The sequence below is a fragment of the Streptomyces sp. L-9-10 genome, from assembly GCF_004151105.1.
GTDB lineage: Bacteria > Actinomycetota > Actinomycetes > Streptomycetales > Streptomycetaceae > Streptomyces.
This window is the reverse complement of the sequence record NZ_PHRF01000162.1, coordinates 323159-380021: the sequence shown is the minus strand read 5'-3', so window position 1 is coordinate 380021 and position 56863 is coordinate 323159. Positions and strand designations below refer to the sequence as shown.

The window sequence follows — 56863 nt, the reverse complement described above, 5'->3', positions numbered from 1 at the left end:
ACGAGACGGACCGCGGCATCGATCTGGCCCCGCGCCAGGCGGTGGAGTACGCATGCCAGAACGGCCATCGATTTGAGATGCCGTTCTCGGTAGAGGCGGAAATTCCGCCGGAGTGGGAGTGCAAGGCGTGTGGCGCCCAGGCACTCCTGGTGGACGGGGATGGCCCCGAAGAGAAGAAGGGCAAGCCTGCGCGTACGCACTGGGACATGCTCATGGAGCGGCGCACCCGCGAGGAGCTGGAGGAGGTGCTGGCCGAGAGGCTGGCCGTCCTGCGCTCCGGCGCCATGAACATCGCCGTGCATCCGCGGGACAGCCGGAAGTCCGCCTGACCGCGTAACCACCGCATACGAACAGCGAACAGCACCAAAGCCGCGGGCCGCGTCACACTCCCTGTGTGACGCGGCCCGCGGCTTTGGTGTGCCCTACCGCTTTGGTGTGCCCTGCCGGGAGCTCACGGGGTGAGCGGCGGGCGCGGGCCCTCGTCCCCGGGGTGGTGGGGGCTCCGCCCCTCGTCGTCGTGCTTGATGACCTCGCCCTGGACCACCTTGCCGTCCGGCTGGCGCATCCGGGCCTGCTGGAAGGCGTCGCCGAGGCTGCCCGGCACGGCGGCGGCACGCATCCGGCGCTCCAACGACCGCTCCGTGTAGCGGCTGAGCGCCATCCGTACCGGCGGGATGAGCAGGAGCAGCCCGAAGAGGTCGGTGATCAGCCCCGGCAGCATGATCAGCAGGCCGCCGAGCATCAGGAAACCATTGCCTGTGCTGCCGGTGCCGCTCTCGGTCTCGGTCGGCTCGCCCGGCTGTCGCTGCTGCTGCCGTTGCAGGGTCTCGGTGAGATTGCGGAAGGCGCGGCGGCCGGCGCTCTTGATGACCACCGCGCCGAGTACGACCGCGCCCACGAGCAGCAGCAGGACGGTCAGACCGCCCGCCACATCGGCCACCACGGTCAGCAGCCAGATCTCCAGCACGAGCCAGGCGGCGACGCCCAGCGGGATGAAAGTTCGGGCGCGTGAGCGCTTGGGAACGGTCCGGGGCGATTGCGCGGTCGTCATACTCCCAGTGTGCCTGGGGACGCGTCCGGATGGCGTATGGGGACGACCGGAATGATCAAGCGGATCCGGCGGATCCGGTTCCGGTGGATCCGGTCCCGGTCGGTCCGGCCGCGGTCGGGCCAGTACCAGTCGGGCGGGCGCCGGTGGACCCGGCGGGCTTCCGGCCGAGCAGCCGGTTCGTCCGGGACTCGACGCCCCAGGCCGTGACCCGCCACAGCGCCTCGACGAGGATGTCCTTGCTCATCTTGGAGTCGCCGAGTTCGCGTTCGACGAAGGTGATGGGCACCTCGACCACATGGCAGCCCGCCTCGATCGCGCGACGGGCCAGATCGACCTGGAAGCAGTACCCCTGGGACGAGACGGCGTCGAGGCCGAGCCGCTCCAGGGTCTCCCTGCGGAACGCCCGGTAGCCGCCGGTGACATCGCGGATCGGGACGCCGAGCAGGACACGTGAGTAGGTGCTGCCGCCGCGGGAGATCAGCTCACGGGTCCTGGGCCAGTTGACGACCCGTCCGCCCGGCACCCAGCGCGAGCCGAGCACCAGATCGGCGCCCTTCAGCGCGGTCAGCAGCCGGGGCAGTTCCTCGGGCTGGTGGGAGCCGTCGGCGTCCATCTCGACGAGGACGCCGTAGTCGTGCTCGATGCCCCAGCGGAAGCCCGCGAGATAGGCGGCACCGAGCCCTTCCTTGCCCCTGCGGTGCAGGACCTTCACATGGCTGTCCTCGGCGGCCAGTTCATCGGCGATCTTGCCGGTGCCGTCGGGGCTGTTGTCGTCGGCGATGAGGATGTCGGCCTCCGGCACCGCGGCGCGCACGCGGGTGACGATGGTCCTGATGTTCTCGGCCTCGTTGAAGGTCGGGATGATCACCAAGGCTGTACCGAGCGGGCCGTACCGCCTCTGGCCACCGTCGTTCACTGCTGCCCCTTAATCGCCGTACGCAGGTGCCCCAGCTTAGCGAGCACGCCATGGCCGACGACCACCGTGGTGACCCTGTGTCGGTGGGGATGGGCGGTGATGTCCGGAGATGGCGGACGGAACCGGAGATCTTGTTACGGAACACAGACCGGCGGAGGGAAACCGGAGGGAACCGGGGGAAGCGGAAGGAATCACCTGCTGCGGATCGGGACCCGGCGTCCTTCGGGCCGACCTGGGACCCGCTGGCTGCGGGTCGACCGAAAGCCGTTGTCTACTGAACGCCGGGCCCCATCCGGGGTCGCACCTGCCGACCGGCTGAAACCTTCCCTCGCCCCCGAGACGCGACTGCTGGACCTGGCTCCCAGTGGTGGTGCGCCGGTGCGGCACACCGCCCCATGACCCAGTGGCGTTCGACGACTGCGTGGAGGCTGCCGGACGGACGTCCTGTGGTGGACCCGGCCGAACCTACCCGCCGGTGGCTGCTTACTGTCAATAGTCGTTTGACCTGCGGTGTTGACCCAAATCACCAGGTCAGTGGGGAAGATCCGCAGGTCGCGGCAGAGGCCGGCGGGCATCGGGCGGCGGCACGAAATGTCCGTACGTCACTCGTTCGGTCGCAGGAAGACCGTTTGTCCGGAGACGACGGTCCGCAGACATTCGGGCAGCGGTCGGCCGGGCGTCAGATCGGGCAGACCCGGCGTCCCCGAGCGCGGATCGGTGGACCAGCGGGCCACCCGGTCGTCGGGGGCCTGGACCACCAGCTCCTCCGTCCGCCACACGGCGTAGTCGGCGGGGGCGCCGGGCACGAGCGTACCCGCGTCGTCCCGCCCCATGGCCCGCCGGCCGCCACGGGTGTGGGCGGTGAAGGCCGCCCGTACCGAGATCCGGTGTTCGGGGGTGTTGTGGAAGGCGGCGGCTCTGACGGTGCCCCAGGGGTCCAGCGGGGTGACGGGGCTGTCGGAGCCGAACGCCAGCGGCACGCCGGCGCGCAGCAGCGCGGCGTACGGGTTGAGCGTACGGGCGCGGTCGGCGCCGAGCCGCCGGGCGTACATACCGTCGGTGCCGCCCCAGAACGCGTCGAAGACCGGCTGAACGGAGGCGGTGAGGCCCAGCTCGGCGAAGGCCGCGACGGTCGCGGGGGTGAGCATCTCGGCGTGCTCGACACGGTGCCTGGCCGCCCTGATACGGGCGAGGCCCACGCGCTCGGCGGCGGCGCGCACACCCTCGACGACGGCGCTGATCGCGGCGTCGCCGATGGCGTGGAAACCGGCCTGGAGCCCGGCCTCGGTACAGATGGCGACATGCGCCGCGATCGCGGCGGCGTCGAGCTGGGCGGTACCGGTGTGGGCGGCGTCGGCGTAGGGCTCGCGCAGGGAGGCGGTGTGGGAGCCGAGGGAGCCGTCGACGAAGAGATCACCCGCGGCTCCGGCGGCACCCAGCTCCCGGACACGCCGGGCGCCCTTCTCGTCGGTGATCCTTTCGGCCCAGTAGCCGTGGATCCGTGGCCCCGGCTCGTCCTCGGCCAGCCGCAGCAGTGCGGTGAAGTCCTCCTCGTCGGAGATCTCCGGGCCGCCGCACTCATGGAGCGAGCCGATGCCGAGCGAGGCGGCGCGGGCGCGGGCCGCCCGCTGTGCCTCGGTGCGCTGGCGCGCGCTGACCGACCCGTGGGCGGCGGCGCGCACGGCGTGGTGGGCGGCGGCCGTCAGCGGCGCGTCCGGGTGATAGCCGGTCAGCGAGGTGACGCCGGGGACCAGATCGAGCAGGGCGGTGGTCACGACCGCGGAGTGCACGTCGATCCGCGTCAGATAGAGCGGCCGGCCGCCGGCCGCGTCGTCGAGTTCGGCACGCGACGGGGGGCGCTGCTCGGGCCACCGGGCGGAGTCCCAGCCGTGGCCGAGCAAAATCCGGTCGCCGGGGTGGGCGGTGCGGTGGTCCCGTACGAGGTCCAGCGCCTCCGGCAGGGTCCGGGCGCCGGACAGGTCGAGACCGGTGAGGGCGAGGCCGGTGGCGGTGGTGTGTACGTGGGCGTCGGTGAACGCGGGGGTGACGAGCGCGCCTTCGAGGTCGATGACCTCGTCGACGCCGGAGGCGAAGGAATCCGCGGCGCCTTCGGAGCCCACCCAGGCGACGTGGCCGCGTTCTACGACCATGGCGGTGGCGAAGGGGTCGGCGGGGCTGTGGACTTCGCCGCGGCGGAGGAGGGTGGTGCGGTGGGCCGGGGCGGTGCGGTTGGTCATGGGGACAGTGTCGCGCGGTGCGGTGCGCCGTCCGGCGGGGGGTTCGTCGTGGTGCGGGTGCGGTGCGCCTCCGGCGGGGGGTGCGGGGTGCAGTGGGGGTGCGGGTGCGCCGTTGTGGTGCCGGGGGCCGGGGCCTCCGGAGGCACATGTCCGGACGGCACGATTTACGGCGCGACTCCGCCCCGACGATGGTTCGGGCGTCCGCGCGCCACACATCACGCTTCAGTGTCCGGACACGCACCTCCTACGCCCCCGACCCCCTCCCCCCGGTGGTCGCCCCCCACTGCCCGCCCCTGGTGGAGGTCGGGGTGGGGTGCCGATTCGTTCCGGGTGCGGTCTTTCCGGAGGCGAACCGAGCCCTCAAAAAATTAAAGACTGGGTGGGCGGGACTCGTAGGGGGTGGAGAGCACCACCGTCGTGCGGGTGGAGACTCCGGCCAGGCTGCGGATGCGGGTGAGCAGGTGTTCCAGGGCCAGAGGGGTCGCCACCCGGACCTTGAGGATGTAGTTCTCGTCGCCCGCCACGCTGTGGCACGCCTCGATCTCGGGGATTTCGGCGAGCCGGTCGGCGATGTCGTCGGGGGCGCTGGGGTCGAACGGTTTGGCCGAGATGAACGCGGTGAGGGGGAGCCCGACCTGCTCCGGGTCGACCACCGCGGCGTAGCCGCGGATGACGCCTCGCTGCTCCAGCCGGCGTACGCGCTGATGCACCGCCGAGGTGGACAGGCCGGTGGCCTTGCCCAGGTCGGTGTAGCTCATCCGGCCGTCCTTGACAAGCAATTCCACGATCTGACGATCCAGCTCCTCCATGCGGATCAACCTATTGCCCCGGGCCGCTTCCAGCACAGTCGGGAGTGAGCCGAAGAGCCCCGCGAGGGGGCGTGTGACGAAGACCACAGGCCTCTGGGCGGGTCGGTCGAGACCTTACGGTTACCCGGCTCGCGCGACGGGAATTGCTTGCTGTGGTCGAGACCACAAGAGCCTGGTCGGCCCACCCGAGGGGGAATGTCTCCATGCAGAGCCTGAAGCGCGCCGGACGTACCGAACCGGAGCCCGTTGAGCTCGTCGACGCCGACGAACTCGACTTCTACGACACCTTCGAGATGTACCGGGTCGTCTGCCCGGACTGTGCGCAGCCAATCGCGTTGCTGGCGGACGAGGATGTCCTGCCGGAGCACGCGCTGTGCCCTTCCCCGTGGAATCCGTTCGTACTCTCGGTCTGTGCCGGTACGGGCCGTTCGGCGTCGGAGGCTCCGGCCGCCGACGCGTCGTCCGAGGCTCAGGAGCAGGACACCGCGCTGCTGCTGACGCTGCCGCAGGGGCTCGACTGGCGGACGCAACCGTTCTCGCATGTCGGCGGTCCCGGCTCACGCCCGTTCAAGGTGCCGGCCCTCCAGCGGCACGCGGCGTAGCTCTCCCGGCGCGCACGCTGACCGCCCGTCAGCGTGCGCGCGGTGGTCAGCGGGATTCGGGGCCCGCCAGGTGGCGGGCGATCACCATGCGCTGGATCTGGTTGGTGCCCTCGACGATCTGGAGCACCTTCGCCTCACGCATATAACGCTCCGCCGGGAAGTCCGCGGTGTAGCCGTAGCCGCCGAGCACCTGTACGGCGTCGATGGTGACCTGCATCGCGGCGTCCGTGCAGAACAGCTTGGCCATGGCGGCCTGTTGGGAGAACGGGCGGCCCGCGTCGCGCAGCCGGGCGGCGGCGAGGTAGAGCGCGCGGCCGGCCTCGATCCTGGTGGCCATGTCGGCGAGCAGGAAGCGCAGTCCCTGGAAGTCCGCGATGGGCTTGCCGAACTGCCGCCGTCCCGTGGCGTATCCGACGGCTTCGTCCAGGGCCGCCTGGGCGAGTCCGATGGCGCAGGCGGCGATGCCGAGGCGGCCCGAGTCGAGGGCGGAGAGCGCGATGGCGAAGCCCTGGCCCTCGTCGCCGATGCGGCGGTCGTCGGCCACCCGTACGCCGTCGAAGTGGAGTTGGGCGGTGGGCGAGCCCTTCATGCCCATCTTCTTCTCAGGGGCTGCCGCGTTCAGTCCGGGGGCGTCGCCGGGGACGAGGAAGGCCGTGATGCCCCGGGCGCCCTCCTGCCCGGTGCGGGCGAGCACGGTGTAGAAGTCCGCGATGCCGCCGTGGGTGATCCAGGCCTTGGTGCCGGTGATGACCCAGTCGTCGCCGTCCCGTACGGCCTTGGTGCGGAGCGAGGCCGCGTCCGAGCCGGAGGCGGGCTCGGAGAGGCAGTAGGCGCCGAGGAGGCCGCCGCCCAGCATGGCGGGGAGGTGCTCGGCCTGCTGGTCCTTCGTTCCGTAGCCGGCGAGGGCGTGGCAGGCGAGGGAGTGGACGCTGACGCCGAGGCCGACGGTGAGCCGGGCGGCGGCGAGTTCTTCGAGTACCTGGAGGTAGACCTCGTACGGCTGGTCCCCGCCGCCATGGGCGGAGTCATAGGGGAGGCCGAGCAGTCCGGACGCGGAGAGGAGGGTGAAGACTTCGCGGGGGAAGTGCCCGGCGTCCTCCTCCTCGGCCGCCTTGGGAGCGATCTCCCGCTGGACGATGTCGCGTACGAGGGCGACGAGATCCTGGGACTCCTCGGTGGGCAGCTGGCGTTCCACCGGTTGCGGGGCACGGTCGGGCATACGGCGCTCTCCTCCCTGTCGGGCGCTGCGGCGGCGCGCACGCGGGGTGTGGCGGCGCCGCCGGCTGGAGTCCGGGGGTGCCCCCGGACGGCAGTGGTGCCCAGCCGATGCTGCACCTCCGGATCACGGAAGCGGCTGATCAGTGACTGTGGCGCGTTGGAGTATGCCCGATCGGGCGCCCTTCCGTCACGGGCGGGAAGTGGCCACTGGCCGGTCCGAACTTGGTCCGAACCATTGACCCCAGTGGTCTAGTCCTTCTAACGTCCACCCCAACGCATTTCGCGTTCATGCCAAGTCGACGCCATGACTTCGCTGCCCCCCACTCGCTCTTCCTCCCCCACGAGGAGATCCCGTGCTCAGACTCCACCGTCCCCGCGCCCGGTTCCGTGCGCTGATCGCCGCCGCGTGTACCGCCGTCCTCGGCGTGACCCTGCTGTCCGGAGCGGGCAGCGCGTCCGCCGGTGAGGCCGCCCCCGCCACGGCTGCCGCGGCAGGCAACAAGGTGGTCGGCTACTTCACCAACTGGGGTGTCTACGACCGGAATTACCACGTCAAGAACATTGAGACCTCCGGCTCTGCCGCCAAACTCACGCATATCAACTACGCGTTCGGCAATGTGACCGGCGGCAAGTGCGTGATCGGCGACTCCTACGCCGACTACGAGAAGGCGTACACCGCCGACCAGTCCGTCGACGGCGTCGCCGACACCTGGGACCAGCCGCTGCGCGGCAACTTCAACCAGCTGCGCAAGCTCAAGGCGCAGCACCCCGGTCTCAAGGTGATCTGGTCCTTCGGCGGCTGGTCCTGGTCCGGTGGCTTCACCGAAGCGGCGAAGAACCCGGCCGCGTTCGCGCAGTCCTGCCGCGCGCTGGTCGAGGACCCGCGCTGGGCCGATGTCTTCGACGGGATCGACGTCGACTGGGAGTACCCCAACGCCTGCGGTCTGACCTGTGACTCCAGTGGTCGTGACGCGTTCAGGAACCTGGCCTCCGCGCTGCGCACCGAGTTCGGTTCCGACCTGGTGACGGCGGCCATCACCGCCGACGGCTCGGACGGCGGGAAGATCGACGCCGCCGACTACGCGGGGGCGGCGCAGTACCTCGACTGGTACAACCCGATGACGTACGACTTCTTCGGCGCGTTCGCGGCGCAGGGCCCCACGGCCCCGCACTCACCGCTCACGTCCTACCCGGGCATCCCGACCGAGGGCTTCAACTCCGACGCGGCCATCAGCAAGCTCAAGGGGCTCGGTGTCCCGTCCGAGAAGCTGCTGCTGGGCATCGGCTTCTACGGGCGCGGCTGGACCGGCGTCACACAGAAGGAGCCGGGCGGCACCGCGGCGGGCGCGGCGCCGGGGAAGTACGAGGCGGGCATCGAGGACTACAAGATCCTGAAGACCTCCTGCCCGGCCAACGGCACGGTCGGAGGCACCGCGTACGCCTTCTGCGGCAACCAGTGGTGGAGCTACGACACCCCCGCGACCATCGCCGGGAAGATGGCGTACAAGAACCAGCAGGGGCTGGGCGGCACCTTCTTCTGGGAGCTGAGCGGCGACACCACCGACGGTGAGCTGATCAAGTCGATCGACTAGAGCCTGCGCGACGCGATCGCGCGACCGGCCCGTCGGGGGCGGGGAGAGCCTCAGAGGCCCCCGCCCCCGGCGACTTCATGCCCGCGGGGACTCCTGGCTCGCGTCGAGGCCGGTGACGGGGCGCCAGTCGAGGTCCTGCGGCGGCGCGGGGCACTCCGGGGAGAACTCCTCGATCGTGTCCAGCGTGTGGCGCAGCATCCGTACGAGCAGATCGCGCGGGATCTCCCTGGGCAGGTCCTGCTGGTACTCCAGCCATTCGAGCGTGAGCCACTCGACGCTGCTGAGCCAGCCGAGCAGGGCGAGCCGGGCGATCGGCGGGATGTCGGAGCGGCCGTACGCGCCCTGGGCGACCGTGGAGACCAGGCCCGTCCGTACGGCGTCGCGGATCGCCTGGACCTGGGTGTCGAAGCCGACGCCGCCCGTGATGATGGTGCGGTACGCCGCCTCGTTGTACTGGGCGAAGCTCAGATAGGCCTCGACGGTGCGCTGTACGCGCTGGGTGCGCGGGAGTTCGGCGCCGCCCGAGGCGAGCGAGACGAGTTCGGCGACCGAGTCCTCGACGATGGCGAGGTAGTAGCCGCGCTTGTTCTTGAAGTAGTAGTAGATCAGCCCCTTGGCGACCCCGGCGTGCTGGGCTATGTCGTCCATCGACAGCGCGTCGTACGAGGTGTCGGCGAACAACTTCCGGCCGGTCGCGATGAGTTCGGAGCGCCGGGCCTGGGAGCGTTCGGAGCTGCCGCGCTGTTCACTGCGATTCACATTCGCGTCCTGGTCTCCGGCTGCCACGGGGTGTGCGCACGATCGCCCGCAGTATCGCAGAGAGTCCCCGGGCCGCCACGAGCGGCCGGAGGGGATCGTTCCTCCGGCCGCAGGGGAGGGCGACGCGTCAGAGCAGGCCCACCGACCGCAGGGCCCGGCGCTGAGCCGCGTCCGGCGCGGCGGGCCAGTAGACGTAGCAGACGCCGCCCGTGCCGGAGGTCACCTTGCCCGAGGCGTTGTACCGCTTGGTCCTGAGCCAGATGTTCTCCCATTCCACGCGCCGGTAGACACGGCGTACGGCGGGGTTGTCCGGCGAGGCGGGGTCATTGGCGATCACATCGCCCTCGGCGGTGAAACCGATCACGGTCATCAGATGGCCCGCGGTGCCGTAACCCGCCCCCGTCAGCTCCTCCTTGAGGAAGGACTGCGAGGTGATCACGGGGATACCGGCGCGGATGAGGGTCTCCACGTCGGTGAGCGAGCCCAGCCGGGTCACGGCCGCGCTCATGTCCCGGTAGGTGGTGGCGTACGCGGCGTTGAAGGGCCAGTTGCCGCACCCCTCGTACTGGTAGTCGTAGGTGAACCGGGCCGCGTGGCAGACCTGGGGGTCGGCGAAGTCCGGGTTCACCCAGGCGAGGTCCTCGGCGGTGGGCCGGCGCCCCCAGTACTCGATGATCATCTGCGAGGAGGTGGGGCTGCACCAGGCCTCGCCGCCGTTGTCGTACTCGGGGTACTGCCCGGTGTGGATGTTCTGCGAGTAGCGCGGCACGGTCAGCTCGCGGGCGAGACCGGGCTCGGACGCGGGGACGGTGAACCGGTCCGGGACGTCGGAGGCCATCGCGCCCGCCCGGTGCACGACCGGCGTGAGCGTGGTGCCGGGCCTGCGGTAAAGGGTGAGCCGCAGCCGGTACGAGGCGAGACGCAGCCCGCTCGCCGGGTCGTCCACCGAGAAGGTGTCGGTCCAGATGCTGCTGCGCCCGTCGGTCTGGCCGTCGAGGGACGTGCGCCGGATGTCGCCCTCGCCGTCGCCCGAGGTCCAGCGGCCCAGCACGTACCAGGGCGTCTCGGTGCCGTCGGCGTACTGGCCGCGCAGTTCGATCTGGAGCCAGGTGCCGGCCGGCGTCCTGGCGTTCCAGGAGGCGATCACCTCGGTGGCGGGGACCTTCGAGCGGTGCAGGGGTGAGGTCCAGGTCCCGTACTCCCAGGTGGTGGTCGTACCGGTGTGCGGATCGGCGTAGTCGGTGCGCCCGGCGGGGACACCAATCACCAGCGAGGGCCGGGTGCCGGACACCGCGCGAGTGCCCTTCGCGGTACCGGCGCGCCAGTCGGCGTACGAGGTCCAGAAGGCGTTGTCCACAAGAGGTTTCGCCCCGGTGGGAGCCGTCGAGGTCGAGGGGGGTGAGGCGGGGGCCGGGTCCCGGGTAGGGGCGGAAGCGGCGGCGGCCGGGACCGCGCCCGCCGCCCCGGTGCCCGCGACAGCCGCGAGCGCGGCGGCCAGCACGGTTCTGCGTGAGGTGGGGCTGGTCATGAGAACCTCCGGTCGAAGGCGGAGAGAGCGGTGAGAACGTTCGGAACGCTGGGAACGGTGAGAACGCCGGGGATACGGGAGAGCGCGGAGAGATGACGGCGGTTCGACAGTCGTCCACTATCGCGGTTCGCGGTGGGCCTCTGCCAGCGATTCGGACCGCGTCGGCCCACCAATATTGGTCTTCACCGGTGACGTGACCTGCGGCGGCGACCGCGCCGGGCCGCCTGGGACGCGGCCTCGTAGGGTGGGACGGATGAACGACCTGACCGAACCGGCCACCGCCCTGCGCGCGCTGCCGCCCTCCTGTGGTCCCGTCCGGCTGATCGCGGTCGACGGGCACGCGGGCTCCGGCAAGACCACCTTCGCGACGCGGCTGTCGGCGGAGCTGGACGGAGCGCCCGTACTGCGGCTCGACGACCTGGCGGCCCATGAGCAGTTCTTCGCGTGGGTGGAACGGCTGAGGTCGCAGGTCATCGAGCCGCTCTCGCGCGGCGTGAGCGCGCGCTACGCGCCGTACGACTGGACGCTGCGGCGGTTCACCGCGCCGCGTCCGCTGCCGCCCGCCCCCGTGGTGATCATCGAGGGCGTGGGGGCCGGGCGGCGGGCGCTCCGGCCGTGTCTCGCCCGGCTCTTCTGGATGGACCGGGGCGCGGAGGAGTCCTGGGAGCGGGGCCGGCGGCGCGACGGGCCCGCGCTGTCCGCCTTCTGGGACGCGTGGACGACGGCGGAGACACGCCATTTCTCGGCCGACCCCTCGCGGCCCTTCGCCGATGCCCTGGTAACCGAGCGACAGACGGGGTACCTGATACGCACGGGGCCGGTGACGACCGCGAGGGCGGACCAAACCGTCACACAGTGTGATCAGCTTCCGCCTCCATACTGAGCAGTCGGAAATCGACCCCGGGAGAGTGCCCAACTCGGCTTGACCGAGGGGCCGGACAGGTCTTACGTTCTTAATGTGCGGCTTTTCGGAGCCGCCGCAGACGCGAAGCCCCCGGTTGTTCCCCCGTGATCGGGGGCTTCGTTCTGCCCTTCGCACCTGTTCGACGCCCCTTCACCCGTGCCGTACCCCTCCCGCGCTCACCCTGGGTCACCGCTCCGCCCACGCTGCGGTGCCCTTAGTCGCACACCCTCTGCGCAGGTACGATGCCTCTCGGTGCGGTCAATTCCCGTCCGCGACAAGGTGGTTCGGCACGCTGCCGGCGGGCGCCCGCCCGGCGGGACATTCCGGGGGCACGGTTTGTGGGGGACCTGATGGATATCGGCGCGCAGGGCACACAGGCCCCGGCCGACCTCGCCTGGGTGCGCGGTGTGGACGCCTACACGATGGGGGCCTATCCCCAGGCGGAGGAAGAGTTCAGGACCGCCGTACGGCTCGACCCCGGGATGGCCGACGGCTGGCTCGGGCTGCACGCGCTGCGCGTCGACACCACCACCGCCCTGCTGCGGATGTACCGCCACCGCGACCGCTTCGGCGAGCAGCGCTCCCGCCACCGCCGCACCCTCAACTCCTGGTACTGGCTCGGCTGGTGGGTGCAGCCGGTGCTGGAGAGCGGGCGTGATCTGCTGCTCGCCCATGCCTCGCACTGGCTGGACGGCCGCCATGTGCCGGAGCTGGACCGGGCCCTCGCGGGTCTGCCGCCGGTGGACGCCGATCCGCAGGTGCGCTTCCTGCACGCCTGCCGCGCCTATCTGGTCAAGGACTGGGACCAGTTGGTGCGCCACACCGAACCGCTGGTCCATGACCCGCTGCTGGGGATCGAGGCCGGGCTCTTCGGCGGGATGGCGCGGGTGCGGCTGGAGATGTACGGGCAGGCGGAGCCGCTGCTGTCCACCGCGCTGATGCGCTGCCGCAGCGAACAGCCGCAGCGCAAGGAACTGCGGTACTGGCTGGCCCGCGCCCATGAGGGCACCGGACGCAGCGCCGCCGCGCTGCCGCTCTACCGGGCCGTGCACCGGCTCGATCCGGCGTTCATGGACACCGCGGCCCGGCTCGCCGCGATCACCGATTCCGACGGGTACGAAGGGCCGGACGATCCGGTGGGGATCGCCTCGGTCGCGCGCGCGGGGCTCGGCCAGGACGCGGCGGACACGGCGGAGTCCGGGGGCGAACCGGAGGGCTCGGTCGGCTCCGACGTACGGATCGGCAACGAGGTCCAGCCCCAGCTGGGCGGGGTCACCCCGCCCCCGGCACGCGAAGGCGTACGGGAGAAGGCCCCGCCGCCCGCGGCCCCCGCTCCGCCGCGCTTCCCGGACGGCCCGACCGATCCGGCGCTGCTCGCCGAGGCGCTCGCCGAGCTGGAGCGGATGGTCGGTCTGGAGCCGGTGAAACGGCAGGTCAAGGCGGCGACGGCGCAGCTGCACATGGCGCGGCTGCGGGCCGGACAGGGGCTGCCCGTCCAGCCGCCGAAACGTCACTTTGTCTTCTCCGGCCCCTCCGGCACCGGCAAGACGACCGTGGCCCGGATCCTCGGGCGGATCTTCTACGCCCTGGGGCTGCTCGGCGGGGACCATCTGGTCGAGGCCCAGCGGGCCGACATGGTGGGCGAGTTCCTGGGCCAGACCGCCGTCAAGGCGAATGAGCTGATCGACTCGGCGATCGGCGGGGTGCTCTTCGTCGACGAGGCGTACAGCCTCTCCAACTCGGGCTACAGCAAGGGCGACGCGTACGGTGACGAGGCCCTTCAGGTGCTGCTGAAGCGCGCCGAGGACAACCGCGACCATCTCGTGGTCATCCTGGCCGGCTATCCGGAGGGCATGGACCGGCTGCTCGCCGCCAATCCGGGCCTCTCCTCACGCTTCACCAGCCGCGTCGACTTCCCCAGCTACCGGCCGCTGGAACTGACCGCCATCGGCGGCGTGCTGGCCGCGGAGAACGGCGACGTCTGGGACGAGGAGGCGGCGGACGAGCTGCGCTCGATCAGCGGCCATGTCGTGGACCAGGGATGGATCGACGAGCTGGGCAACGGCCGCTTCGTGCGGACGCTGTACGAGAAGAGCTGCGCGTACCGCGATCTGCGGCTCTCCGGGTACAGCGGGACGCCGACCCGCGACGATCTGGCGACGCTGCGGCTGCCCGATCTGATGCAGGCGTACGGCGAGGTGCTCTCGGGGCGCGGCCCGGCGAACCGCGGCCCCCAGGACATGCCGCCCGCCTGAGGTCCGTACATCGAGCCGCGCGCATCGAGCTCGGCCTCTCCTTCGACGGCGGCGCGCCGTCGGCTCATCCGCCTCGGGCGCGCCGCCTGCCGTGGACTGCCCCGTCAGCGCGCCAGGACCTGATCGGACTGGTCCGTGCGCTGCTCACCCACCAGGGCCGGCTTCGGCGCCGCCGTCGCCCGGTGGGACGGGTCGCGTACCTCACCGACCAGCATTTCCAGGACGTCCTCCAGGGCCACCAGACCGAGCACCCGGCCGGACGCGTCCGCGACCTGCGCCAGATGCGAGGCCGCGCGGCGCATCACGGTGAGCGCGTCGTCCAGCGGGAGTTCCGCCCGCAGCGTCGCCATCGGCCGCCAGATGTGCTGCGGCACGGCGCGTTCGCCGGCTTCCAGATCGAGGACGTCCTTGACATGCAGATACCCCATGAAGGCCCCTCCGCCCTCCGCGCAGACCGGGTAGCGGGAGTAGCCGGTGCGTACCGTCAGCTCCTCGATCTCGCGCGGGGTGACCGCGGGGGTCACCGTCACCAGGGAGGCACGGGTCAGGAGTACGTCCGTGACCGGGCGGCTGCCCAGCTCCAGGGCGTCCTCCAGCCGTTCCTGCGCCTCCGGTTCGAGCAGTCCCGCCTGGCCCGAGTCCTCGACGAGCCGGTTGAGCTGCTCGCTGGTGAAGACCGCCTCCACCTCGTCCTTGGGCTCGACGTGGAAGGCCCGCAGCACCAGCCGGGCGCAGGCGCCGAGGCCGGCCGTCACCGGGCGGCACAGCCGGGCGAAACCGACCAGGCCGGGGCTGAACCAGAGCGCGGTCTTCTCGGGCGCGGCCATGGCGAGGTTCTTCGGGACCATCTCGCCGATGACCAGATGCAGGAAGACGACCAGCGCGAGGGCTATGACATAGCCCAGCGGATGGATCAGTCCCTCGGGCACATGGGCTGCGTGGAAGACGGGCTCCAGCAGATGCGCCACCGTGGGCTCGGCGACCGCGCCGAGCGTCAGGGAGCAGACGGTGATGCCGAACTGCGCGGCCGCCATCATCTGCGGCAGGTTCTCCAGACCGTGCAGCACCTGTCTGGCCCGCGCGGAGCCTCGTGCGGCGTGCGGTTCGATCTGGCTGCGGCGTACGGAGACGAGGGCGAACTCGGCTCCGACGAAGAAGCCGTTGGCCAGGACGAGCAGCAGGGCGAAGACGAGTTGCAGGGCGCTCATCGGGGCCCCTCCGCCATCGCCGGGACGCAGGCCCGCTGGTCGGCCGGGGTGCCCGCCGGAAGCTCGGCGGTACGTACCAGCCGGACCCGCTCGGCCCGGTAGCGGTCCACCTGGCGTACGGAGAGCCGCCAGCCCGGCAGTTCCGCCCGGTCGCCGGGGGCCGGGATACGGCCCAGCAGATCGGCGACGAGGCCGGCGAGGGTCTCGTACGGTCCCTCGGGTACGTCGAGTCCGATCCGCCGCAGGGTGAGGACCCGGGCGCTGCCGTCGGCGTCCCAGGCGGGGCGGCCGTCCTCGGCCGCGACGGCGGCCAGTTCCGGCCGTCCGTCGCCCTCGGCGTCGTGCTCGTCGCGCACCTCGCCGACCAGCTCCTCGATGATGTCCTCCAGGGTGACGACACCGGCCGTACCGCCGTACTCGTCGACCACGATGGCTATCGGCTGCTCGCTGCGCAGCCGTTCGAGGAGCTGCTGCACGGGCAGGGTCTCGGGGACCAGCAGGGCCGGTACGGCGATCCGGCCGGCCGGGGTGCGCAGCCGCCGCTCCACCGGGACCGCGAGCGCGTCCTTGAGATGCACCATGCCCACGATCTCGTCGATGCGCTCCCGGTAGACGGGGAAGCGGGACAGACCGGTGGCCCGGGTGAGGTTGAGGACGTCCGCGGCGGTCGCGTCGGCCTGGAGGGCGCTCACCTTCACCCGGGGGGTCATCACATGCTGCGCGGTGAGCCGGCCGAGTGAGAGGGTCCGTACGAACAGATCGGCGGTGTCCTGTTCGAGGGTGCCCGCGCGGGCGGAGTGGCGGGCCAGGGAGACCAGTTCGCCGGGGGTGCGGGCCGAGGCGAGTTCGTCGGTCGGTTCCACGCCCAGCAGCCGGACCAGCCGGTTGGCGACGGTGTTGAGCAGGGAGATCACCGGCCGGAACACGGTGGCGAAGAGATGCTGGGGTCCCGCCACGAACCGCGCGACCTGGAGCGGCCGGGAGACCGCCCAGTTCTTCGGGACGAGTTCGCCGATCACCATCTGGACGGCGGAGGCCAGCAGCATGCCGATCACCACCGCGACCCCGGAGACGGCCCCTTCGGGCAGTCCGGTCGCGGAGAGCGGGGCGTCCAGCAGCTGGGCGAGCGCGGGTTCGGCGAGCATGCCGACGACCAGCGAGGTGATGGTGATGCCCAGCTGGGTGCCGGAGAGCTGGAAGGACAGTTCCCGCAGGGACCTGACGACCGTACGGGCGCGGCGGTCACCCGCGGCGGCTGCGCGTTCGGCGTCGGGACGGTCCACGGTGACGAGGCCGAACTCGGCGGCCACGAAGAATCCGTTGGCGAGGATCAGAAGGAATGCCGCGGCGAGCAGCAGAAGGGGGATGGTCATGCCGCCGCCTCTTCGAAGGGGGCGGCGCAGGTACTACCGGACGATCCGTCCATTGCTGGAGGGAGTCACTCCTCGGGTCGCAGGTGCCCCGCGGGCCGGATGCGGCCGTCGGATGCGGAGCGGGGCGCACTCGGCGCCTCCGGCACCAGAGTAATCAAGACAGCGGCGAAGAGGGCAGTGCTGTACGGCCGTGGATGGGGCGCCGTACGGTCAGCCGTGGCCGGCGGCGGTGGAGTGGGAGTCGGCGAGCGCACGCAGGGCGCGGGCGTCACGGATGGCGTGTGCCCTGGCGATTCCGGGCTGGATGGCCAGAACAGGCAGGCTGCTGCCGTCGCTGAGGTCGAGGAAGACCCAGGGGTCGCCGGGGCGCAGATTGACGCGCAGGATCTCGGCCCACTCCAGTCGGCGGCTGCGCGTGATATTGACGACAGTCACTCCCGTGTCGTCGGCCACGGCCTTGGGGCGGCTGAGCAGCATCAGGACCCCGAGGAACAGCAGGGCCGTGAAGATGAAGCTCATCCGCTCCCCCGCGCTCAGCTGGTCGAGTACCAGGCCGATGGCCGTGATGACGGCGAACATGACCACGCCGACGGTCAGCAGCACGGCCCGGGTACGGGTCGGCCGGAAGGTGACCGGAAGGGCGGGCGGACCTGACTGGCCGGACGGACCTGACACACCGGACGGTTCCGGTTCGGGCCGGCCGGACGGACCTGGCTGGGGCGCGGGGGCGGGCATACGTTCCCTGGCTTCCGGGAGTGGGTGCGGTGGCCGGGTGACCGGCGCGGGTCAGAGGCGGCAGGCGTGGATGGCCGTGGTGAGGATGGCGCGGGCGCCCAGCTCGTACAGATCGTCCATGATCCGCTGTGCCTCCTTGGCCGGAACCATCGCGCGGACGGCGACCCAGCCCTCGTTGTGCAGCGGGGAGACGGTCGGCGACTCCAGGCCCGGGGTGAGGTCGACGGCGCGCTCCAGGTGTTCGGCGCGGCAGTCGTAGTCCATCATCACGTACGTACGGGCCACGAGGACGCCCTGGAGCCTGCGCAGGAACTGCTGCACCTTGGGCTCCTCGCCGTCGGCGCCGCTGCGGCGGATGACGACCGCCTCCGACGTCATGATCGGCTCGCCGATCACTTCCAGGCCCGCGTTGCGCAGCGAGGTGCCGGTCTCCACCACATCGGCGATGACCTGGGCGACACCCAGCTCGATGGCGGTCTCGACCGCGCCGTCCAGGTGGACGACCGAGGCGTCGACGCCGTTGTCCGCGAGGTGCTTGGCGACGATGCCCTCGTACGAGGTGGCGACGGTCATGCCGCCGAAGTCCGCGACGCCGCCCGCGGTGCCGGGCTTGGTGGCGTAGCGGAAGGTGGAGCGCGCGAAGCCGAGCGGAAGGATCTCCTCCGCGTTGGCGCCGGAGTCCAGCAGCAGATCCCGGCCGGTGATGCCGATGTCCAGCCGTCCTGAACTCACATAGATCGCGATGTCGCGCGGGCGGAGGTAGAAGAACTCCACCTCGTTGTCCGGGTCGACCAGGACGAGTTCCTTGGACTCCTTGCGCTGCTGGTAGCCGGCCTCATGGAGCATCGCCGACGCAGGTCCTGAGAGTGAACCCTTGTTGGGAACGGCGATGCGCAGCATGAGGTCGGATTCCTTTGTGCGAAGGGGCTGTTGTACAGAACAGGTGATACGGGACGAAACGTGACGCGTGTGCTCGGAGATGGGCGTATCAGAGATGGGCGTACACGTCGTCGAGGGAGATTCCGCGCGCGACCATCATCACCTGGACGTGGTAGAGGAGCTGGGAGATCTCCTCGGCGGCGGCTTCCTTGCCCTCGTACTCGGCGGCCATCCATACTTCGGCCGCCTCTTCGACGACCTTCTTGCCGATGGCATGGACGCCCTTGCCCACCAGCTCGGCGGTACGGGAGGTGGCGGGGTCGCCCTCGGCGGCCTTCTGCTGGAGCTCGGTGAAGAGCTCCTCGAACGTCTTCTTGGACATGGTGAGGGTCACTTTACGCGGCCGGACGTGGCCCCCTGGCGCCAGGGTTCGGCGATGCTCCGCAGGGTGGTCGCGGTGGCGACGGCGGCGGTGACCGCCTCGTGCCCCTTGTCCTCGTGCGAGCCCTCGAGCCCGGCCCGGTCGAGGGCCTGCTCCTCGGTGTCGCAGGTCAGCACGCCGAAGCCGACCGGGACACCCGTGTCGACGGAGACCTGCGTGAGGCCCTGCGTCACGCCCTGGCACACATACTCGAAGTGCGGGGTACCGCCCCTGATGACGACGCCGAGGGCGACGACCGCGTCGTAGCCGCGGCCCGCCAGCACTTTCGCGACGACCGGAAGCTCGAAGCTGCCCGGTACGCGGAGCAGGGTCGGCTCGTCGATGCCGAGGTCCCGCAGGGCCCGCAGGGCGCCGTCGACGAGGCCGTCCATGACCTGTTCGTGCCACTGCGCCGCGATCACGGCGACCCGGAGGTCTCCGCAGTTCTTCACACTCAGTTCGGGTGCGCCCTTGCCGCTCACGTCTCTCCTCGAAGCTGTTCGCTGCTGGTCTTCTGAATGTTCTGGTTACTGGTTGTCGCAGGTGGACGCGGTGGACGCGTCCAGCCACGGCAGGTCGTGTCCCATCCGGTCGCGCTTGGTGCGCAGATAGCGGAGGTTGTGCTCCCCCGCCTGGACGGGCATCGGCTCGCGTCCGGTGACCCGCAGCCCGTGCCGGACGAGCGCCGTCGTCTTGTCGGGGTTGTTGGTCATCAGCCGCAGCCCGCGGACCCCGAGGTCGTCGAGGATCCGCGCCCCCGCCGCGTAGTCGCGGGCGTCGGCGGGCAGGCCGAGTTCGAGGTTGGCGTCCAGCGTGTCGTGGCCGCGCTCCTGGAGCTCGTACGCGCGCAGCTTGGACAGCAGTCCGATGCCCCGGCCCTCGTGGCCGCGCAGATAGACGACGACTCCGCGGCCCTCCTTGGTGATCCGCTCCATGGACGCCTGGAGCTGGGGGCCGCAGTCGCAGCGCAGCGAGCCGAAGATGTCGCCGGTGAGGCATTCGGAGTGGACCCGTACGAGCAGGTCCTCGCCGTCACCGATGTCGCCGTGGACGAGCGCGACATGCTCGACGCCATCGACCGTGGAGCGGTAGCCGTACGCGGTGAACTCGCCGTAGGCGGTGGGCAGGCGCACCTCCGCCTCGCGGCGGACCGTGGGCTCCGAGGTACGGCGGTGCGCGATCAGGTCCTCGATGGAGATGATCGTGAGGCCGTGCTTGCGGGCGAACGGGATCAGCTCGGGCAGCCGCAGCATCACCCCGTCCTCGCCGGCGATCTCCACGATCGCCCCGGCGGGACGCAGCCCCGCGAGGCGCGCCAGATCGACGGCCGCCTCGGTGTGACCGTTGCGTACGAGCACACCGCCGGTCTTGGCGCGCAGCGGGAAGACATGGCCGGGCCTGACGAAGTCGCCGGGCTCCGCGTCTCCCGCGGCGAGCAGCCGGAGGGTGGTGGCCCGGTCGGCGGCGGAGATACCGGTGGTGACGCCATGGGCGGCCGACGCGTCGACGGAGACGGTGAAGGCCGTACGCATCGATTCGGTGTTGTGGCCGACCATCTGCGGGAGTTCGAGCCGGTCCAGCTCCGCGCCCTCCATGGGGGCGCAGATCAGTCCGCGGCACTCGCTCATCATGAAGGCGATGATCTCGGGGGTGGCCATCTCGGCCGCGATGACGAGATCGCCCTCGTTCTCGCGGTCCTCGTCGTCGACCACCACGACCGGGCGGCCGGCGGCGATCTCCCGTATGGCCTGCTCCACGGGGTCGAGCGAGAGGTCCTCGACATTGTCGGTGGAGTACCAGGTGGGCTGGGTCGGCAGTGCGGTCATGCTGCTGCTCCTTCCAGAGCCGGGGCGGTCGCGCGGGAACGGAGCCACCAGTCGCGCATCCCCCAGAGGACGAGGGCGAGGTAGATGACGTACACGAGGCCGGAGAAGGCGAGTCCGCTGCTGAAGGCGAGCGGTACGCCGACGATGTCCACGAGCAGCCAGGCGAACCAGAACTCAACCAATCCACGGGCCTGGGCGACCATCGCGGCGAGCGTGCCGACGAAGATGTACGCGTCGGGCCAGGGGTTCCAGGACAGATCGGGGACGGCGGCGAAGAGGCCGCCGACGGCCAGGGTGCCCAGCGCCGTACCGCCGAGCAGCACCCCGCGCTCGCGCCAGGTGGCGAACCGTACGGCGATCGAGCCGTCCTGCGCCTGCCGCCTGCCGCGCTGCCACTGCCGCCAGCCCCACAACGCCACACCGATGACCAGCAGTTGCTTGCCGACACCGCCGCTGAGGTGGGCGGAGGCATAGGCGCCGACGAGGATGACGCCGGAGAGGAACTGGGCGGGCCAGGTCCAGATCGAGCGCCGCCAGCCGAGCGCGAGTGCGGCCAGACCGATGGTGTTGCCGATCATGTCGGACCACAGGATGTGCTGGCCGAAGGCCGTGAAGGCCTCGCCGTTCAGCCAGGTCAGAGCGATCACCGGGCCGACTCCTCGGTCTGTGCCGTGCCGGTCTCCCCGGTCGGTGCCGTGCCGGTCTCCCCGGTCGGTGCCGTGCCGGTCCCCTCGGTTCGCCCCGTGCCGCTGCCGAGCAGCCGCTCGACGTATTTCGCGAGGACGTCGACTTCGAGGTTGACCGGGTCGCCGGGTCCCTTGATACCGAGCGTGGTCAGGGCGAGCGTGGTGGGGATGAGGCTGATGGTGAAGTAGTCGGGCCCGGCGTCGACGACCGTGAGGCTGACGCCGTCGACGGTGATCGAGCCCTTCTCGACGACATAGCGCGACAGGCCGGCGGGGAGCGCGATCCTGACCAGTTCCCAGTGTTCGGACGGGGTGCGCTCGACGACGGTGCCGGTGCCGTCCACATGGCCCTGGACGATATGCCCGCCGAGCCGGCCGCCGACGGCCACGGGCCGCTCCAGGTTGACCCGGGAGCCGGTCGCCAGCGCGCCGAGGCTGGAGCGGTTCAGCGTTTCGGCCATCACATCGGCGGTGAACTCACCGTCCTCGAAGTCCACGACCGTGAGACAGACACCGTTGACGGCGATCGAGTCGCCGTGCTTGGCGTTCTCGGTGACGACGGGTCCGCGGAGGCGGAAGCGTGAGGAGTCACCGAGGTTCTCGATGGCGGTGACCTCACCCAGTTCTTCGACGATTCCGGTGAACACTCAACGCTCCTTCGTGGTGGGGACATTCATGGCGGGCGCGGGTGCGAGCGCCTGTCCGGGGCCGGGTCCAGGTCCGGGTCCGGGGACGTGTCCGGGCTCGGGGACCGCGGTGATCCGCAGGTCGGGTCCGATCCGTACGGTCTCCGTCATCCGGAGTCGCAACGCCTCGCCGATGGTGCTGATTCCGGCGTCGCCGAGTGCCGTACGGCCCGCGCCGAGCAGCACGGGGGCGAGATAGCCGACGACCTTGTCGACGGCTCCCGCGGCGACGAAGGAGCCGGCCAGGGCCGGGCCGCCTTCGAGGAGTACGGAGCGGACGCCGCGCTCGTGCAGGGCGGCCAGCAGGGCGGGGATGTCCAGACCGCGTCCGGCCCGCGGCAGCCGTACGACCTCGGGCAGTTGCCCCGCGTCGGCGTCCTCGGCGATCGCGATCAGGGTGGGCGCCGCGCCGTCGAGTACCCGGGCGCCGGGCTTCACGGCGGTCGCTTCGGTGTCGACGACGACCCGCAGCGGCTGGACGGCGCCCTCGATGCCGCGTACGGCGAGATGCGGATCGTCGGCGCGCGCGGTGCCCGAGCCGACCACGACCGCGTCGGCCTCGGCGCGCAGCCGGTGGACATCCGCGCGCGCCTCGGCGGAGGTGATCCAGCGGCTGGTGGAGTCGGCGGCGGCGATCCGGCCGTCGAGCGTGGCCGCGTACTTCCACAGGACGTGGGGACGGCCGTGGCGTACGGAGGTGAGCCAGGCCGCGTTGCCCGCCTCGGCCTCCTCGCCGAGGAGCCCGCGGGTGACGGTGAGTCCGGCCGCGCGCAGGGTGTCGGCGCCGCCCGCCGCCTGCGGGTTCGGGTCGGCGACGGCGTAGCTGACCCGGGCGACACCGGCGTCGATGAGCGCCTGGGCGCAGGGTCCGGTACGGCCGGTGTGGGCGCAGGGTTCGAGGGTGACGTACGCCATGCCGCCGCGGGCCCGTTCACCGGCCGCGCGCAGCGCGTGGATCTCGGCGTGCGGGCCGCCCGCGCGCCGGTGGAATCCCTCGCCGGCGAGGCGTCCCGAGGCGTCGAGGATCACGCATCCGACGACGGGATTGGGGCTGGTGGAACCGAGTCCACGTGCGGCGAGCGCGATGGCGCGACGCATGGCGTCGGCGTCGCCCACGACGTCGGTTTCCGTGGCCACCGGGTCCTCCTGCCTCTTCGGGCACGGACTCCGGGGCCTGTCGATGACGACAGAGAAGCGGGAACGCACAGGGGGACGCCGAGGCCGAAGATCCGGCTCGTCCGAGGACGAACCGCCGACGGCGGCGTACCTGTGAGGGCCCGCCGCGCACTGCCTCCCATCCGGACTTTCACCGTCGGTCCAGGAATCTCACCTGGTCAACCGGCCGCTGGATGCGGACGGGTCGCGGACTATAACCGCCGGTTCGGAATTGCACCGACCCCGGAGTGCGCTGCTTCTGGTACCCGACCAGTGTGCCACGGCTGATCGTGGGCCAGTCGGGGGAGGGTTGTGGGCTGACTCACAGGTCCGGTCCGTGAGACGCGCGGGCCGCGGCCGTGGCAGGCCGCGCCGGCCGTCGCGGCGGATCGAACCACGGCCGTTCACGTACTGGGGGGGCGAATCTCAGCCGTTCACGGGCTGGGGGGCGAACAGTTCGTCCTGCGCCGCGTCCCGCGCCGTCAGCAGGGCGCCGCGCAGCACGCCCGCGCCGCCGAGCGCCCCGGCTCTGACCTCCGTACGCAGCGGTGTCATCGCGGCCAGCCGGTCCTCCACCCGGGCCGCCAGCGCCTCGCCGCCCGCGTGGCCCGCCTCGCCGGCCAGCACGATCCGGCCGGGGTCGAGTACGGCGCTGACCGCCGCCGCACCGAGGGCGAGCCGTTCGGCGAGGTCGTCGAGAAACGCCGCCGCGGACCGCGCCTCCTCCCCCGGGGCGTCTCCGGCGGCTCCCACCGCTGTGCGTACGAGCGCGGCGGAGGGCGGTTCCTGTGGCGCGGGGACGGCCGTGATGCCGTACCGCGCGGCCAGCTCGGCGACACCCGCCGAGCCCGCCAGGGTGTGGAAACCGCCGTCACAGGCGATCGCCGAGGGCAGCCGCGAGGTGCCGGGCACGGGCAGGAAGCCGATCTCGCCCGCTCCCCCGGAGGCGCCCCTGCGGAGCTTGCCGTCGAGCACGACGGCCGCGCCCACCCCGTGGCCGAGCCAGAGCAGGACGAAGGTGTCCTGGCCACGGGCCGCGCCGAGGCGCTGCTCCGCGAGCGCGGCGAGATTGGTCTCGTTCTCGACCAGAACGGTGGCGGGCAGCCGTTCCTGGAGGACGGCGACGAGCCTGCGGTGCCAGGCGGGCAGTCCGCTGGAGTCACGGAGTTCGCCGGTGACCGGGTCGACCAGGCCCGGGGCGCCGATGCCCACGCTGTGCAGGGGTACGGGGCCCGCCTTCCCGGCCGTACGCTCCAGCAGGGCCACGGCGCGCTCGACGGCGGCTTCCGTGGCGGTGTCGCTGCCGATGGGCAGGACCGCCTCGGCGAGGGTCTCGCCGAGCAGATCGGCGACCACGACGGAGACGCTGTGGGTGCGTACGTCGAGGGCCGCGAGATGGGCACGGTCCGCGACGATCCCGTACAGCCGCGCGTTCGGGCCGCGGCGCCGGTCGCCCGTCTCACCGACCACCCTGACCAGTCCGGACTCCTGGAGCCGCTCCACCAGATCGGCGACGGTGGGCCGGGAGAGCCCGGTCAGCGTCTTCAGCTGTGCCGCCGTCAACGGGCCTTCCTGCTGGAGCAGTCGCAGGGCGAGCCGGTCGTTGATGGCTCTGGCGGTGCTCGGGGAGGCGGCCATGCCGGAATCCTTCCAGATCGCCGGGGCGGCCCACGCGCGCCCAGCTCATTAAGGCCTATTTATCAGGCAGGGTTCCTGATAATTTACTCCGGCACCGACGACGGTGCGCCACCGGGTGCGTCGGGTACGGGCACCTCACAGGGGGAGGAACAGGCACTCATGTCGGCTGAAGTGGTCCACGACAAACAGGGGTTGCGGCGGGCCAGGTTCGCGGTCGCCGCCGTCTTCTGCGTACACGGAGCCGTCACCGGCAGCTTCGCGACCCGTATCCCGTGGATCCAGGACCACGCCGGGATCAGCGCGGGACAGCTCGGGCTCGCGCTCGCCTTCCCCGCGATCGGCGCGTCCGTCGCGATGCCGCTGGCGAGCGGGATCAGCCACCGCTTCGGCTCGCGCAACGCGCTGCGCGTCCTGCTCGCCCTCTGGACGCTCGCGCTGACCCTGCCGTCCCTGGCGCCGAATCTCCTCACGCTGTGCGCGGCCCTGTTCGTGTACGGCGCCGCCTCGGGCCTGTCGGACGTGGTGATGAACGCCCTCGGGGTGGAGGTCGAGAACCGGCTCGACAAGTCGATCATGTCGAGTCTGCACGGTATGTGGAGCACGGGTGCGCTGATCGGCTCCGCCGCCGGCACCCTCGCGGCCCATCTGGGCAGTGACGCCCGACTGCATCATCTGCTCGCCGCCGCCGTGCTCACGGTGCTGGGCCTGCTGGCCTGCCAGGCCGTCCTCGACCTGCGCAGCGCGCCCGAGGAGGACCCGCCGCCGCGGTTCGCGCTGCCGCCCAGGTCCGCGCTGCTGATCGGCGCGATCGGGTTCTGCGCGGTCTTCGCGGAGGGCGCGAGCCTCGACTGGTCGGCGGTCTACCTCCGGGACGTGCTGGACACCTCGCCGGGCGTCGCGGCGGCGTCGACCACGGCGTTCGCGCTCACCATGGCGGTGGCGCGGCTCGCGGGCGACCGGGTGATCGACCGGTTCGGCGCGGTACGGACCGTACGGACGGGCGGCGCGCTGGCCGTGGCGGGCGGCTTCCTGGTGGTCGTCGCACCGCAACCGCTGGTCGCCATGGCCGGGTTCGCGTTCCTCGGGCTCGGCGTGGCCGTGGTCGTACCGCTCGCCTTCGCGGCGGCGGGCCGCGCGGGGCCCAACCCGAGCCAGGCCATCGCGGGTGTCGCCACCATCACCTACACCTCGGGCCTGATCGCGCCCTCGGCGATCGGCGCGGTCGCGGACGCGACCTCGCTCGTGGTCTCGTTCGGCCTGGTGACGCTGCTCGCCTGCGGGCTGATGGTGGGCGCGGGTGTGCTCCGCACGGGCGACCGCCGCACCGTGGCGACCGCCGCCGACCCCACCACCAAGCCCGCGCCGGCCCCGGCCCCGGAGACGTAGGCCCCGGTCCCGGGTACCCCTCCGCACGGGTGCCCGGGTCCTTCCGCCTCAGCCCGCTATGGAGTCCAGCTGTTCCGCGGCGGGCCGCAGTGTCCAGAGGTCACCCCCGGGCGGAGTCTCCAGGCGGGGAACCGCGGCGCGGGCCTCGCGGCTTCCCGCGTCGGCCGCCGCGTGGACGATGTCGCTCGCCGCGAAGCGCTTGAACTCCAGCTCGGGGTGCGGCCAGGGGGCGGCGCCGGTCGCGGCCGGCAGCAGATACTCGACGGCCTTGAACAGGCTCTGCCCCTGCGGCCCTTCGTACGCCCAGAGGTCGACGCCGACCTTTTCCCCGATGGCCGCGAGGCGCGTGTAGGCGACCAGATCGAACGTCGAGTAGTGCCAGCTGCGCGTACGGGTCAGTTCCTGGGGCTGGCTGCCGTCGCCCGCGATCTGCGGGTCGATGCGCTTCTTACGGGCATCGAGGACGGTCTTCCGTGCGAGCCCCCGGTCGCCGGTGGCGAGCGCGAGACCGGCGACCTGCATGTCCATGAACGTGCCGTGGTTGTTCTTGGCGGCCGACTCCTCCTTGCCGAAGGGCGAGTTGACCAGCCAGTCCAGGAACTCCTTGTTCCAGGTGCGCATCCCCGCGCGGTCGCCGCTGGTCCACCCCGGGGCTCCGGTGCCGAGGATCGCGAGGGCGTCGAGAACGCTGGTGTACTGCTGGGAGAAGTCGATGATGCCGATGGCACGGCCGTCGTACTTGCAGGGGATGAACTGCCCGTGGTTGAGGTTCGGGTTCATCCGGGTCGCGGGGTCGATGAACCAGGTGCGCAGAATCCGCGCCGCGTGCTCCGCGTACCGCTTCTCGCCCGTGTAGTACCAGGCCAGGCTGAGCGTGGTGGTGGAGTTGAAGACCTTGCCGATGTCGGGGCGGTCGGTGCCGGTGTCGACCTCGGGGTTCCGCTCGCCGTCGCGCTGGACGTACGGGCAGCCCCAGGGGTTGGCGTCGGTCTTCGGCTGGGACGGCCACCAGTACGGAGCCTGGCTGAGGTAGTCGTGCGGGTCACCGCTGGGGGCGGGCCTCGGCTTGTCGGTGACGGTCCAGGGGCCCTGGCCCAGCCATGAGTCCGCTTGCGCGGTCAGGGACCTGACCGCCTCCCGGAGGGCGGGATCACCGCGGTCGAGGGCGATACGGGCCTGCCGCATCCGCTTGCCGTCGATCACCACGGTCCCCGGGGCCACGGGATCCGCGTGGTGTCGGCCGGAGGGCTGGGACGCGAGGGGGGACGCGGCGAAGGCCACTGCCGGGACGAGTACGGCGGCGACGGTGGACATGACGGCGAGCATGACGGCCGGACGCCGTCGGATGGATCCGCTCACTTGGACACTCCAATCATGTACATGAACGACATTCACGAACGAGGCCGTGCGAGCGTAGAGGCGACCGGTATCGCTGACAATGATCTGCGCACGATTCATAAATGGAGACGACCGGCGCCGGATACCGAGCAGGCCCCACTCCCCCGCCCGACGGCGCGCCGCGCACCGCCCCGGGCGGCCGGAACCGTACCGTAGGGAGGTCCAAAGGTTGAGCGCTCAACAAGGCAGTGCCTTACGGTAGTTGTCCTGTTCCACCGTCCGCACGAAGGAGTGCACACATGCCGGTCAGACTCGGGCTCGGTCTTCCGCAGATGAAGCAGTACAGCCTCGGCCGCGATGTGCCCGCCGTGGCGCGGGCCGCGGAGGAGGCCGGATACGAGAGTCTCTGGGTCTTCGAACGCGTCCTCTTCCCCGAGCCCGCCACCCAGGGGCTGTACGGCGTACCGGGGCTGCCCTGGCCCGACCAGTACCGGAGCGTCGCCGACCCGCTGATCACCCTCACGCTGGCCGCCGCCGCCACCGAGCGGGCCCGGCTCGGCACGAGCGTCCTGGTCGCGCCCCTGCACGTACCGTTCCAGCTGGCCCGTTCGCTGGCCTCGCTCGATGTCGCGAGCGGCGGCCGGGTGATCGCCGGCCTCGGCACGGGCTGGTCGCTCGATGAGTACGCCGCCTCCTCCGTCGCCCCGTTCGAGAAGCGCGGCGCGGTCCTGGACGAGGTGCTCGACGTCTGCGCGGCCGTCTGGGGCCCGGACCCGGTCTCGTACGAGGGCGAGCTGACCACCATCGCGCCGTCCGAGGTCGGCCCCAAGCCGGTCCGTCCCATCCCGGTCTTTCTGCCCGCGAACAGCCCGCGCGCCACCCGGCGGCTGGTGGACCGGGCGGACGGCTGGGTGCCCGTGGCCATGGGCGCTGCGCAGCTGACCGAGCAGTGGCGGCAGGTGCGGGAGCTGGCCGCCGAGCGTGGCAGGGAGCGTCCGCTCGACGCCTGTGCCCGTGCCAACGCCTCCTACAGCGCCAAGCCGTTCGAGGGTGAGGGCCGGCAGCCCTTCCAGGGCAGTGTGGCGCAGATCGTCGAGGACCTGGCGGCACACGCGGAGTCGGGGGTTCCGGAGATCATGCTGGACCTCCAGAGCACGACGCGTGACGCGGCTGAGCTGGCCGACGTGGCGGCCGAGGTGTACGCGGAGGCGCGCGCCGCGGGCGTCTGACGGACCCGCCGCGAGCGTCTGACGAAGACCCCGACGCGGACGGCGCAGACGTGCGCGCCCGGCGTCCGGCGGCAACGGTGACTGCGACGGCGACGGCGACGTGGCCCGCTCCCCCCTCCCGGAGCGGGCCACGTCACCGTCAGTCCTCGGGCAGCTCGACCGGTGCCAGTTCGTCGTACAGATCACCGGGCCCCGGGTTCGTGGCGTCCGTGGCACCCCCGAAGTGGTTCATCACGCCCCACACCGCGTTGAGCGCGGTCTGGACGGCGCCCTCCGCCCAGCCCGCGGTCCACGAGATGTCGTCGCCCGCCAGGAAGATCCCCCGCTTGTCGGCGGGCAGCCGGTCCTGCATGAAGTGGGTGAACAGCCGTCGCTGATAGCGGTAGTGCCCCGGCAGATTGGCCTTGAACGCGCCCATGAAGTACGGCTCGTTCTCCCAGGAGACGGTCACGGGGCTGCCGATGAGGTGCTTGCGGATGTCCACCTTGGGATAGATCTCGCGCAGCGAGTTCAGCATGACCTCCATCCGCTCCTCGGCGGAGAGCGGCAGCCACTTGAGACTGTCGTCGCACCAGGTGTACGAGAGGCAGATGACGGCGGGCCGGTCGGGGCCGTTGTCCAGCAGATACGTGCCCCTGGTCATCCGGTCGGTGAGCGTCATGGACATCGTGTCGCGCCCGGTCGGCACGCCCCGGTCGTCCACGGCCGGATCCAGCCAGAACGGCCGGTCGACCGGCACGAACAGCTTGGACGACTCCATGTAGTGGGTGCGCTCCATCGCCGTCCAGTGGTCGATCGGGAAGAGCGAGTCGTCACAGGCGATCTTGGAGAGCAGCAGCCAGGACTGCGCGGTGAAGACGGCGGCGCGGTAGGTACGGATCCGGCCGGAGGCGTCCGTGACGGTGATCCGGTTGCCCGAGGTGCGGTGCAGCCGGGTCACGGCCGGCAGCGGCGCGCCCTCGTGCAGGGACGACAGCGAGGTCCCGGCCGGCCAGTACGTGATCTTCCGTGGCTCGTCCTCCCACAGCCGCAGCGGCAACCGCTGGCTGCCGCCGACGATGGAGTGGTGGTGGTCGTCGGCCTCGGTGTAGACGACCCGCAGGATCTCCAGGATGGAGTTGGGGAAGTCGGTGTCCCAGCCGCCGGTGCCGAAGCCGACCTGGCCGAAGATCTCCCGGTGGCGGAAGGACTTGAAGGCCGGAGAGTCGCAGAGGAACCCGTAGAAGGTCTGATCGTCGAGCTTCTCGACCAGCCGCGCCCAGATCTCCCGGATCCGCGGCACATCGCGCTCGCGCAGGGCGCGGTTCATGTCGGAGAAGTCCGCGCCCTCCTCCAGACAGGTGGTCCAGGCCTCCATCACCTCGCGGTAGACCGGCGGCAGATCGTCCACGGTCTTCGCGTAGTGGGACTCGCCCTTGAGATCGACCACGGTCGACGGGGTGCCCGGCGCCAGCGGATTGGGGAACGGCCGGGTCTCCAGGCCCATCAGATCGATGTAGTGCCGCAGCGCGGTGGAGGAGGGCGGGAAGCGCATCGCGCCCATCTCGGCGGTCAGTTCCGGGTCGCAGCCCTCGAAGCCGACCGTACGCAGCCGCCCGCCGATCCGGTCGGCCTCGTACACGACGGGCTTGAGGCCCATCTTCATCAGCTCGTACGCGGCGACGAGGCCGGAGAGCCCGCCGCCGATGACGGCGACCTCGGCACCGTGCTCGGTCGCGGGTATCTGGCCGAGCCCGGCGGGGTGCGCCAGGTAGTCGTCGTACGCGTAGGGGAAGTCCGGTCCGACCATGGTGATCGGCGGCTGTACGGCGGCGGGCTGCGCGTCGGTGGGCTGGACGGCGGTGGGCACCGTGGACGTCATGGGGTACGGACTCCTTGCGGGTACGGCTGGTGCGGCGGGTACGGCCGGTACGAGGGCGGGCGGGAGCGGCGCGGCGCGGGTCGGCGCGGCTTGGCTCGGTGGGGGCTGGCTCGGTGGGGGCTGGCTCGGTGGGGGCGACTCAGCGGCGGTCGTCAGCAGTGGTCGTCAGTAGTGGTCGGCCCGGACGAGCGAGGTGTACAGCCCGGGATGGCGGTCCCTCAGATACGGATTGGCCGCGCGGGAGGCGGTCAGCAGCTCGCCGTCCGCCTCTCCGAGCACCAGTTCCTCGCTCCGCCCCGCGCGCGCCCGGACAGTCCCGTCGGGGCCGGCGAGACAGCTCAGCCCGACGAACTCGAACTCGCCCTCCTGGCCCGTCCTGTTCGCATACGCCACATACATCTGGTTCTCGAAGGCCCGGACCGGCACGACGTATTCGGCGACGAACGGGAACGGATGCATCAGGGCGGTGGGCACCAGCAGCAGATCGGTACCGGCCAGGGCGTGCGACCGTACGTTCTCGGGGAACTCGACGTCGTAACAGATCATGATCCCGATCCGCAGCCCGGCCAGCTCGGCCTGGACGACGGGCCGCTCCCCCGGGGTGAACCACGCGCGCTCGTAGCCACCGAAGAGATGGGTCTTGCGGTAGTTGGCGAGCCGCGTGCCATCGGGGCCGATCAGCTGCGCGGCGTTGTAGATCCGCTCACGGTCGCGCTCGCCGTCCCGCTCGCCACCGTGCTCGCCGCCGTGCTCCCCGTCGCGTTCGGGGTAGCCGTACAGCACCGCGAGTCCATGGCGTAGGGCGATCTCGGCGACGGCCACGGCCCCCGGGCCGTCCGCGGGCTCCGCCAGCCGGGGCACCTGGTCGCCGAGCGCGTAGCCGGTCAGGAACATCTCGGGACAGACCAGCAGCCCGGCGCCCGCGGCGGCGGCACGGGCCGCCGCCTCGTCGAGCACCTTGAGGTTCCCGGCGACCGAACCGGGTCGGCCGGAGCTCTGGAGCAGGGCGGTGCGCAGCGGCGGCATGGCTGACCTCGGGCGGTGCGAAGGGGCGCGGGGGTGACGTCATTGACGCTACGGTCCGGCCGATGCCGCGGACAAGACGCGACCGTTGCGCGCCGACCATCGATCCATTGCGTGTGCCGTGGCGCTCTCGGCGATTCGTTGCGCTCGATCCGTCGCACTCGATTCGTCACGCTCGATTCGTCACACTTGATTCGTCACACTTGATCCGTCGCGCTCAGCGGTGGGCGCCGCTCCCGGTCTGTTCGAGTCCCGAGTAGCGCCTCAGCAGCGGGGACAGCACGAGCACGGACTTCGTACGCTCCACATAGGGCTCGCCCGCGATGCGTTCGAGCACCTGCTCGAAGTGGCGCATGTCGGCGGCGAAGACCTGCACGATCGCGTCCGCCTCTCCGGTGACGGTGGAGGCGGACACCACCTCCGGGAGCCGTTCCAGGCCCCGTTGAATGGCTTCGGGCGAGGTCTTGCGACGGCAGTAGATCTCGATGAACCCCTCGGTCTCCCAGCCGAGCGCCGCGGGGTCCACCCGCACGGTGAAGCCGGTGATCGCGCCCTCGGCGCGCAGCCGGTCGACGCGCCGCTTCACCGCGGGCGCGGACAGGCCGACGAGGGAGCCGATATCGGCGTAGGAGCGGCGGGCGTCCGCGGCGAGGGCATGGACGATGCGTTCGTCGAGATCGTTGAGTCGCACGGCTGGTGGTTCACTTCTCTGCGGTGGCCGGAGGTGCGGCGGAGGGCCGTCACCGAAGTAGAACACGGTCCGCGGGGACCCGGTGATGTGCGGCCGCCGGGCCGGGATCACAATGAGGCCGATGCCGGTGAAAGACCGACAACGGGGTAGACGAGGCAGTGATGAGCAACGAGCCGCATGTGGTGGTCGTGGACTCGCCGTACCGGGACAGCGCGGCGGCCCGCGGGGCCGCCGCCGCATTCCTCCAGCAGCACTGTCCGTGGGCCGATCCGGACGCGGTGCTGCTCGTCGTCTCGGAACTCGTCACGAACGCCGTCCGGCACACCCCGGGGTGGTGGCGGCTCCATCTCACCGCGGAGGGCGAGACGTTGACGGTGGAGATGGACGACTCCAGTCCTGAGCCGCCGGTCGCCCGCGCGCCCGACTTCTCCGGGGGCGGCGGGTTCGGCTGGCACATGGTGCTGAGGCTCGCGGGCCATGTCGAGGTCCGGCCGCTGCCGGGCGGCAAGCGTGTCCAGGCGGTCTGGCGGCGGCCGGAGGTCTCCGCACCCGCCCCCACCCCGGTCTGACCGGGCACGACAGCCGACAGCGGCGGACGTACGAGGGTGCCGACGGCGGCGGACGTACGAAACGGCGGCGGACGTACGAGGGGGCGCTCCCCAGCCGCGGAGCGCCCCCTCGTATGTCGTCTACGCGCGACCGACTCACTCCACCGCCAGCAGCCCCGCCCTCAGCCGCCCGGTGATCCGCGACAGCAGCCGGGACACATGCATCTGGGAGACGCCCAGTTCGGCGCCGATCTCCGACTGGGTCATCTCGTCGCCGAAGCGCATGCGCAGGATGCGCCGCTCCCGCTCGTCGAGCTCCTCGATGAGCGGCTTGAGCGCCTGGACGTTCTCGGCCGTCTCCATCCCGGCGTCGGGTGCGCCGATCCGGTCCGAGAGCGGAGCCGGGGAGCCCGACGCGTCGTCCGTCGGCATGTCGATCGAACCGGCCGTATAGCCGTTGCTCGCGACGACGCCCTCGATGACCTCTTCCTCGTCCAGGCCGAGATGCTCGGCCAGTTCGGGGGTGGTGGGCGCGCGGTCGAGCCGCTGGGACAGCTCGTCCGTCGCCTTGGCCAGATCGATGCGCAGCTCCTGGAGGCGGCGCGGCACGTGCACGGCCCAACTGGTGTCACGGAAGAACCGCTTGATCTCGCCGACGATGTACGGCACGGCGAAGGTCGCGAACTCCACCTCACGGCTGAGCTCGAAGCGGTCGATCGCCTTGATCAGGCCGATGGTGCCGACCTGGACGATGTCCTCCATCTGGTCCGCGCGGTTACGGAACCGGGTGGCCGCGTAGCGGACCAGCGCCAGATTCAGCTCGATCAGGGTGTTGCGTACGTACTGGAATTCGTGGGTGCCTTCTTCCAGCTCCACCAGCCGGGCGAAGAAGAGCTTCGAGATTTCCCGTGCGTCCTTGGGCGCCACTTCCGCCGGGCACTCCACGTAGGGAAGTTCCAGCTCCGCCGCCTCCGCGCGCTGCTGGGTTCCGTATTGCGTGCTTTCGGTCGGGACCGTGCTCACCGTGGACACTTTGTCCTCCCCTGCTCCGTGGTCAGTGCACAGCGCGTGTACCCGCTCCCAGCACACTCATGCGTACCGGATGCCGGATAAATAGATCTGGTCGTCATACCGCGTCCGGCCGCCGCGCGGGGCGACGGCCGGACGGTGAGCGGACGGCCGGACGGTGAGCCGACCGGACAGGGCCTGGACGAGTAAGCCCGGAGTCCCGTCCGGAGTCCCGTCTAGCTCCAGCTGGCGTGCAGCGGCTTGCCCTCGGCGTAACCGGCGGCGCTCTGGACGCCGACGATCGCCTTCCGCGCGAACTCCTCCAGCGAGTCCGCGCCGGCGTAGGTGCACGAGGAGCGCACCCCCGCGATGATCGAGTCGATCAGGTCCTCCACCCCGGGCCGGGACGGGTCGAGGAACATCCGCGAGGTGGAGATGCCCTCCTCGAACAGCGCCTTGCGCGCCCGGTCGTACGCCGACTCCTCGCTCGTACGGTTGCGTACGGCGCGGGCGGAGGCCATGCCGAAGGACTCCTTGTAGAGCCGTCCGTCGGCGGCCTGCTGAAGGTCGCCCGGGGACTCGTACGTACCGGCGAACCAGGAACCGATCATGACGTTCGAGGCGCCGGCGGCGAGCGCCATGGCGACATCGCGCGGGTGCCTGACCCCGCCGTCGGCCCAGACGTGCTTGCCGAACTTCTTCGCCTCCGCCGCGCACTCCATGACGGCGGAGAACTGGGGCCGGCCCACACCGGTCATCATGCGGGTGGTGCACATGGCGCCCGGCCCGACACCGACCTTGATGATGTCCGCGCCGGCCTCGATCAGATCCCGTACGCCCTCGGCGGCGACGATATTGCCGGCGACGACCGGCACCTTCGGATCGAGCGCGCGGACGGCCTTGATGGCGGCGAGCATGGACTCCTGGTGGCCGTGCGCCGTATCGACGACAAGCGTGTCGACACCCGCGTCGAGCAACTGCTTCGCCTTGCCCGCGACATCGCCGTTGACGCCGACCGCGGCGGCTATCCGCAGCTTGCCCTGGGCGTCGGTCGCGGGCGTGTAGAGGGTCGCGCGCAGAGCGCCCTTGCGGGTGAGGACACCGGCCAGCCTGCCCTCGGCGTCGATGGCGGGGGCGATCTTGCGATTGGCGTTGTCGAGGGTGTTGAACGCCTCGCGGGGGTCCATGTCCGCGGAGATCAGCAGCAGGTCCTTCGACATCACCTCGGACAGCTGGGTGAAGCGGTCGACTCCGGTCAGGTCGTGGTCGGTGACGACACCGACGGGCCGGCCCTCGCCGTCGACCACGACCCCCGCGCCGTGCGCCCTCTTGGGCAGCAGGGACAAAGCGTCGCCCACCGTCTGGAGGGGGGCGAGCACGATCGGGGTGTCGAGTACGAGATGGCGCGTCTTGACCCATGAGATGACGTCGGTGACGACCTCGATCGGGATGTCCTGCGGGATGACGACGAGACCACCGCGCCGGGCGACGGTCTCGGCCATCCTGCGGCCCGCGATCGCGGTCATGTTCGCCACGACGAGGGGAATGGTGGTGCCGGTGCCGTCCGGGGCGGAGAGGTCCACCGCTTGGCGGGAACCCACGGCCGAACGGCTCGGCACCATGAACACGTCGTCGTATGTGAGGTCGTACGGCGGCTGCAGGTCATTGAGAAAACGCACGTGCAGAACATCCCAGTCGATCGGAGTTGGCCCCGGTCGGTGGAGCCGGGGAAAACGCACGTACTTGATTCTCCCATGCCGGACCGGATACCCGGCCGGGGAGGAACATCCAGCTCAGAAGGGGTGCCCTCGTACGATGATCCAAAACCTCAGGGTGCCCGACGGTGACCCACCGGACCCCGTCCGGGACATGCCTGACCAGGTCAGACCAGGATCAGGTCAGACCGGGATCAGGTCGAACCGGATCAGGTCAGATCAGATCCGCTCAGGTCGATTGAAGCCAGGTCCGGCAGATCGGTCGGGTCAGGTCTCGTCCGGGTCGACCCGCTCCAGCGCGGGCCGCGGCCCCGGACTGAACTCCGTCAGCAGGAAGTCCGCCGCGGCCGTGTCCGTGACCAGGCTGGTGACCAGTCCGGAACGGAGTACGGCCCCGATCGCCTCCGCCTTGCGCAGCCCGCCCGCGATCGCCACGACCTCCGGGATCCGGCGCAGCCGGTCGGCCTCGACCGTGATGCACCGCTCGCCCAGATCGCGGCCGACCCGTCTGCCCTCCGCGTCGAAGAGATGCGCGGACATCTCGGCGGCGACACCGAGCGAGGCGTAGTGGGTCCGCTCCTCCTCGGTGATCATGTCGTGCACCGTGGAGATGCCGGGCTCCCAGGAGCCGATGGAGACGGCGGCGACGGTCACCTTGTCGAAGTACTCGAAGGCGCGCGCGATACCGGTCTGGCTGCGCAGCGCCGCCGCGGTCGCCGGGTCGGGGAGCAGCATCGGCGCGTAGATGGGGTGCGCCTCTCCCCCGGACACCTGGGCGGCCCGCCGTACGGCCTCGACCGAGCCGCGCTCGGCGGTGCCCGCGTCGTACACGCCCGTGAGCTGGACGACCGTGCAGGGCGGCAGCCGGTCGAGCGCGGCGGCCATGTGGATGGTGGACCGGCCCCAGGCCAGGCCCAGCACATCGCCCTCGACCACCAGCTCACCGAGCAGATCGGCGGCGACCTCGCCCAGGTTCTCCGGGTCGGGCGACTCGTCCTCGGCCTCCGTGGGCGACTCGACGACCACCGCGTGCCGCAGTCCGTAGCGGGCGCGCAGCGCGTCGGAGCGCTCGGCGTCCAGCTCGGACGGGACGCGGATCTCGATCCTGACGAGGTCGCGCTCCATCGCGGTCTCCAGGACCCGGGCCACCTTGAAGCGGCTGACGCCGAACTCCTCGGCGATCTGGATCTTGGACTTGCCCTCCAGGTAGAAACGGCGGGCCATGGCCGCCGCCTGCACCAGTTCCGCGGGTCCCATCCGCAGGGCTGGCCGACCCGCCGACATACCAGACACCGCGATCTCCTCACTGCTGTTCACACTCTGGACTCGCTGTTCATCCTGTCAGATCCAGCGATCCTTGATCAGCCCCGAAGGGCGCCGTTCATGTTCCCGTGGCGCACTGGTCCACCGGAGCCCCGCCCGCTCGCGCGGAGGGTCAGTGACCGCACGCCCATGAGGCGGCGGAGGTGGCCTCGGTCGCCTGGTTGCGGAGCATCCGCACCGCCGCGGCGGGATCGTCCGTGCCGTACACCGCGGATCCCGCGACGAAGACATCGGCGCCCGCCTCGGCGCAGCGTTCGATGGTGGTGGCCGAGACCCCGCCGTCCACCTGGAGCCACAGTTCAAGACCGTGCTTGGAGATCAGCTCACGGGTACGGCGGATCTTGGGCAGCATGATGTCCAGGAACGCCTGGCCGCCGAAGCCCGGCTCCACCGTCATGATCAGCAGCATGTCCAGCTCGGGCAGCAGGTCCTCGTACGGCTCGATGGCCGTCGCGGGCTTGAGCGCCATGGACGCCCTGGCGCCCTTGGCACGGATCTCGCGGGCCAGTCGTACGGGGGCGGCGGCGGCCTCCACGTGGAACGTCACCGAACCGGCGCCGGCCTCGACGTACTGCGGGGCCCAGCGGTCGGGCTCCTCGATCATCAGATGGCAGTCCAGCGGGGTGTCCGTCGCCCGTCCGAGCGCTTCGACCACCGGCACGCCCAGGGTCAGATTGGGCACGAAGTGGTTGTCCATGACATCGACGTGAAGCCAGTCGGCGCCTTCCACCGCCTTCGCCTCATCGGCGAGCCGGGAGAAGTCGGCGGACAGGATGCTGGGGTTGATCTGAGCCATGTGCCAAGCCTGCCATGTCCGGGACCACTTCCGGACCGCCCGGGGGACCTCGGTATGGACCAATGCGCCGCGAAGCGGTGCGGGAACGGCACAGTCCGCGCAATCCTCGCGTCTTGCCCGGCCAAAGACGGCCCGACCCGCCCACTCGGCCTTCCGGCCCCGGGGCTCGCGCCCCGACTCCCCTGCCTCGGCTCCTTCGGTCCGGCTCCCCTGCCATGACCCACCCGTCTGTCATGACTCACCCGTCTTGACTCTCCCCCGGAGGGAGACCGCACGGTGGCACCATGCGCAGCGAACCCGTACCGGCCCCGGCGCCGGATCTCGCACCGGAACCCGTACTGCTCACCATCGGCGCGGTGGCCGAGCGCACCGGTCTGCCGGTGAAACTCGTCCGCCACTGGTCGGATCTCGGCATCGCGCCGCCCGCCGACCGCACCGAGGCCGGCTACCGCCGGTACCGCCCCGAGGCGGTGGCGCGCCTCGGTCTGGCGCGTACGCTCCGGGACCTGGGTCTCGGCCTGTCCACGATCCGGGACGTTCTCGACCGTGAACGGGATCTGCCCGAGGTCGCGGCGGTGCATGCCGACGCCCTGGAGGCCCGGATCCGGACGCTGCGGCTGCGGCAGGCGGTGCTCCGAGCGCCGTTACGGCCCGGCTCCCGGCCGGAGGCTGGTCGAGCAGTTGCTGATCGAAATGCTGGTGCACGGCTGGGATCTGGCCATGGCCATCGGACAGCGGCCCGGCTTCGCGGAGGAGACCGTGGAGGCCGTCCTCCCCTCCGTACGGGAGATCTACGGCGCGCTGCCCCGGACCCCGGGCGGTTCGTTCGCGTCCGAGGCTCCGGTGCCGGACGGGTCGAGCGCGACGGACCGGCTGGCGGCCTTCCTCGGCAGACGGGTCGTACGGACGCCGTAGCCGCGCGCCACCACCCGTCGGCCCCCAGCCGTCAGGCGGTACGCCGCAGCAGCGCCAGGTACATGGCGTCCGTCCCGTGCAGATGCGGCCACAGCTGGACGTCGGGACCGTCCCCCAGCGCCGGTACGCCCGGCATCAGCGGCCTGGCATCGATCCACTCGGCCTCGGCCGCCGGGCCGCCGCGCCCCTTGAGCACGTCCTCGACGACCGCCTTGGTCTCGGCGGGGTGCGGGGAGCACGTCGCGTAACCGACGACGCCGCCGACCCGTACCGCGTTGAACGCCTCGCGCAACAGGCCGCGTTGGAGCGGCGCGAAGCCCTCCAGATCCTCCGGACGGCGCCGCCAGCGCGCCTCCGGCCTGCGCCGCAGGGCACCGAGGCCCGTGCACGGCACATCGACCAGGACCCGGTCGAAGGAACCGGGGACCCAGGGCGGCCGGGTGCCGTCGGCGGCGATCACCTGATACGGGCCGGGGTTTCCGGCCAGCGCGCGGGCCACGAGCCTGGCCCGGTGCGGCTGCTTCTCGGCGGCCAGCAGGGAGGCGCCGCGTCCGGCGGCCAGCGCGGCCAGCAGCGCCGCCTTGCCGCCGGGACCGGCGCACCCGTCGAGCCAGCGCGCGTCCGCCCCCTCCAGCGGCGCGTTGGCCAGAGCGATCGCGACCAGCTGACTGCCCTCGTCCTGGACGCCGGCCCGTCCCTCCCGTACGGCGTCGAGCGCGCCCGGTTCACCGCCCTCGGTGAGCCGTACGGCATACGGCGACCACCGGCCGGGCAGTCCGGAGTCCTCGCCGAGCACATCGAGCAGCTCGTCGGCGGTCGAGCGGCCCGGCCGGGCCACCAGCGTCACCTCGGGCCGTTCGTTGTCGGCCTCCAGGAGATCCTCGATACCGGCGCGGCCACCGCCCAGCGCGTCCCAGAGCGCGGAGACCACCCAGCGGGGATGCGAGTGGACGACCGCGAGATGGTCCTCGGCGTCCTCCTCGTACGGCGGCGCGACCCGCTGCAGCCAGGTGTCCAGATCGTCCCTGGAGATCTTGCGCAGTACGGCGTTGACGAACTTGGCGCGGCCGTCCCCGAGCACCACCCGGGCCAGCTCCACGCTCGCGGAGACGGCGGCATGCGTCGGGATCCGCGTCCCGAGCAGCTGGTGCGCCCCGAGGGCGAGCACATCGAGGACGGGCGGGTCGACCTCGCGCAGCGGCCGGTCGATGCAGGCCGAGATGATCGCGTCGTACGTGCCCTGGCGCCGCAGCGTCCCGTACACCAGCTCGGTGGCCAGCGCCGCGTCCCGCGCCTCGAAGCCGCTGTTCTCGCGCGCCTTCTTGAGCAGCGGCGGCAGGACGAGATTCGCGTACGCGGCCCGCTCGTCGACCGCCCTGAGCGCCTCGAAGGCGAGGAGCCGCACAGGGTCCTTCTTGGGGCGGCGATACGGCTTGGAGGGGCGGCGAGGGGCCTGCTGGTTCAAAGGTGCTCCGCGGTGAGAAGAATTGATCCCTCCCAGCCTAGACGAGTGGGCCCGAAGCCCTTTCTGCCCTCGGCACCTCCGGGCGCACGACGCCGCCTCGGACGTACTCGTCTACTGCTCCTGCCCGAGCCGCTCACCCGGGGCGATCCGCACCCCGCGCGCCCAGTCGGCGGCGCGCATCGGCTTCTTCCCCTGCGGCTGGACCCACAGCAGCTCGGCGTCGTGCGATCCGGTGCCCACGTACACGTTGTTCTTGCCGACGGCGAGCGCCCCGGGCGCCAGCTCCGTACGCTCAGGCAGCAGCCCCAGGTGGATCAGTTTGAGCCGCTCCCCGCGGAAGACCGTCCAGGCGCCGGGCGCGGGAGTGCAGCCGCGAACCACCCGGTCCACGCGCAGCGCGGGCGCGGACCACTCCACCCGCGCGTCCTCGACAGTGATCTTGGGCGCGAGCGTGACGCCCTCGGCGGGCTGCGGTACGGGCTTGAGCGAGCCGTCCCCGATCCCGTCCATGGTCGCCGCGAGCAGCCCGGAGCCCGCGAAGGCCAGCCGGGTCAGCAGATCACCACTGGTGTCGGTGGGCCGTACCTGCTCCGTGATCACGCCGTACACCGGTCCTGAGTCCAGCCCTTCCTCGATCTGGAAGGTGGACGCGCCGGTCATCTCGTCGCCCGCCATGACGGCGTGCTGCACGGGCGCGGCACCGCGCCAGGCCGGCAACAGCGAGAAGTGCAGATTCACCCAACCGTGGACCGGCACATCGAGGGCGACCCTCGGCAGCAGCGCACCGTACGCGACGACCGGACAGCAGTCGGGCGCGATCTCGCGCAGCCGGGCCAGGAAGTCCTCCTCGCGCGGCTTCGCCGGCTTGAGCACCTCGATGCCGGCCTCCTCCGCGCGCTGGGCGACGGGGCTGGCGACCAGCCTGCGACCGCGCCCGGCCGGGGCGTCGGGCCGGGTCACGACGGCGACGACCTCATGCCGTTCGGAGGCGATGAGTGCGTCCAGGGCGGGTACGGCGACCTCGGGGGTGCCGGCGAAGACGAGCTTCATCGGTGGCTGACTGCCTCTCGGGCTGAAAGTGCGGTGATCGGGCAGCGCACCAGTCTATGGGCCATGACGTCAGGGGGCGTACGACGGCCCACGCGCCCCGCGCATATGCGCATACGCCCCCGCAGCGTGACCACAACGCCAGGTGGCGCGTTGTCAAGAGAGATTGACCAGCACGGGCCGCACCGGTGCGGCCCGGATCCTTTTCAACGCCGGTTCGAGAGGCTTGTTCATGGCCGACCACGCAACCCACGACGCACAAGCCCGAGCAAGTCTGCACCTGTTGGTGCGCGACATCGAGCGGGTCCGGCGGCAGGTGGACGCATTGCGCACCCTCACCGCCCAGTTGGGCAATGTCTACCGCCCGCGGCGATCGGGTCCTTCGACGGGCTTCGTCGTGTACGGCAGAGCACCCGCGCCGACCGTACGGCTCGCGCAGGAGCTGAGGGACAGCGTAGAGACCCTGGTGACCGCCGCGGTGGACTTCGACCGCTCGCTGGGCTTCTCCTGGGACGCGGTGGGATCGGCGCTCGGCGTCACCAAGCAGGCGGTGCACCGTCGTTACGGTACGCGCCGTACCACCCAGCAACCGACCGCGCCCGAGGCGGACCGCCCGCAGGACCCCGCGACGCCCCGCACCACGGTGCCGGCAGCGGTACCGGCGGCCCGGTCGATGCCACCGCAGCCGACGGCCGGCACGCAAGCCCTCCGGGAAGAACCCCGCCCGAACGTCTTCCCGGGCCCAAGGGGCGGCTGACCGCCACCTCGCACCCATCCCCACCCCCCGGCCGTCCGCGAGGGGGAGCATGCTCACCGGCGGGAGGGGGTCGGGGTCGGAGGAGGTGCGTGTCCGGACGTAAAGCGTCGCGGCTCGCGCGAAGCGCGGTGACCACGCGACGGAGTCGCATATCGACCGCAGCGCAGTCCGGACACGCACCTCCGGAGGCCCCGGCACCCGGCACCACCACCGGCCCCAGCGCCGCAGGCGCACACCGCACCCCCCGCCGGAGGCGCACCGCACCCACACCACGACGCACCCCGCGCCGCAGGCGCACCGCGCCACGACCCCCCCGCCGGACGGCGCACCCGCACCACGACGTCCCCGCCGGACGGCGCCCCGCACCCACGCGAACCCGCACACGAAACCCGCCCCAGCCGAAACGCGCACCGGACCACGCCCCCCGCCGGGAGGCGCAACTCACCCAATGTCCGGCGGATCGATCCGCACCCGTACCGGATCCCCCCCGCCCCGGGCCAACCGCGCCGCCTGCGCCGCCTTCAGCGCCCCGGCGAGCGCGGCCCCACTGCCGGGCGGTACCCGCACCAGCGCCCGTTCCCACCGCTCCCCCACCGGTGCGTCACCCGCCCGGCGCGGCCTGCCCGGGTCCGTGACCGGCATCGGCACAGGCCCCAGCACCTCCGCGTCGGCGGGCAGCTCGGCAGCCACCAGGAACGCGGCCACCGCCTCCCCCCGCCCCAGCACCGCCGCCATCCGCGACACCGGCGGAAACCCCAGCTCGGCCCGTTCCGCCAGCTCGCGCTGCGCGTGCCCGACCGGGTCCCAGCGCACCAGCGCCTGCACCGGCCGTAGCGTCGGCTCGGCGACCACGACCACCGTGCCGCCCTCGCTCTGTCCGCGTACGAGCGACCCCGCCTGTATCCAGCGGCGCAGGGCTTCCTCGCCGGCCCGCAGATCAGGCCGCCCGAGCATGGCCCAGCCGTCGAGGAGCAGCGCAGCCGCGTAGCCGCCCTCCGCCACCGGTTCGGCGCCGGGGGTGCTCACTACGAGGGCGGGGCGGCCGGGTACTGAATCGAGCACGTGGTCGCGTCCCGAGGTACGGACGGGGACGGCCGGGAACGCCCGTCCCAGTTCCTCCGCCGTCCGCCGCGCACCCACGATCCGGGCGCGCAGCCGGGTGTTCCCGCACTCCACGCAGTGCCAGGACGGTTCGTCCCGGCCGCACCAGCCGCAGTGCAACTCCCGTTCCCGCGGCGCCTCCAGCGGCCCCGCGCAGTGCTGGCAGCGGGCGGGCGTACGGCACCGTTCGCAGGCCAGCCGGGGCACATAGCCGCGCCGGGGCACCTGCACCAGCACCGGCCCGGTCTTCAGTCCGTCCCTGACGGCCTGCCAGGCGAGGCTGGGCAGCCGGGCGGCGCGCGCGGCCTCGTCCCGAGCCAGCTCGCCGTCGCCGACGGTACGCACGAGCGGCGCGGCCGTACGCACCTGCTCGCGGCCGGCCGCGAGGGGCAGCGCCCAGCCGGTGCCGACCAGTTGGGCCGCCTCGACGGTGCAGGACGTGCCGCCCAGCAGGAAGGCGCATTTGTCGTGCGCGGCGCGCAGCAGCAGTACCTCGCGGGCGTGCGGCTGGGGTGCGTGCTGCTCGCTGTGGCTGCCGTCGCCGTCGTCCCAGATCACCACCAGTCCCAGGTCCCGCACCGGCGCGAACATGGCCGCGCGGGTCCCGACGACCGCCCGGACCGCTCCGCGCCGTACGGCGAGCCACTCCCGGTAACGCTTCTCGGGCCCCGCCTCGGCCGTGAGCAGCGCGTGCCGCCCTTGGCCGAGCAGCGCCGTCAGCGCCGTGTCGACCCGAGCGGCGACCCGCCCGTCCGGTACGACGACGAGCGCGCCCCGCCCCGAGGCCAGCGCGCCCGCCACGGCGCGCGCCAGCTCGTTGGCCCACTGGGGACCGGGCAGGGCGGTCCACACGGCCCGGGGGGCACCACCGCCGGCGAGCGCGGCGAGGAAGGCGGGCCCGTTGACGTACCGCTCCCAGCTCCCGGCTTCCGGCGCGGCGGGGGGCGGCAGCGGCTCCGGTGAGGGCTTCGACTCGGCCCGCGCGTTCCTCGGCGGAATCGCGAGCTGGAGCACATCCGCCAGGCTTCCCGCGTACCGGTCGGCAACGGCACGGGCCAGCCCCAGCAGCTCCGCGCTGAGCACGGGCTCGGGCGACACGACATCGGCGAGTGCGGCGAGCGGCCCGGAGTAGTCCGATTCGGCCCGCCGCTCGACCACGAACCCGTCGATCAGCCGCCCGCCCTCACGCCGCCCGCCCCGCACCTGATGCGCCCCGGCCCCGAACCGCACCCGCACCCGCACCCCCGGCTGCGCGGCCTCGTCCAGTTCCTCGGGCACGGCATAGTCGAAGAACTGGTCAAGATGCAGCACGCCCTTGTTGACCACCACCCGCGCGACCGGCAACTCCCCGGCCAGCGCGGCCCCCCGCCAGGTCCGCGGCTTCGCCCGCGGCACCTTGGCCTTCCGCACGCTCTCCCGAATCAGCGCAAGCTGCTCAGGCCCACCCCCGGCGGGATCCTCGGCCTGCCTGTCGTCGCTGCTCACAGCTTCATACCTACCAGACAGCACCGACACCCCCCGCCTCGCAGGGAGCGGGACGGCCTCCGGTACGCCCTCGCCCACGGGGCGCGGCGTGGAGAGGGGCTCAGGTCCCGGCATCGGCCCGCGGCCGGAGGCAGCCGCACCGTGCCGGTCCGCCACGTATCCCGGCCGAGGCAGGCGAGGCGACCGGATCGAGACCATAGCGGCTCTACCGGCCAAACCACCCCTTGCGGGGAGACACCTCGATGGGATGTGGAGAGGAAACGGGAAACGTCCCTATTCACCTTGTTCCGCTTCTTCGGCTGCCGCACGCTGATTCACGTCACCCCGCGGCGGCCCGGCCGCGGAGTGACGGAGGCTGAAGTGCTTGATCAGACGAACGACTTCGGGCGAGAACTTCGACGCCGGCGCCTGCGAGTGCCGCTGTCGCTCGAGCAGCTGGGAAAGCTCGTTCACTACAGCAAGGGACAGCTCAGCAAGGTGGAGAGGGGCCTCAAGCGGCCCACACCGGAGCTGGCCAGGCTCTGCGACGCCCAGTTGGAGGCAGGAGGAACTCTCTCCGCCCTTGTACCCCGGCAGGAGGCAAACGCTTCCCTGCCTCATTCCGGTCACGACGGTGAGGTGTGGTTGATGCACTTAGGCAAGGACGGATCCAGCTCGTTCCAGCCGGTACGGCGCCGGAGCGTGATTGCCGCCGGCGCCACCTCGATACTGGCGATGCAAGCGGACGGTCTCGGCGCACACGACCCGGTGACCGCGGGGGCCGAGACAGTGGTGGACGCATCACGCATGCTTTTCGATCAGTTCCGCCGGATCGGACAGGCATCCGGGCCCGCTGGTGTCCTGCCACCGCTCATCGCGCAGACACACTCCCTGGAACAGCTCTCGATGCGTACCGGACCGCGAACCCGTAACTCCCTTCTGGTGCTGGCGTCCCGATATGCCGAGTACACGGGATGGATGGCCCAGGAATCGGGGGACGACAGATCCGCGCTGTGGTGGACCGACCGGGCGGTGCTCCTCGCCCGAGCCGGCGAGGACTCCGGACTCGCCGCCTACGCCCTGGTCCGACGTGCTCTCGTCTGCCTCTACCGAGGCGATGTGCGACAGGCGATCGAACTGTCCCAGCGGGCCCTCGACAGTGACGCCTCGCCCCGTGTACGAGGGCTCGCGGCGCAGCATCTGGCCCAGAGCGTCGCGTCCGACGGTCAGTACGACGCCTGCATGCGCAGTCTCGACCTGGCGCGCGACTTACTCTGCGAAGACGCCGCGAACCCGGATTCGCCCGTCCTCGGCGCGTCTCACGTACCCGACGTAGTGTCCATGTTCACCGGCTGGTGCCTGTATGACCTGGGCCGGCCACGCCGGGCCGCCGAACTGCTCGATCAGGAGCACGCACGGATCCCGGAACACGCGATGCGGACCCGTGCCCGGTACGGAGTCAGACGCGCTCTCGCCCATGCCGCCGCCGGGAACGTCGACCACGCGTGCCACCTCACACGTGACGTACTCCCCTCCGTGCGGCTCACACACTCCGCGACGATCTTCGCGGATCTGCGCCGACTGGCACACGCATTGGGGCGGCATCCGCGCAACGCCTCGGTAAGAGAGCTGAGCCCGGATCTCTCCTCCGTCCTGACGCACACCGCGAAGTCCTGAAAGGACATGCCCATGCATGAAGTCTTCATCAACTACCGGACCCAGGGCGGCAAGGAAGCCGCGTACATGTGCCACGAGCGGCTGTCCGCCAGATTCGGTGACGGCAGCGTCTTCCTGGCTGCGAAATCCATCCCTCCGGGCACCAACTACGCCGATGCCCTCATCAGCAACGTTCGACGTAGCCACGTGCTCCTCGCTCTGATCGACGAACACTGGCTCGACGCGCCCGACCGCAAGAACCCCGGGAGAAGGGCCCTGGTCAATCGGCAGGACTGGGTTCGACGCGAGCTTGAGGAAGCTCTCACCTCCGGCATCTTGGTGGTCCCGCTCATGATCGGGCGCAGTGCCGTCCAACTGGACGCCCGTCGGCTGCCCAAGTCGTTGGCCGAACTCGCCGAGTGCCAATACGAACGACTCACGTTGCGTGCGATCGACACCGACATGGCCCGGCTGTGTGACCGGCTCATCCGCCAGGTCCCGGAGCTGGCCGCTCTGGACCGTCACCCCGCTCCGGCAGCCACATCTGATCCCGACAGGGAAAGCGGCGTCCACAACAGTGGCCAGAGGGGCGGGATCGGACAGGTCAATGGCTCCTTGGGCACTTTCGTGAACGAGTCACACGGGCCTCTGCACACCGGGAGCGGCGATCAGATCCATCAGAACCACAGCCCGAAGATCACGGGCGACAGCACCAACTACGTCGCCGGGAACAATCACGGCGGCATCCGTCAGGAGTTCGGTCCACGTGTGCCCCGAAAGGACGACGAACGATGACCTGGGGTAACGGCGCCTACATCAACGAGGCCCGGAGTGCCGTACACAGCGGTGACGGGATGCAGGTGAACTTCTATCACCTGGAAGCCGCCGCGTCGCGGTTGCGGGAACAGACCCGCCGACCGCGCACCGTCGCTAAGGATGACCGTGAACGGCTCTACCAGCGCTTCGTCCCGCCTGGTCGTTTCCGGCAGGCGAGCTATGTACTGGCCGCACATCACACGGCTCTGCTCTCCGGCCACCCAGGCAGCGGTCTGCGAGCCGCCGCCCTGATGCTGCTGCACGAGTTACCGGAAGGTAAAGGGACTCTTCACGAACTGCCCGACACCCAGGACGACGACTCCTCCACATCCCTGTTCGACAGCAGCGACATCCACAGCGGGGACCGGCTCCTGCTCGATCTGTCGGGGGCGGACGAGACCCGCTACCTGGAGGTTCAGACTCAGCTCTCCGACTTCCGCAACCGGCTGATGGAACGCGGAGCCCACCTGGCAGTGGTTCTGCCGCATCATCTCGGCTATCTGCTGCGCAGTGACCTACGGCCACTGACGACAGACATCGAGCGCCCGTCGGCGCTGAGGGTTCTCACCGTCCATCTGCGCCGGGACGGCATCAGCCCGACCGCGACGGAGTTGGAGGCGCCCGAGCTCACGACGTACCTGACCAAAGCCCCGATGCGAGATGTCGCCGATCTGGCCGACCGGATCCGACGAGCGCGAGACACCGCGGAACCGGAACGAGGGTTCCCACACTGGCTGCGTGACGCACTCGCCGTACTGACGGATCAGACCGCCAGGGTCGCGGGAGATCTGTCCGCACGCTTCACGGGCCGGCGCCGGGCCCTGCTGCTCGCACTGGCCATGTTTCACGACACCACGCCCGCCACGGTCTTCAGTGCCGGCACGGCTCTGCTCAAAATCCTGGATCATCCGCCCGACGAGCGTCCTCGGCTGGACCACAGCGATCTCAACGCGGAGTTCACCGCGATCGGCGCGGAGACCCAACCCTCGGGGCGCGTCCGATTCAGCAAAGTCGGCTATGACCGTGCGGTACGGGACCACTTCTGGACGTATCTTCCGGACCTGCGCATCCAACTCTGTGACTGGGTCGGCGAATGCATCGAGCGGCCGTGGCTCAACAAGGGCGAACGGGAACGTGTGATCGCGTGGTTCGCCGAACAGGGGCTGCGTACAGGTCGGCCCGAGGATCTGTCTAATCTGGCCATCAGGTGGACCAAGCCCAGTGCCCCGGCGCCGCTGCTCCCCGACGCGGCACAGATTCTGGCCCATGGCCTGGCCGACAGCCGGCACGGCAGGTCCTTTCGCCAGCAGATCTACGAATGGTCGAAGAATGCCGAGCTGAGTCCTCGACTCAAACAGGTTCTGATCCTGGTGTGTTTCCAGGTGATGGCCCAGACCCACCCCGACCAGGCGCTGGTCCGTCTGCATCACCTAACAAGGCGGGCGAGCGGTCCGGCGGGCGCCTCCGCACAGCAGTCGTTGCTCAAGCTGGCTCACGCCGACAGCCGGTTGTACCGCCTGTTGCTCAGTCGGATCGACACCGGTATGGGGGGCAGCTACGGACAGGCCGACACCGCTCTCTTCCTGGCACTGGCCGACGCCGCCCGGCTGATCAGGTCCTCAGACGTGCGAAGGGTGCTCGCCTCGGGCTGGGCGGGGGTCCTGCGGCGATGGCCGGTGGAACGCTGGAGGCCGGACGCCGACCGCTGGCTGACCGTGTGCGAGGACGACCGCTATCGCGACCCGGCACTCGATGTGCTGGTCACCGCGTGCGCGGGCGACAGTTCCGCGCTGGGAAGCGTCTATCGCGTGGCGCACGACTGGTCACGCGCTCGGTCCGGCGACGCCGCCCTTCGGGCAGAGGTCCTCGCGTGTCTCTTCCGCAAGATGAACAGCGCTCAGGGGCACGAACCCCTCGGCGTCGGCGCCTGAACGGAAATCGGGGGTACACATGAGTTCGGGCCAGAAGACCATGACGGTCTTCGTCACCGTGATCCTGGGGCTGATCCTCGTCATCTTCGGCCTCTGGTCGGCCTGGCCCCTATGGGCATGGCCGGCTGCCACGGCCCTGCTCGCGATCATCGCCGCAGGGACCAACAAGATACTCACGCGCGAGCACGACGAGTTTCCGCGTGAGCTCACACTGACCCCTGACGTCCCGTCGCCTCCGATCCAGCGGCAGGAGCAGCGTGTCACTGACGTCGCGCTGCCGAGCGTCGTGACCGACTACGACTTCTCGTTCTCCGCGACAGTCCGCTGGATGCTGGTGGAGGCGGAGTACGGCGCCCCACTCATCAATCCCGGCGGACTGGCCGTCGATGCCGTACTCCAGCGCGCACGCGAGGTGACAGCGGATCAGCTCCCCACCCATAGCACGCTCCTGCAGCATCGGCTCGACGCGGCTTTGGGCTCCATGCGCCTCGACCCTACGGAACGCGTGCTGGCCATGGCTCAGGACGTCTCTCTCGTCCTTCCCGACCTTGATCGCGAACGGCTCGCCAGGCTCTCCAACGTTCGCAAAGACGAGGATCTGTGGGAGCACGAACGGAACTACGAGCGCAACAAACGCGCCTATCTGGGCGACGATGTACTGAAGGACACCGGTAGCGCCGTCGTCTGGTGGCTGTCCAAGAACGACGATCAGGTCGAGGGAGCGGTGGACCGCATCGGACTGCTGGCCAGTCTCTCCGCCGCCGCGCACAACGACACCATCGATCCGACATTCCAGCACCTCGCGGCCCCCTGGTTCTCCGAGGCCACGTCCCCTCCGGCGAATGACGATCCGGCCGCAACGTACGACCAGGGATATGCGGAGGCCCCCGACGGCGCTGGACCACTCGACGACTCCGATGCGGAGCCATCTGTGGACACCCTGCTGGAATGGCTTGGCTTCGACTCCGAAGACATGGATGTCACCCTTTTCGCCGAACGGCTTGCCGAGCTCGCCGGGCTCCATGGAAAGACCGAGGCAGCGCAGTGGATCAGGGCACGGTTCGACGACCGCGCCCCGGAGAACGCGGAGGAGGATCCGGAGCAGGACGAGTAGCGGGCGAAGCGGGAACCCATGGTTGAGGCCCCGGACCGTCGTGCGGTCCGGGGCCTCAACGGCACATCTCAAGGGGACGAACCCAGAAGGGTCAGACTCCCGCGGCCTTGCGCAGGGCGTCCACGCGGTCCGTGCGCTCCCAGGTGAACTCGGGCAGCTCGCGGCCGAAGTGGCCGTACGCCGCCGTCTGCGCGTAGATCGGGCGGAGCAGGTCGAGGTCGCGGATGATCGCCGCCGGGCGGAGGTCGAAGACCTGCGCGATGGCCTGCTCGATCCTGTCCGTGTCGACCGTGGCCGTACCGAAGGTCTCCACGAAGAGACCGACCGGCTCCGCCTTGCCGATCGCGTAGGCGACCTGGACCTCGCAACGGGAGGCCAGACCGGCCGCGACGACGTTCTTCGCGACCCAGCGCATCGCGTACGCCGCCGAGCGGTCGACCTTGGACGGGTCCTTGCCGGAGAAGGCGCCGCCGCCGTGGCGGGCCATGCCGCCGTACGTGTCGATGATGATCTTGCGGCCGGTCAGGCCCGCGTCGCCCATCGGACCGCCGATCTCGAACCGGCCCGTCGGGTTGACCAGCAGGCGGTAGCCCTCGGTGTCCAGCTTGATGCCGTCGTCGACGAGCTCCTTGAGGACGTGCTCGACGACGAACTCACGCACGTCGGGGGCGAGCAGCGAGTCCAGGTCGATGTCCGAGGCGTGCTGCGAGGAGACCACGACCGTGTCGAGACGGACGGCCTTGTCGCCGTCGTACTCGATGGTGACCTGCGTCTTGCCGTCCGGGCGCAGGTACGGGATGGTCCCGTTCTTGCGGACCTCGGAAAGGCGGCGCGAGAGCCGGTGTGCGAGGTGGATCGGGAGCGGCATCAGCTCGGGCGTCTCGTCGCAGGCGTAGCCGAACATCAGGCCCTGGTCGCCGGCGCCCTGCTTGTCCAGCTCGTCCTCGTCGCCCTCGACGCGCTTCTCGTACGCCGTGTCGACACCCTGCGCGATGTCCGGCGACTGCGCGCCGATGGACACCGAGACGCCGCAGGAGGCGCCGTCGAAGCCCTTCTTCGAGGAGTCGTAACCGATCTCCAGGATCTTGTTCCGCACCAGCTGGGCGATCGGCGCGTAGGCCTTGGTGGTCACCTCGCCGGCCACGTGCACCAGACCGGTGGTGATCAAGGTTTCCACGGCGACCCGGGAGGACGGGTCCTCCTGCAGGAGTGCGTCAAGAATGGTGTCGCTGATCTGGTCAGCGATCTTGTCGGGGTGACCTTCGGTCACGGACTCCGAGGTGAACAGACGGCGGGACACATCGCTCCCTGTGGTTGCAGCGGCTGCTGGCTGATCATTGGCGGACCGGCGGAGGGCTGCAGCCCCGCGACGGTCCACGACCACTTTATCGGTCGAATCGGGCCACGGGGGCAAGTGTCTCGATCTGTGGGAGTCCCGCGCCCGCGGCTCTGCATTATGCGATACGCCGATCGACCCTGGCCAGGGGGTGCTATGCCGGGATTCTCCGGATTTTGGCCCAGCACCGCGGCGATTCCCCCAGGAACGGGGCGGGAAAGGGGCAACAAAGAATTCACGCGCAGCACGTTTCACGTTCAGCCGACGCGCTCAAGGCGCGGCCGGGCCTCCACCGGGCTTCCACCGCGTGCCTCTCCCCGAGGTCCCCGCCCCAGCCCCTCAGGCCTTCAGCCGCGGCGCCACCAGGTCCCAGACAACATCCGCCAGCGCCTCCTTGGGGCCGTACGGCACCGCCGTCTCGCCGCCGTCCGCCGCGAGCACGACCGCCTCGTTCTCCTCGGCCCCGAAGGTCTTCCGCTCCCCGACCTCATTGACCACGAGCAGGTCGCACCCCTTGCGCCGCAACTTCTTCCTGCCGTTGGCCAGGACGTCGTCCGTCTCCGCCGCGAAGCCCACGATCACCTGTCCGGGGCGGGCCCGCTCGGCGGAGATCTCGGCGAGGATGTCCGGGTTGCGGACCAGTTCCACCGGCGCGGGCTCCTCGCCGTCCTTCTTCTTGATCTTTCCCGCGGCGTAGAAGGCGGGCCGGAAGTCGGCCACGGCCGCCGCCATGACCACGGCGTCGGCCTCCGCCGCGGCCTTCAGCACGGCCTCACGCAGCTGTACGGCGGTCCCGACGTGGACCACGTCCACACCCGCGGGGTCCGTGAAACCGGTGTTCGCCTCGATCAGGGTGACCCTCGCGCCGCGCGCCACCGCCGTACGGGCCAGGGCGTATCCCTGCTTCCCCGAGGAACGGTTCCCCAGGTAGCGCACCGGATCGAGTGGCTCGCGCGTGCCGCCCGCGCTGATCACGACATGCTGTCCCGCCAGGTCGGGCACGGAGGCGGGCACGGAGCCGGCGGAGCCGGATACGGAATCGGCGGAGCCGGACGCGGACGCGCCGCGCGCCAGTACGCGCCGGCAGACCTCGAAGATCTCTCCCGGTTCCGGCAGCCGCCCCTTGCCCGTGTCGACGCCGGTGAGGCGGCCGACTGCGGGCTCGATGACGACGGCGCCACGGCGGCGGAGTGTCGCGACGTTCTCCCGGGTGGCGGGGTGCTCCCACATCTCCGTGTGCATGGCCGGCGCGAAGACGACCGGACAGCGGGCGGTGAGGAGCGTATTGGTCAGCAGGTCGTCGGCGAGTCCGTGCGCCGCCTTGGCGAGGAGATCGGCGGTGGCCGGCGCGACGACGACCAGATCGGCGGACTGCCCGATCCGCACATGCGGCACCTCGTGGACATCTGTCCAGACCTCGGTGGAGACCGGGTGGCCGGAGAGGGCCGACCAGGTGGCCGCCCCCACGAAGTGCAGCGCCGAGTCGGTCGGTACGACCCGTACGTCATGGCCCGACTCGGTCAGCCGTCGCAGCAGCTCGCACGCCTTGTACGCGGCGATACCGCCCGCGACCCCCAGAACGACCTTCGGCTTGTCCACCGTGTCTCCACCTCTCTCGTCCGTGCCGCGCTCGCCCACCGCCGGCACTCGTCCGTACTCGTCCGCTCGTCCGTCCCCGGCCCTATGGACATGACACACCACAGGCCCGGCGGTCGTACCGCCGGGCCTGTGGTGAAAAGCCTGTACCGAAGAGTGTGCCTACTGGGCGGGGCCGTCGATGGCCTCGGAGGTCAGCAGACCCGCGTTGATCTCACGCAGGGCGATCGAGAGCGGCTTCTCGTGGACGTGGGTGTCCACGAGCGGGCCGACGTACTCAAGCAGGCCCTCACCGAGCTGCGAGTAGTACGCGTTGATCTGACGCGCGCGCTTGGCCGCGTAGATCACGAGGCTGTACTTCGAGTCCGTGGCCTCGAGCAGCTCATCGATCGGCGGGTTGATGATGCCCTCGGGCGTGGTGATGGAAGAGGACACTCTCTAGCCTTCCGAAGAAAATTCAGGGAGAAACCGGTAATCGCGGGATTCACGATGGAAGGAAATCCCACAAAAGATCATGCAACTGCCATCAAGGCTAGCAGCTCGCGCGCGACGTCCTCGACCGAGGTGTTGACCAGCGTCGTATCGAACTCCGACTCGGCGGCCAGCTCCACCTTGGCGGCCTCCAGACGGCGCTCGATCACCTCGGGTGATTCCGTGCCGCGGCCGGTGAGCCGGCGTACCAGCTCGTCCCAGCTCGGGGGCGCCAGAAAGACCAGCCGGGAATCGGGCATCGACTCCTTGACCTGCCGCGCGCCCTGGAGATCGATCTCCAGCAGCACGGGCTCGCCCGAGCCCAGCCGGTCGAGGACCGCCTGGCGCGGCGTGCCGTAGCGGTTGCCCGCGAACTCCGCCCATTCCAGCAACTCACCATTGGCGACCAGCTTGTCGAATTCATCGTCGGTGACGAAGAAATACTGGACGCCATGGCGTTCGCCGGGGCGCGGCTTTCTGGTGGTGGCCGACACCGAGAGCCATACCTCGGGGTGGACCTTGCGCATATGGGCGACGACCGTGCTCTTGCCGACCCCGGAGGGGCCGGAGAGCACGGTCAGCCGCGGTCGTACCTCTGCTGCCATGCAGCGATTATCCAGGTTCCCGGGGGTGCCCGGGAACGTCAGGCGGCCTTGCCGCCGAACTCGCGCTCCAGGGAGGCGATCTGGTTGGAGCCAAGACCACGCACTCGGCGGCTCTCGGAGATGCCGAGCCGCTCCATGATCTGCTTGGCGCGGACCTTGCCCACGCCGGGCAGGGACTCAAGCAGTGCGGAGACCTTCATCTTCCCGATGACGTCGTTCTCCTGACCCTGCTTGATGACGTCATGGAGGGAGGCGCCGGAGTGCTTGAGTCGATTCTTGACCTCGGCCCGCTCCCGGCGAGCCGCGGCGGCCTTTTCGAGCGCGGCTGCGCGCTGTTCAGGGGTAAGGGGCGGAAGAGCCACGCCTACGTCACCTCGGATGTCGAACTGTCGGATACGGACCGGTGAGGAACCTAATCGCCCCACACCAGGCGAGCAACGGGCAACGCACTGCACGTTGGCTCTCGACGGAGACTAGCGGCCATGGCCGCTGGAGTCAGCGAGAACAGACGAAAAGTCCTGGTCAACGTCGATCGGGCCGTACATTTCAGGCATATTGCCCAGCTTTTCGGCCAAGAATCTCTTCATCGGCGTCCCAGCGGCGTCCCGTCCGCGTCCCAGCGGTGTTCCCCTGGTGTTCAGAGTCACTCTCGAAAGCCTCCCGGCACGCCCCCGGCGTACGCCCCGAGCCGTCTCCCCCCGCACGCCCTACGCGCCCCCGACCGCCGCCCTCACCTCATCGGTGAAACGCTCCGCCGCCTCCCTCAGCGCGCCGAGGTCCGGACCGTGCCGCAGTACGCCCCGGCTGACGCTCGGGACCACATTGCCGACCGCCGCGCCGAACACGCGGGGCAGATCGGCCGGGGTCGCGCCCTGCGCGCCGATTCCGGGCGCGAGCAGCGGCCCGTTGATGGCGAGGTCGACCCCCGCGTCCCCCAGGGTGGCGCCGACGACCGCGCCGACCGAGCCGAGCGGGGCCGCGCCCGCGTTCTCCGCGGCCATGTGGTCCAGCATCAGCTGCGCGACCGGCCGGCCGTCGGCGGCGGTGGCGCGCTGCACCTCCGCGCCCTCGGGGTTGGAGGTCAGGGCGAGTACGAAGACGCCCGAGCCGGAGAGGGCGGCCGCGTCCAGCGCCGGACGCAGCGATCCGAAGCCGAGGTACGGGGAAACCGTCACGGCGTCCGAGAAGAGCGGCGAGTCCTTGTCCAGGTAGGTCGCCGCGTACGCGCCCATGGTGGAGCCGATGTCACCCCGCTTGGCGTCCATCAGGACCAGCGCCCCGGCCGCCCGCGCCTCCTCGACGGTCTTCTCCAGGACGGCGGTCCCGCGCGACCCGAAGCGCTCGAAGAACGCCGACTGGGGCTTGAGCACGGCCACCCGGTCCGCCAGCGCCTCCACCGTCGTACGGGCGAAGCGCTCCAGGCCCGCGACGTCGTCGGCCAGGCCCCAGTCCGTGAGCAGCGAGCCGTGCGGGTCGATGCCCACGCAGAGCGGTCCGCGGGTGTCCATGGCGCGCCGCAGCCGGGCCCCGAAGGGCTCCCCCGGGACCGGGGCGTTCGACGTGGTCGGGGAGGTCGGAGTGGAAGCGCTGGGGGTCATGCGGTCACCTTCCGGGTGTCGGCGCCGACGGCCTCGGCGAGCGTGGCGTACGGGCTGACCGCCAGCCTGGCGGCGAGCCCCTTGTGGATCGCGCGGCTCCAGAACGGGCCCTCGTAGATGAAGGCGCTGTAGCCCTGGACGAGCGTGGCGCCCGCGAGGATGCGCTGCCAGGCGTCCTCGGCGTTCTCGATGCCGCCGACCCCGACGAGCGTGATCCGGTCGCCCACGCGCGCGTACAGCCGGCGCAGCACCTCCAGTGAGCGCGCCTTCAGCGGAGCGCCGGACAGTCCGCCCGTCTCCGCGACCTGCGCGGGGTCCGAGCGCAGCCCGAGCCCCTCGCGCGCGATGGTGGTGTTGGTGGCGATGATGCCGTCCAGGCCCAGTTCCACGGCCAGGTCGGCGACCGCGTCGATGTCCTCGTCGGCGAGATCGGGCGCGATCTTGACCAGGAGCGGTACGCGGCGGTGGGTGACGGTGCGGTCGGCGGCCTCGCGTACGGCGGTGAGCAGCGGCCGCAGCTGGTCGACGGCCTGGAGGCTGCGCAGTCCCGGGGTGTTGGGCGAGCTGACGTTGACCACGAGATAGTCGGCGTGCCCGGCCAGCCGCTCCGTCGAGAGCACGTAGTCGCCGGTCGCCTCACTCTCCGGGACGACCTTGGTCTTGCCGATGTTGACGCCGACGGTGGTCCTGAAGACGGGCCTGCGGGCCGCCAGCCGGGCCGCCACGGCGGCCGAACCCTCGTTGTTGAAGCCCATCCGGTTGATCAGCGCGCGGTCGGCGACGAGCCGGAAGAGCCGCGTCCGCGGGTTGCCCGGCTGTGGCTCGCCGGTGACCGTGCCGATCTCGATGTGGTCGAAGCCGAGCATCGCCATGCCGTCGATGGCCACGGCGTTCTTGTCGAAGCCCGCGGCGAGCCCGAAGGGGCCGTGCATCCGCAGCCCGAACGCCTCGGTGCGCAGTTCCCGGTGGCGCGGGGCCAGGGCGGCGGCGGCGAACGTACGCAGGACGGGGATACGGGCGGCGAGCCGGATCCAGCGGAACGCCAGGTGGTGGGCCCGCTCCGGGTCCATCCGGCGGAAGACCAGCCTGAAGAAGATCTTGTACATGGAGTGATGTGTCCTCGAACGGAGTGGCGTGCCCACGAAGAGACGTCATGAGGTCATAAAGCATGACCTCACGGCCTCATGAAGAGGGGGACACCGGCTTCGGTGTCCCCCGTCCTCGGACCGGCTAGTTGTCGCGTGCCGCGGTCAGGTGCCGGGCGTGTTCCTGGAGGGAACGGACACCGACCTCGCCCTGTTTGAGGGCGTCGATGCCCTGGACGGCGGCTGCCAGCGCCTGGACCGTCGTCAGGCAGGGAACGCCGCGCGCGACGGCCGCCGTGCGGATGTCGTAGCCGTCGAGCCGGCCGCCGGTGCCGTACGGGGTGTTGACGATCAGGTCGACATCTCCGTCGTGGATCATCCGGACGATGGTCTTCTCGCCGTCCGGGCCCTCGCCCTCGCTCTGCTTGCGTACGACGGTGGCGTTGATGCCGTTGCGCTTGAGCACCTCCGCGGTGCCCGAGGTGGCGAACAGCTCGAAGCCGTGGGCGA

At 70.9% G+C, this 56863-nt stretch carries 51 protein-coding genes, 1 pseudogene and 1 riboswitch (2 of these 53 cut by a window edge); of the genes and pseudogenes, 15 read left to right on the top strand and 37 right to left on the bottom strand.

Annotated elements, in window-relative coordinates; genetic code table 11:
• Positions 1 to 329 carry the 3' portion of an RNA polymerase-binding protein RbpA gene (locus CU044_RS35215; protein WP_003959706.1) on the top strand. The gene continues 46 nt to the left of window position 1, outside the view, so 329 of the gene's 375 nt are visible here — the last part of the coding sequence; its start codon lies off the left edge, out of view; the stop codon is at positions 327 to 329.
• Between the two features lie 122 nt (positions 330 to 451).
• Here CU044_RS35215 and fxsA read toward each other — a convergent pair whose 3' ends face one another.
• The 4 genes from fxsA to CU044_RS35195 form a co-directional block, all read right to left on the bottom strand.
• On the bottom strand, positions 452 to 1051 hold the full coding sequence (gene fxsA, locus CU044_RS35210) for an FxsA family membrane protein (protein WP_129772790.1): 600 nt from the start codon (positions 1049 to 1051) through the stop codon (positions 452 to 454).
• Positions 1052 to 1106: 55 nt separating this feature from the next.
• Positions 1107 to 1967 (bottom strand): polyprenol monophosphomannose synthase, encoded by an 861-nt coding sequence (locus CU044_RS35205; protein WP_129772789.1) that lies wholly within the window; start codon positions 1965 to 1967, stop codon positions 1107 to 1109.
• Between the two features lie 602 nt (positions 1968 to 2569).
• Positions 2570 to 4204, bottom strand: coding sequence for an amidohydrolase (locus tag CU044_RS35200; RefSeq protein WP_129772788.1), 1635 nt, complete (start codon positions 4202 to 4204; stop codon positions 2570 to 2572).
• A 368-nt stretch (positions 4205 to 4572) separates the two neighbouring features.
• On the bottom strand, positions 4573 to 5013 hold the full coding sequence (locus CU044_RS35195; protein WP_129772787.1) for an Lrp/AsnC family transcriptional regulator: 441 nt from the start codon (positions 5011 to 5013) through the stop codon (positions 4573 to 4575).
• Between the two features lie 203 nt (positions 5014 to 5216).
• Here CU044_RS35195 and CU044_RS35190 point away from each other — a divergent pair, with 203 nt between their 5' ends.
• Entirely contained in the window at positions 5217 to 5615 is a 399-nt protein-coding gene (locus CU044_RS35190) for a hypothetical protein (protein ID WP_129772786.1), read from the top strand.
• Between the two features lie 46 nt (positions 5616 to 5661).
• On the opposite strand, the gene CU044_RS35185 is transcribed toward CU044_RS35190, so the two are convergent.
• Entirely contained in the window at positions 5662 to 6834 is a 1173-nt protein-coding gene (locus CU044_RS35185; RefSeq protein WP_129772785.1) for an acyl-CoA dehydrogenase family protein, read from the bottom strand.
• A gap of 352 nt (positions 6835 to 7186) precedes the next feature.
• Here CU044_RS35185 and CU044_RS35180 point away from each other — a divergent pair, with 352 nt between their 5' ends.
• Positions 7187 to 8425 (top strand): glycoside hydrolase family 18 protein, encoded by a 1239-nt coding sequence (locus tag CU044_RS35180; protein WP_129772784.1) that lies wholly within the window; start codon positions 7187 to 7189, stop codon positions 8423 to 8425.
• Between the two features lie 75 nt (positions 8426 to 8500).
• Here the strand turns inward: CU044_RS35180 and CU044_RS35175 are convergent, their stop codons facing one another.
• Both CU044_RS35175 and CU044_RS35170 read right to left on the bottom strand, forming a co-directional pair.
• On the bottom strand, positions 8501 to 9184 hold the full coding sequence (locus CU044_RS35175; protein WP_129772783.1) for a TetR/AcrR family transcriptional regulator: 684 nt from the start codon (positions 9182 to 9184) through the stop codon (positions 8501 to 8503).
• A 127-nt stretch (positions 9185 to 9311) separates the two neighbouring features.
• Entirely contained in the window at positions 9312 to 10712 is a 1401-nt protein-coding gene (locus CU044_RS35170; protein ID WP_129772782.1) for a peptidase C39 family protein, read from the bottom strand.
• Positions 10713 to 10965: 253 nt separating this feature from the next.
• On the opposite strand from CU044_RS35170, the gene CU044_RS35165 reads away from it, so the two are divergent.
• Positions 10966 to 11595, top strand: coding sequence for a hypothetical protein (locus CU044_RS35165; protein WP_129772781.1), 630 nt, complete (start codon positions 10966 to 10968; stop codon positions 11593 to 11595).
• Positions 11596 to 11966: 371 nt separating this feature from the next.
• Positions 11967 to 13871 carry an AAA family ATPase gene (locus tag CU044_RS35160; RefSeq protein WP_129772780.1) on the top strand — a complete coding sequence of 635 codons (1905 nt, stop codon included), beginning with the start codon at positions 11967 to 11969 and terminating at the stop codon, positions 13869 to 13871.
• A gap of 104 nt (positions 13872 to 13975) precedes the next feature.
• On the opposite strand, the gene CU044_RS35155 is transcribed toward CU044_RS35160, so the two are convergent.
• The 11 genes from CU044_RS35155 to CU044_RS35105 form a co-directional block, all read right to left on the bottom strand.
• On the bottom strand, positions 13976 to 15079 hold the full coding sequence (locus tag CU044_RS35155) for a hemolysin family protein (protein WP_240046012.1): 1104 nt from the start codon (positions 15077 to 15079) through the stop codon (positions 13976 to 13978).
• Positions 15076 to 16452, bottom strand: a complete 1377-nt coding sequence (locus tag CU044_RS35150; protein WP_129772779.1) for a hemolysin family protein — start codon at positions 16450 to 16452, stop codon at positions 15076 to 15078. The genes CU044_RS35155 and CU044_RS35150 overlap by 4 nt, the downstream gene beginning before the upstream one ends.
• A 210-nt stretch (positions 16453 to 16662) precedes the next feature.
• Positions 16663 to 17127 carry a PH domain-containing protein gene (locus CU044_RS35145; RefSeq protein WP_129772778.1) on the bottom strand — a complete coding sequence of 155 codons (465 nt, stop codon included), beginning with the start codon at positions 17125 to 17127 and terminating at the stop codon, positions 16663 to 16665.
• 111 nt (positions 17128 to 17238) lie between these two features.
• Positions 17239 to 18087: an ATP phosphoribosyltransferase gene (gene hisG, locus CU044_RS35140; RefSeq protein ID WP_129772777.1), complete on the bottom strand. Its 849-nt coding sequence runs from the start codon at positions 18085 to 18087 to the stop codon at positions 17239 to 17241.
• A gap of 88 nt (positions 18088 to 18175) precedes the next feature.
• Positions 18176 to 18448 carry a phosphoribosyl-ATP diphosphatase gene (locus tag CU044_RS35135; protein ID WP_030355539.1) on the bottom strand — a complete coding sequence of 91 codons (273 nt, stop codon included), beginning with the start codon at positions 18446 to 18448 and terminating at the stop codon, positions 18176 to 18178.
• An 8-nt stretch (positions 18449 to 18456) separates the two neighbouring features.
• On the bottom strand, positions 18457 to 18969 hold the full coding sequence (gene ribH, locus CU044_RS35130) for a 6,7-dimethyl-8-ribityllumazine synthase (RefSeq protein ID WP_129772776.1): 513 nt from the start codon (positions 18967 to 18969) through the stop codon (positions 18457 to 18459).
• A gap of 45 nt (positions 18970 to 19014) precedes the next feature.
• Positions 19015 to 20313 (bottom strand): bifunctional 3,4-dihydroxy-2-butanone-4-phosphate synthase/GTP cyclohydrolase II, encoded by a 1299-nt coding sequence (locus CU044_RS35125; protein ID WP_129772775.1) that lies wholly within the window; start codon positions 20311 to 20313, stop codon positions 19015 to 19017.
• A complete protein-coding gene (locus tag CU044_RS35120; protein WP_129772774.1) occupies positions 20310 to 20960 on the bottom strand; it encodes a nicotinamide mononucleotide transporter family protein in 651 nt (216 codons plus the stop codon). The genes CU044_RS35125 and CU044_RS35120 overlap by 4 nt, the downstream gene beginning before the upstream one ends.
• The gene (locus CU044_RS35115) at positions 20957 to 21646 is read right to left on the bottom strand and encodes a riboflavin synthase (RefSeq protein ID WP_129772773.1); all 690 of its coding nucleotides are present in this window, start codon (positions 21644 to 21646) and stop codon (positions 20957 to 20959) included. The genes CU044_RS35120 and CU044_RS35115 overlap by 4 nt, the downstream gene beginning before the upstream one ends.
• Positions 21647 to 22783: a bifunctional diaminohydroxyphosphoribosylaminopyrimidine deaminase/5-amino-6-(5-phosphoribosylamino)uracil reductase RibD gene (gene ribD, locus CU044_RS35110; RefSeq protein WP_129772857.1), complete on the bottom strand. Its 1137-nt coding sequence runs from the start codon at positions 22781 to 22783 to the stop codon at positions 21647 to 21649. It abuts the gene before it with no gap.
• Between the two features lie 182 nt (positions 22784 to 22965).
• A riboswitch (FMN riboswitch) is annotated at positions 22966 to 23096 on the bottom strand.
• A gap of 170 nt (positions 23097 to 23266) precedes the next feature.
• A complete protein-coding gene (locus tag CU044_RS35105) occupies positions 23267 to 24478 on the bottom strand; it encodes an ROK family transcriptional regulator (RefSeq protein ID WP_129772772.1) in 1212 nt (403 codons plus the stop codon).
• A gap of 159 nt (positions 24479 to 24637) precedes the next feature.
• Between CU044_RS35105 and CU044_RS35100 the strand changes: the two genes are divergently transcribed.
• On the top strand, positions 24638 to 25864 hold the full coding sequence (locus tag CU044_RS35100) for an MFS transporter (protein WP_129772771.1): 1227 nt from the start codon (positions 24638 to 24640) through the stop codon (positions 25862 to 25864).
• Positions 25865 to 25912: 48 nt separating this feature from the next.
• Here CU044_RS35100 and CU044_RS35095 read toward each other — a convergent pair whose 3' ends face one another.
• A complete protein-coding gene (locus CU044_RS35095) occupies positions 25913 to 27178 on the bottom strand; it encodes an alginate lyase family protein (RefSeq protein ID WP_129772856.1) in 1266 nt (421 codons plus the stop codon).
• 323 nt (positions 27179 to 27501) lie between these two features.
• Between CU044_RS35095 and CU044_RS35090 the strand changes: the two genes are divergently transcribed.
• Positions 27502 to 28431, top strand: coding sequence for an LLM class F420-dependent oxidoreductase (locus CU044_RS35090; protein ID WP_129772770.1), 930 nt, complete (start codon positions 27502 to 27504; stop codon positions 28429 to 28431).
• 139 nt (positions 28432 to 28570) lie between these two features.
• Here the strand turns inward: CU044_RS35090 and CU044_RS35085 are convergent, their stop codons facing one another.
• The 3 genes from CU044_RS35085 to CU044_RS35075 form a co-directional block, all read right to left on the bottom strand.
• On the bottom strand, positions 28571 to 30292 hold the full coding sequence (locus CU044_RS35085; protein WP_129772769.1) for an NAD(P)/FAD-dependent oxidoreductase: 1722 nt from the start codon (positions 30290 to 30292) through the stop codon (positions 28571 to 28573).
• 165 nt (positions 30293 to 30457) lie between these two features.
• Complete coding sequence (locus CU044_RS35080; protein WP_129772768.1) at positions 30458 to 31318, bottom strand: carbon-nitrogen hydrolase family protein; 861 nt, start codon at positions 31316 to 31318, stop codon at positions 30458 to 30460.
• Between the two features lie 214 nt (positions 31319 to 31532).
• On the bottom strand, positions 31533 to 32006 hold the full coding sequence (locus tag CU044_RS35075; RefSeq protein ID WP_129772767.1) for an Lrp/AsnC family transcriptional regulator: 474 nt from the start codon (positions 32004 to 32006) through the stop codon (positions 31533 to 31535).
• A gap of 161 nt (positions 32007 to 32167) precedes the next feature.
• Here CU044_RS35075 and CU044_RS35070 point away from each other — a divergent pair, with 161 nt between their 5' ends.
• Positions 32168 to 32575, top strand: coding sequence for an ATP-binding protein (locus CU044_RS35070; RefSeq protein WP_129772766.1), 408 nt, complete (start codon positions 32168 to 32170; stop codon positions 32573 to 32575).
• Between the two features lie 135 nt (positions 32576 to 32710).
• On the opposite strand, the gene CU044_RS35065 is transcribed toward CU044_RS35070, so the two are convergent.
• The 4 genes from CU044_RS35065 to rpe all read right to left on the bottom strand — a co-directional run bounded on the left by CU044_RS35065 (position 32711) and on the right by rpe (position 37396).
• Complete coding sequence (locus CU044_RS35065; protein WP_240046026.1) at positions 32711 to 33514, bottom strand: RNA polymerase sigma factor SigF; 804 nt, start codon at positions 33512 to 33514, stop codon at positions 32711 to 32713.
• 284 nt (positions 33515 to 33798) lie between these two features.
• The gene (locus tag CU044_RS35060) at positions 33799 to 35241 is read right to left on the bottom strand and encodes a GuaB1 family IMP dehydrogenase-related protein (protein WP_275670246.1); all 1443 of its coding nucleotides are present in this window, start codon (positions 35239 to 35241) and stop codon (positions 33799 to 33801) included.
• 303 nt (positions 35242 to 35544) lie between these two features.
• Complete coding sequence (locus CU044_RS35055) at positions 35545 to 36594, bottom strand: sugar-binding domain-containing protein (RefSeq protein WP_193564143.1); 1050 nt, start codon at positions 36592 to 36594, stop codon at positions 35545 to 35547.
• A gap of 118 nt (positions 36595 to 36712) precedes the next feature.
• Complete coding sequence (gene rpe / locus CU044_RS35050; protein WP_129772764.1) at positions 36713 to 37396, bottom strand: ribulose-phosphate 3-epimerase; 684 nt, start codon at positions 37394 to 37396, stop codon at positions 36713 to 36715.
• Between the two features lie 284 nt (positions 37397 to 37680).
• Here rpe and CU044_RS35045 point away from each other — a divergent pair.
• Together CU044_RS35045 and CU044_RS38930 are read left to right on the top strand one after the other, a co-directional pair.
• Positions 37681 to 38037: pseudogene (locus tag CU044_RS35045) on the top strand (MerR family transcriptional regulator); the annotation flags it as partial.
• Complete coding sequence (locus tag CU044_RS38930; RefSeq protein ID WP_165372042.1) at positions 37976 to 38311, top strand: hypothetical protein; 336 nt, start codon at positions 37976 to 37978, stop codon at positions 38309 to 38311. The pseudogene CU044_RS35045 and the gene CU044_RS38930, both read left to right, overlap by 62 nt.
• A 31-nt stretch (positions 38312 to 38342) precedes the next feature.
• Here the strand turns inward: CU044_RS38930 and CU044_RS35040 are convergent, their stop codons facing one another.
• Together CU044_RS35040 and fmt are read right to left on the bottom strand one after the other, a co-directional pair.
• The gene (locus CU044_RS35040) at positions 38343 to 39776 is read right to left on the bottom strand and encodes a transcription antitermination factor NusB (RefSeq protein ID WP_129772763.1); all 1434 of its coding nucleotides are present in this window, start codon (positions 39774 to 39776) and stop codon (positions 38343 to 38345) included.
• A 111-nt stretch (positions 39777 to 39887) separates the two neighbouring features.
• The gene (gene fmt / locus CU044_RS35035) at positions 39888 to 40826 is read right to left on the bottom strand and encodes a methionyl-tRNA formyltransferase (protein ID WP_129772762.1); all 939 of its coding nucleotides are present in this window, start codon (positions 40824 to 40826) and stop codon (positions 39888 to 39890) included.
• Between the two features lie 229 nt (positions 40827 to 41055).
• On the opposite strand from fmt, the gene CU044_RS35030 reads away from it, so the two are divergent.
• Positions 41056 to 41580, top strand: coding sequence for a hypothetical protein (locus CU044_RS35030; RefSeq protein WP_129772761.1), 525 nt, complete (start codon positions 41056 to 41058; stop codon positions 41578 to 41580).
• 441 nt (positions 41581 to 42021) lie between these two features.
• Here the strand turns inward: CU044_RS35030 and CU044_RS35025 are convergent, their stop codons facing one another.
• Positions 42022 to 44166, bottom strand: a complete 2145-nt coding sequence (locus CU044_RS35025; RefSeq protein ID WP_129772760.1) for a primosomal protein N' — start codon at positions 44164 to 44166, stop codon at positions 42022 to 42024.
• Positions 44167 to 44511: 345 nt separating this feature from the next.
• On the opposite strand from CU044_RS35025, the gene CU044_RS35020 reads away from it, so the two are divergent.
• From CU044_RS35020 to CU044_RS35005, 4 genes are read left to right on the top strand one after another with little or no spacing between them, the layout of a single operon-like run.
• Entirely contained in the window at positions 44512 to 45822 is a 1311-nt protein-coding gene (locus CU044_RS35020; protein WP_345790168.1) for a helix-turn-helix transcriptional regulator, read from the top strand.
• Between the two features lie 12 nt (positions 45823 to 45834).
• Entirely contained in the window at positions 45835 to 46596 is a 762-nt protein-coding gene (locus CU044_RS35015; protein ID WP_129772759.1) for a toll/interleukin-1 receptor domain-containing protein, read from the top strand.
• The gene (locus CU044_RS35010; RefSeq protein ID WP_129772758.1) at positions 46593 to 48548 is read left to right on the top strand and encodes an ABC transporter substrate-binding protein; all 1956 of its coding nucleotides are present in this window, start codon (positions 46593 to 46595) and stop codon (positions 48546 to 48548) included. The genes CU044_RS35015 and CU044_RS35010 overlap by 4 nt, the downstream gene beginning before the upstream one ends.
• Before the next feature lie 40 nt (positions 48549 to 48588).
• Complete coding sequence (locus CU044_RS35005; protein ID WP_193564142.1) at positions 48589 to 49662, top strand: hypothetical protein; 1074 nt, start codon at positions 48589 to 48591, stop codon at positions 49660 to 49662.
• Between the two features lie 91 nt (positions 49663 to 49753).
• Here CU044_RS35005 and metK read toward each other — a convergent pair whose 3' ends face one another.
• From metK to carB, 8 genes are all read right to left on the bottom strand, one after another.
• Entirely contained in the window at positions 49754 to 50962 is a 1209-nt protein-coding gene (metK, locus tag CU044_RS35000; RefSeq protein WP_129772756.1) for a methionine adenosyltransferase, read from the bottom strand.
• Between the two features lie 375 nt (positions 50963 to 51337).
• A complete protein-coding gene (gene coaBC / locus CU044_RS34995; RefSeq protein WP_129772755.1) occupies positions 51338 to 52597 on the bottom strand; it encodes a bifunctional phosphopantothenoylcysteine decarboxylase/phosphopantothenate--cysteine ligase CoaBC in 1260 nt (419 codons plus the stop codon).
• A 159-nt stretch (positions 52598 to 52756) separates the two neighbouring features.
• Positions 52757 to 53029 (bottom strand): DNA-directed RNA polymerase subunit omega, encoded by a 273-nt coding sequence (gene rpoZ / locus CU044_RS34990; protein ID WP_030355514.1) that lies wholly within the window; start codon positions 53027 to 53029, stop codon positions 52757 to 52759.
• Positions 53030 to 53106: 77 nt separating this feature from the next.
• A complete protein-coding gene (gene gmk / locus CU044_RS34985) occupies positions 53107 to 53670 on the bottom strand; it encodes a guanylate kinase (protein ID WP_129772754.1) in 564 nt (187 codons plus the stop codon).
• Between the two features lie 38 nt (positions 53671 to 53708).
• Positions 53709 to 54032, bottom strand: coding sequence for an integration host factor (locus CU044_RS34980; protein ID WP_030355512.1), 324 nt, complete (start codon positions 54030 to 54032; stop codon positions 53709 to 53711).
• A gap of 345 nt (positions 54033 to 54377) precedes the next feature.
• Positions 54378 to 55268: an orotidine-5'-phosphate decarboxylase gene (gene pyrF, locus CU044_RS34975; RefSeq protein ID WP_129772753.1), complete on the bottom strand. Its 891-nt coding sequence runs from the start codon at positions 55266 to 55268 to the stop codon at positions 54378 to 54380.
• Positions 55265 to 56374: a quinone-dependent dihydroorotate dehydrogenase gene (locus tag CU044_RS34970; RefSeq protein WP_129772752.1), complete on the bottom strand. Its 1110-nt coding sequence runs from the start codon at positions 56372 to 56374 to the stop codon at positions 55265 to 55267. The genes pyrF and CU044_RS34970 overlap by 4 nt, the downstream gene beginning before the upstream one ends.
• A 124-nt stretch (positions 56375 to 56498) precedes the next feature.
• A protein-coding gene (gene carB / locus CU044_RS34965) for a carbamoyl-phosphate synthase large subunit (RefSeq protein WP_129772751.1) crosses the window boundary here: on the bottom strand, positions 56499 to 56863 show its 3' end. It continues 2956 nt past the right edge of the window; only the last 365 of its 3321 coding nucleotides appear in the window; its start codon lies beyond the right edge, outside the window — the gene reads right to left on this strand; its stop codon occupies positions 56499 to 56501.

Excerpts from the sequence above, each read along its gene's own strand:
- fxsA (WP_129772790.1), bottom strand. The coding sequence starts at position 1,051 with ATGACGACCGCGCAATCGCCCCGGACCGTTCCCAAGCGCTCACGCGCC.
- CU044_RS35200 (WP_129772788.1), bottom strand. The coding sequence starts at position 4,204 with ATGACCAACCGCACCGCCCCGGCCCACCGCACCACCCTCCTCCGCCGC.
- CU044_RS35195 (WP_129772787.1), bottom strand. The coding sequence starts at position 5,013 with ATGGAGGAGCTGGATCGTCAGATCGTGGAATTGCTTGTCAAGGACGGC.
- CU044_RS35190 (WP_129772786.1), top strand. The coding sequence starts at position 5,217 with ATGCAGAGCCTGAAGCGCGCCGGACGTACCGAACCGGAGCCCGTTGAG.
- CU044_RS35185 (WP_129772785.1), bottom strand. The coding sequence starts at position 6,834 with ATGCCCGACCGTGCCCCGCAACCGGTGGAACGCCAGCTGCCCACCGAG.
- CU044_RS35170 (WP_129772782.1), bottom strand. The coding sequence starts at position 10,712 with ATGACCAGCCCCACCTCACGCAGAACCGTGCTGGCCGCCGCGCTCGCG.
- CU044_RS35165 (WP_129772781.1), top strand. The coding sequence starts at position 10,966 with ATGAACGACCTGACCGAACCGGCCACCGCCCTGCGCGCGCTGCCGCCC.
- CU044_RS35160 (WP_129772780.1), top strand. The coding sequence starts at position 11,967 with ATGGATATCGGCGCGCAGGGCACACAGGCCCCGGCCGACCTCGCCTGG.
- CU044_RS35155 (WP_240046012.1), bottom strand. The coding sequence starts at position 15,079 with ATGAGCGCCCTGCAACTCGTCTTCGCCCTGCTGCTCGTCCTGGCCAAC.
- CU044_RS35150 (WP_129772779.1), bottom strand. The coding sequence starts at position 16,452 with ATGACCATCCCCCTTCTGCTGCTCGCCGCGGCATTCCTTCTGATCCTC.
- hisG (WP_129772777.1), bottom strand. The coding sequence starts at position 18,087 with ATGCTGCGCATCGCCGTTCCCAACAAGGGTTCACTCTCAGGACCTGCG.
- CU044_RS35135 (WP_030355539.1), bottom strand. The coding sequence starts at position 18,448 with ATGTCCAAGAAGACGTTCGAGGAGCTCTTCACCGAGCTCCAGCAGAAG.
- CU044_RS35125 (WP_129772775.1), bottom strand. The coding sequence starts at position 20,313 with ATGACCGCACTGCCGACCCAGCCCACCTGGTACTCCACCGACAATGTC.
- ribD (WP_129772857.1), bottom strand. The coding sequence starts at position 22,783 with ATGCGTCGCGCCATCGCGCTCGCCGCACGTGGACTCGGTTCCACCAGC.
- CU044_RS35105 (WP_129772772.1), bottom strand. The coding sequence starts at position 24,478 with ATGGCCGCCTCCCCGAGCACCGCCAGAGCCATCAACGACCGGCTCGCC.
- CU044_RS35100 (WP_129772771.1), top strand. The coding sequence starts at position 24,638 with ATGTCGGCTGAAGTGGTCCACGACAAACAGGGGTTGCGGCGGGCCAGG.
- CU044_RS35095 (WP_129772856.1), bottom strand. The coding sequence starts at position 27,178 with ATGTCCACCGTCGCCGCCGTACTCGTCCCGGCAGTGGCCTTCGCCGCG.
- CU044_RS35090 (WP_129772770.1), top strand. The coding sequence starts at position 27,502 with ATGCCGGTCAGACTCGGGCTCGGTCTTCCGCAGATGAAGCAGTACAGC.
- CU044_RS35085 (WP_129772769.1), bottom strand. The coding sequence starts at position 30,292 with ATGACGTCCACGGTGCCCACCGCCGTCCAGCCCACCGACGCGCAGCCC.
- CU044_RS35080 (WP_129772768.1), bottom strand. The coding sequence starts at position 31,318 with ATGCCGCCGCTGCGCACCGCCCTGCTCCAGAGCTCCGGCCGACCCGGT.
- CU044_RS35070 (WP_129772766.1), top strand. The coding sequence starts at position 32,168 with ATGAGCAACGAGCCGCATGTGGTGGTCGTGGACTCGCCGTACCGGGAC.
- rpe (WP_129772764.1), bottom strand. The coding sequence starts at position 37,396 with ATGGCTCAGATCAACCCCAGCATCCTGTCCGCCGACTTCTCCCGGCTC.
- CU044_RS38930 (WP_165372042.1), top strand. The coding sequence starts at position 37,976 with ATGCCGACGCCCTGGAGGCCCGGATCCGGACGCTGCGGCTGCGGCAGG.
- fmt (WP_129772762.1), bottom strand. The coding sequence starts at position 40,826 with ATGAAGCTCGTCTTCGCCGGCACCCCCGAGGTCGCCGTACCCGCCCTG.
- CU044_RS35030 (WP_129772761.1), top strand. The coding sequence starts at position 41,056 with ATGGCCGACCACGCAACCCACGACGCACAAGCCCGAGCAAGTCTGCAC.
- CU044_RS35015 (WP_129772759.1), top strand. The coding sequence starts at position 45,835 with ATGCATGAAGTCTTCATCAACTACCGGACCCAGGGCGGCAAGGAAGCC.
- CU044_RS35010 (WP_129772758.1), top strand. The coding sequence starts at position 46,593 with ATGACCTGGGGTAACGGCGCCTACATCAACGAGGCCCGGAGTGCCGTA.
- CU044_RS35005 (WP_193564142.1), top strand. The coding sequence starts at position 48,589 with ATGACGGTCTTCGTCACCGTGATCCTGGGGCTGATCCTCGTCATCTTC.
- gmk (WP_129772754.1), bottom strand. The coding sequence starts at position 53,670 with ATGGCAGCAGAGGTACGACCGCGGCTGACCGTGCTCTCCGGCCCCTCC.
- pyrF (WP_129772753.1), bottom strand. The coding sequence starts at position 55,268 with ATGACCCCCAGCGCTTCCACTCCGACCTCCCCGACCACGTCGAACGCC.
- CU044_RS34970 (WP_129772752.1), bottom strand. The coding sequence starts at position 56,374 with ATGTACAAGATCTTCTTCAGGCTGGTCTTCCGCCGGATGGACCCGGAG.